The organism is Planobispora rosea (genome assembly GCF_014648175.1).
Classification (GTDB): Bacteria; Actinomycetota; Actinomycetes; order Streptosporangiales; family Streptosporangiaceae; genus Planobispora; species Planobispora rosea.
Genome location: NZ_BMQP01000002.1, coordinates 1 through 57,420, shown reverse-complemented (window position 1 = coordinate 57,420; position 57,420 = coordinate 1). Strand labels below are relative to the sequence as shown.

Here is a 57,420-nt window from a genome sequence, read left to right as displayed (position 1 = left end):
GAGGCGGAGGGCGGGCCGTACGCGATGTGGGGTGAGCCCGTCATCGTCCCCGGCTCGATGGGGGCGGCCAGCTACGTGATGCGCGGGCGGGGCAACCCGCGGACGCTGGCGAGCGCCTGCCACGGCGCCGGTCGCAGGGTGCGGCGGGGTGCGGCGGTCCGCGCGAGCGACGCGGCCCTGGACGCCTTCCTGCGGGAGTTCCGGGTGGTCACTCCGCTCGACCACCGCGACCCGGCCGTAGCCCGCCGTTCCGACGTGATGGCCGCCTGGCGCCGCGACCTCAAGCAGGAGGCGCCGTGGGTCTACAAGGACATCGGCCCGGTGGTCTCGAGCCTGAGCCGGGCCGGGGTCGCCGACCCCGTGGTCGAATTGCGTCCCCTGCTGACGGTCAAGGGCTGAGCCCCGGCCGCGGGACGGGAGCGGAACCGCCGGAGGCCCGTCGCCGGGCGGGCGACGGACCTCCGGCGGGACGGCCCGGCCGGGGCACCGCTGAACCGTCGGACCGGCGGGTCGTCAGACCGGTGGACGACCGGTGGACCGTCAGACCGTGACGCGGCGCAGGCGGGACTTGGGCGCCTCCTCGCCCGGGAAGACCCGCTTGACGCCGTCACCGAGGGCGGTCTCGATGATGCGGATGTCGCGGACCAGGTGCTCAAGGCCGGAGGGCTCCAGCGAGGCGGCGTGGTCGGAACCCCACATGGTGCGGTCCAGGGTGATGTGCCGCTCCACGGCCACCGCGCCGAGCGTGACGGCCGCCAGCGAGATCTGCAGGCCGCGCTCGTGGCCGGAGTAGCCGACCGGCACGCCGTACCGCTCCTGGAGGGTGGCGATCGTGCGGAGGTTGGCCTCCTCGGGAGGGAGCGGGTAGGTCGAGGTGGCGTGCATCAGCACCAGCTTGGAGGTGCCGAGGATCTCCACGGCCTGGTCGATCTCCTCCAGCGTGGACATGCCGGTGGACAGGATGATCGGCTTCCCGGTGGCGGCGAGGGCGCGCAGCAGCTCAAGGTCGGTCACGCTGGCCGAGGCGACCTTGTGCGTGACGACGTTCATCTCCTCCAGGAACTCCACCGACGGCACGTCCCACGGCGAGGCGAACCAGTGCAGGTCGCGCTCGGCGGCGTACTTGGCGATCTCGTTGTACTCGTCCGCGCCGAACTCGGTGCGGATCTTGTACTCCATGTAGGTCATCTCGCCCCACGGCGTCTGCCGGATCTGGTCGCGCTGCTCCAGCGGGACGCAGATCTCCGGCGTGCGCTTCTGGAACTTGACCGCCTGGCAGCCCGCGTCCGCCGCCACGTCGATCAGCCGGCGCGCGATGTCCAGGTCGCCGTTGTGGTTGATGCCGATCTCGGCGATCACGTAGACCGGCTGGTCCGAGCCGACCAGCGCGTCACCGATCTGCACCGGCCGGGCGACCGGGGACAGTCGGAGCTCGGTCCGGTGGGCCGGGGCCTCGGCGATCTCCGGGCGGGCCGCGAGGACCCGGTCGCACAGTTCCCGTACGGCGCCCGCCCCGCCCGGCCGGGTGAGCACCACCCGGGCCGCGGCGCGGACCCTGGGGTGGGCGTCGGGGACCGTGACCGGCCAGCCGACCTCGCTCATCGGGCCCAGGTCGTTGACGTCGTTGCCGACGTAGGCGACCCGCGCCGGGTCCAGGCCCTCGATGGCCAGCCAGTCGCGCAGCACGGTCCGCTTGTCGGTCAGGCCCTGCAGGACCGGGACGCCGAGCTTGCGGGCGCGGGCGGCGACCACCGGGTTGTGCTCGGTGGACATGATCATCAGCTTGACGCCGGAGCGGCGCAGCAGGGAGATGCCCATGCCGTCGGTACGGCTGACCGCGACCATCTCGCGGCCCTCGGAGTCGACGTAGGCGCGGTCGTCGGTGTGCACCCCGTCGAAGTCGGTGATCACCGCGTCCACGTCGATGGGCTCGGGCCGGTCCACGAACGGCGCCAGGGCCCGGACGACCTCCAGGTCCTCGGGGGTGTCCACCTCGACGGCGTGCTGCGAGGGCACCGGCTGCACGGCGATCGAGCCGAAGAAGCGGTGCCCGTGCTCACGCAGGCCCTCGGTGCGCATCACGTAGAACGCGCCGGTCTCGCGGTAGTGCGGCTCCCGGTCCTGGCGGCGCGGACGGAACGCCGGATCGTGGTTGACGCCCTTCATGGTCGCGTTCGCGGCGTCCCACAGGAACTCGTGCGTCTCCAGCCCCGAGAAGACGACGTCGGCCGTACCGTCGAGGACCCGCGCGATCGCGGCGTCCAGGTCGGACGGGTCGATGAAGGCGCTGGTGCACTGGACGAGCAGGACCACCTCGGGGGTGACGGAGAGCTGGTCGAGCGCGTGCAGCACCGCCGACTCGCTGGAGGCCGTCGCCCCGCTCAGCTCACCGGGCCGGTCGACGACGGTGGCGCCGGCGGTGCGGGCGGCTTCGGCGATCTCCGCGTGGTCGGTGCTGACCACGACCCCGTCGATCAGCTCGGCCTGGGTGCAGGCCTTCACCGCGCGGGCGACCAGGGGAGTTCCGCCTACGGCGGCCAGGTTCTTCAGCGGGACACCCGCCGAACCTCCACGGGCGGGGATGACGGCCAGGACTCGCAAAGTGACTCCTCTTACCTACGGCAGCGCCCCTGAGCTGGGGTGTTAAGAACGCTAGCCACGAGGGTGACCGGAAAGGGGTGTGCGAGCTGAACGTCCAGAGTCGCTCATCTGAACTTTCCGCGCGGGTGGAGCTCCCGCCGGACGGGGTTCCGGGATGAGAAAAGCGCCACGGGGGGCGTGAAGCCCGCCCGTGGCGCCGGGTGAATCGAGGTGATCCGTTACGGGGTGAAGGTGTCCCGCGGGGACTCGCCAGGCTGCTGCCTGCCGGCCTCCTTGCCCTTCTTCGCAGCCTGCTTGCCCTGGGTCCTGCCCTGGGTCCTGCCCTGGCTGCTCTGCCCCCGGTTGGCCATGTCCTCGTTCCCGGACTGCCTGCCGGTGAGGTCCTTGGCCCTGCCCCGACTCTGATCGGCGTTCGTCATGGTGCCTTCCCCGTTGGAATGACAGATTGTCGAGCGATGTCATAACCGGAAATTAGGGCGATAATCGCGATCTAAATATCTTTAAGGGACGCAACACCACTCTCTGGGGCCCGGTTGGAGCTTTCCAGAGAAAGCCGCGGCGCGTCGTCCCGATCCCCGGGCGTCCACCGGGCCAGGATCGAGCCGCGCACCACGAGCTCGGGGGCGAAGAGGTACTCGGCGGCCCTGCTGATGCGGCAGCGCTCCCTCGTCGGCTTCGCCGCCCCCTGGTTTCGTGCCCACCGCACGCCCGGATAGCACGGCAGCCGGAGATGCCGTTGATCATGACGGTGGGTAGTTGTCCGGTTAGAGAAGATTGGTGCCCGCGAAAGCGACGAGGAGCACCAGCAGGGCCTCCAGGCCGTAGACGATGTTCTGTCCCGTGGTGCCGAAGAGCACGAAGGCGATCGCGGCGACGACGCAGGCCACTGTGAGGACCAGATCGACCAGGCCGAGGATCAGGGCCACGACGAGCCGGATCAGGAACCAGAGGAATCCGAGCCCGAACCAGCTTGAGATGGTCGAATCATCGTAGGCCCACCGGGACAGCGCGAAAGGGGTGTAGAAGGAGGACTTCCAGTAGGCGTGCCACTTGTCCAGCGGCCCGGCGGTGCGCTCGCGAGTGGTGACCTGCGCCTCCTTGAACTCGACAGTCTGTACGTCTCCGGCGGTGACGTCGATCAGCACCTGTCCGTCGACCACCTGGATCGAGGAGGTGCCGTTCACCACGGCGGTGAGCTGACCGGACCCTCCCTTGAGCAGATAGATGTGATCGAAGCCGAGACTGTCCGGATTGTCGGGTGAGCCTTTCGCATCGCGGATGATGACATATACGGCGTTTTCGGCTTTTTCTGGGAGCGCATATTCCGCCCCGATCGAGAAGACCCCGATCGGGGTGACGATGGAGCTCTCGCCGGACACCTTGATCCCGGAGGGAGACCATTCGAACTTCACGGGGACGAACATCGGGTGGTACGTGGTCTTCACCTCTGTGCTCGAACAGCCGGTCGTCGCCAGAATCAGGATCGCGAGCAGGATCCTCATCGCCTTGCGGACGTCTGGGATCGGACTTTCCGCAGGCGGGTTCTGACCCGATCGCGCCGCCCGGACGGCGAGGACAACCGGCATGGGGCACTCCTTGGGACCCTCGGTGGTCGGTTGACGATGTCCCGGGATGTGAGACCTGGCTGCGGTGGAGCGGCGCGTGCGCGCCGAGAGGAAAGAGGTCCCGACGTTCCGGATATTCACCGTGCTCGTTGGTTGGAACGCCTTTGCGGAGGCGGAGGTTCCGTGCTTGTTCGGCTGGCGCTGACAGTTTATAGAAAGGATTTTGTGAAGTTCATACCGTACATGGTGGTAGTGAGATAGGAGAGGCTCGAGCGGCCTAATGATGGTTTTTGAGAAATGACGAACATTCTCTTCGTGGGCGCCGATCGCTTCCATGGGCAGGGGAGGGCGCGTTCCGAGGGGCGCCGCCGGTACGGCCCGCTCATTGCGGCTTCCGCCGCCTTCCGGCCCGGTGTCCACCGCTGACCGGTTTCCGGTATTGCCGGGACCGGGGGTGACAGGTTCAGGGGAAGGGGAGGAGGGGTGCGGCGGGTATCTTGATCTGGATGAGCAAGCCCCTCCTCGATCCGGAGCAGTGGTACGCCACGCTGCCCACGGCCTTCGTCTCCGCCTGTCTGCTGCTCACCGACGCCGACGACCGGGTGCTGGTGGTCAAGCCCAGCTACCGGCCGTACTGGATGATCCCCGGAGGCATCGTCGAGGCCGGGGAACTGCCCCAGGAGTGCGCGGCCCGGGAGATCGGCGAGGAGCTGAGCCTGGACGTGCGGGCCGGGGGACTGCTCGTCGTCCAGTGGTCCCCGCCAGTGGACGACCGGCCCCGGGCGATGGTCAACTTCCTGTTCGAGGGCGGTACGGTCGCCGACCCCGCCGGGATCCGGTTGCAGGAGGACGAGCTTGACGACGCCGCATTCCTGCCCTGGGACGAGGCGGCCGCCCGGCTCGCGTTCCACACCGTGCCCCGCCTCCTCGCCGCCCGCCGGGCCCGTGAGAGCGGACAGCCCGTCTACCTCTCGGACGTGTTCCCGGCGGCCGGCGGCTGAGGCCGTCCCCACGCGCCCGTCAGCCCTGCCCACCGTGAGGGTGCGATCGGACGAGGGGGCCCCGGCTCATGCCGTGTGGTCCCGGCCCTCCGGCCGGATCGTGGACAGCCAGGCCTCGATGGCGGTCCCCCACGAGGCGAGGAAGGCGGGGTAGCCCGCGGCGAACTCCTCCAGTTCCCGGGCGGCCGCGTCGGTGAGGGGCGTCAGATCGTAGGTGACGGTGACCTCGCTGTGCTTCCCGGCCTCGCTGTGCTTCCCGGCCGGCTCCAGTGCCACGGTGACGGTCCCGGCGCGGGAGCCGGGGGTGACGCGGGCGTAGGAGATGCTCCGGCCCGGCTCGCGGGCGAGCACCACCCAGACGGTCGCCTCCCCGTGGGCGCCGGTCTCGAAGACGGTGCCGGGCTCGGTGTCGTCCTCGGCGGGGACCGGGAAGCGGGGCCGCCAGCCGTCCACCCACTTCTCCTCGCCGCGGGCGGTGAACAGGTGGAACGCCTCGTCCGGCGGGAGCGGGACGGTGAGGGTGCCGGTGAGCTTCACGGTGTCTCCTTCAGCCGGTGCGCGTCGGCGGAGGTCAGTGTCAGGGAGTAGACCTCCTTGAGTTGTTCGATCTTGGCCATCGTCTCCGGGGAGAACGGGGGCCTGCCCTCGAAGGCGTGCAGGACGATGCCCTCCACGAGGTCTCCCAGGGGCATGTCGAGGTATTCGGCCAGGCCCTTGAGGACCTTGAGCATGCTCTTCTCGATCCGGAACCCCGTCTGCACCCGCTCGACTGTTACCATGATAACAAGTTACCATACTGCCGATATGGGGGAATGGTGAATCGGTTCCGCAGCGGCGGGGAGACGGGGGCGCCGGGGGCCGCCCCGTGACGCGGCTCCGGTGGCGGACGGGCGGGAGCCGTGCTCTGCCGCGCTCTACCTCGGCCGGTCAGATGAGCCGGAAGGTGCTGACGAAGGTGTCGAGGTGCGTGCCGGCCTCGGCCCACTCGCCCGCGGGGACGAAGAACCAGAACAGCCCGACGCCGCCGGAGTCGCGGACGAGACACCGGGCGTACAGGCGGAAGGAACGGCCCGCGGCGTCCGGATGGGAGAAGCGGAACTCCAGCTCGGCGGCGTGGCCGTCGGGGTAGGGGACCTCCTTGCGGCTGAGCTCCCGGTAGGAGGCGGGATCGATCAGCTTCTGGTCCTGCAGGCCGACGCGGAGCGCGTCGAGCAGGGCGGTCGGGCTCCTGGCCTCCTTCCTCTCCGGGTGGGCGAAGGCGCCCAGGTACCAGGAGGAGGAGAGGATCCAACCCCTGGGGCGTTCCCAGCTCACCTGGCTCCCGGACTCGTCCTTGGTCCAGTCGTCGGGCACCGCGATGGAGAATCCGCGCGAGTCCGTGTGGAGGGTGAAGCCGCGTGGCAGCGAGGCCGCGGCATCGGAGGGCGCCGCCGTGCCCTGGCCGGGTGACCGGACGGGCCCGCCCGCGGCGGTCTCCCGTACGGAGGAGCCCGCGGACGGGGTGACCCCGGGTCGGGCGTCCCCCCGCTGCACCCCCCAGACGATCACGGTGGTCACGGCGGCCGCGGCCAGCACCGATCCCGCCGCCACGGCCACCCGGCCGCGCACCGGTCCCGCCGCCACGGCCACCCGGCCGCGCGCCGGCTTCCCGGTGGACACCGGCGCGAGCAGCGTCAGCGCCTGCTGCGCGGTCAGCCGTCCGGCGGGGTCCTTGCGGAGCAGGCCGTCGATCACCGGGCGGAGCCGGTCCGCGTACCGGAACGGCGCGGGCGGCTGATTGACGATGGCCGCGATCGTGGCTACCACGCTCTCCCGCTCGAACGGCTTGCGGCCCTCCACCGCCTGGTAGAGCGTGACACCCACGGCCCACAGGTCGGAGGCCGCGGAGGCGGGTCTGCCGTCGATCTGCTCGGGGGCGAGGTAGGCGGGCGTGCCGGTGAGCGCACCGGTGGGCGGGCCGCTCCCCGTCGAGCCGGAGGCGTCGTGGGCCGCCGCCGCGATCCCGAAGTCGGTGAGCACGGCCCGGCCGTCCTTGAGCAGGATGTTGGCGGGTTTGACGTCCCGGTGCACGACCCCGGCCGCCTCGGCCGCGGCCAGCGCGGAGATCACCTGGTGACCGAGCTCGGCGACGCGGGCCTCGGGCAGCCGTCCCCCGGTCCTGATCACCTCGGCCAGGGACGGGCCGTCGACCAGTTCCATGACGATCCACGGCAGCCCGTCCTCCTCGACCACGTCGTAGACGGTGACGATGCCGGGATGGTCCCGCAGCCGGGCCGCCACGCGCGCCTCGCGGAGGGTCCGCCGTACCCGCCGCTCCCGTTCCGGGGCGGGCAGGGAGGCGGGCAGTGTGACCTCCTTGACGGCCACGGGCTGGTGGAGCAGCTCGTCCCAGGCCCGCCAGACGACGCCCATGCCGCCCTCTCCGAGGGGTGCCTGCAGCTGGTACCGCCGAGCCAGTGCACGTAACCGATCTTCCGGCATACAGGGCAACATAGTGGCTCCGCCCTATCCGGGTCACGGCCAGGCCGCCGGTTCAGCGGACGCCGATCGCCTCCAGCAGGCCGGGCAGGGCGCGCTCGAGGGCGCGCTCCCAGTACGGCCAGCTGTGCGTGCCGTCGCCGTAGAAGTCGGTCTCGACGGACAGACCGGCCTCGCGGACCCGCTTGACGAAGCTCCGCGCCTCGGCCAGCAGGAACTGCTCGCCGCCGTCCCCGGTCGCGCCGGGGCCGTCCAGCGGTCCCGGATCACCGTTTCCGCAGGAGACGTAGAGCCACACGCCCTTCAGCGCGGACGCCAGCCGGCGCGGATTGTGCGCGGCCCAGACGTCCTCGGCGCCGCCGGGGACGCCCCACAGGTCACCGGGGTCGAAGCCGTGACTCCGGACGATGCCCATCACCCCCTGGGGGCCGGCCTCGGGGTCGAGCACACCGGAGAAGGACGCCGCGGCCTGGAACGCGCCCGGGTGCCGGGCCGCGTACGACATCGCGCCGAAACCGCCCATGGACAGCCCGGCGATCGCCCGCCGGTCCCCGGCCCCGTACTCTTTCTCGACCACGCCCAGCAGCTCGGTCATGTGGAAGGTCTCCCACCTGGGCCCGCGCAGCCAGTCGGAGTAGAAGCCCGCCGGGCCGCCCTCCGGGATCACGACGATCACCGGCGCGCCGGCCGTCAGCCTCTCCGCGCCGCCGTACTCGACCCAGCCGAGATGGTCGGGACCGCAGCAGCCGTGCAGCAGGTAGAGCACCGGCCACGGCCCCGACCCCGGCTTCCAGCCGCGCGGCAGCAGGATGCGGGCCTTGGCGGTACGGCCCAGCGCGGGCGAGTGGAACGTCAGGTCCCGGGACCTTCCGCCGGCGTTCTCGCTCCGCACGTCCCGCACCGTGCCGGAAGGCGCCGGGGCGGGCGGGGACACGGCGGGCGGGGACACGGCGGGCGGGGACGCGGCGGGCGGGGACGCGGCGGGCGGGGACGGGGCGGGGGAGACCGCCGGAGCGGACGGGGACGCGGCCGGAGCGGAGGCCGCCGGCCCGGCGGGGTCCGGACGCAGGATCACGGTCGCGACCGCGGCCGCCACGACCACGGCGATTCCGGCCGCCACGGCCCACCACACTCGGACGGACTTCATCCCACTCCAGACCGCGTCAGGGGCGAGGGCGTCCGGGGACGCCCCGGGTCAGGTCTGACCAATCATGCCCTGCCGCACGGTTCAGCGGTACTGATCTTCCCGGGGCCGGATCGGCCTCAGGTCCGCACGTGCAGCCTGAAACCCGAGCGGCCTGCGGGCTCCAGCCCCTCCCTCAGGTGCAGCGAGGGGATCTCGTAGTCGCCGGAGTTCTGCCGCCGGAAGGCGATCGGCTCGGTCGACTCCAAGGTCAGCAGCCGCTGCTCCCACGCCTTGGCGATGTCCGGGAAGTCCTCACCGGTGGTCCGGTCCGCGCCGTACAGCACGAACGGCGGCAGCACCTCGATCCCCGGGTAGTAAAGGATCCCGTGGTGGATCGGGAACAGCAGGTCGTCGATCGGGCCGTTGATCCCGCGCTCGGCGTAGTGCGACTCCGGGCCGCCGACGGTCACCGACAGCAGCGCCCGCCTGCCCGCGAGGGTCCCCTCACCGAAACGCTCCCCGTACTTGACGTCGCTGTGCTCGCCGACGCCGTACGCGAAGTGGTAGGTGAAGACCCGGTCGACCCAGCCTTTGAGGATCGCCGGCATGGTGTACCACCACAACGGGAACTGGAAAATGATCATTTCCGCCCACAGCAGCTTCTCCTGCTCGGCGCGGACGTCCGGGGTGAGGGTCCCGGTGTCGAAGGCCCGTCCCGAGTCCGCGGCGACTCTCAGCGGGCTCGAAGCGGACGGGCCGAAGTCCCCGGCGTCCACGACCGCCTTCCAGCGCATTGCGTACAGGTCGCTGACCCGCACCTCGTGCCCCGCCTTCTCCAGTGTGGCCACCGCCAGGTCCTTCAGCGAGCCGTTGAGCGACCTCGGCTCCGGGTGTGCGTAGACGATCAGAGTCTTCACGTGAACTCCTTCGGGTCGGGTGCCTCCGATCCTCCGCACCCGGGCCGCCGCCGTTCAGGGGCGCCTCTTCCGCCGGACCCGGGTTCCTGGTAACGGCAGGGCCACCTTCACCGCCGGCGCCCACGGGATACTGGGCCCATGGACGATCTCGCGGGATTCCTGCGCACCCGCCGCTCCCGGGTCGACCCGGCAGGGGCGGGCATCCCGGCCGGCAGCCGCCGCCGGGTCCAGGGGCTGCGCCGTGAAGAGGTCGCGCACCTGTCCGGAGTGAGCGTCGACTACTACGTGCGCCTGGAGCAGGGCCGCGCCACGCAGCCCTCGGAGCAGGTACTCGACGCGCTCGCGCGGGTCCTCGGGCTCGACGACACCGAACGCGGGCACCTGTACCGGCTGGCCCTGCGGCGGCGCCGGAAGGCGAAGTCGCCCACCGGGCGATTGCGCCCCGAACTGCTGCGGGTCCTGGACCTGATCACCGACGCGCCCGCGCTCATCGTCGACCACCGCCTCGACGCCGCCGCCGGCAACCGCCTCGCCGAACTGCTGTACGGCCGCCCGGTGAAAGGTCTGAACACGGCCCGGCACATCTTCCTGGAGGAGGACGAGCGCGGCCTGTACGCCGACTGGGACCGGTGCACCCTCGACGTGGTCGGGCATCTGCGCCTGGCCGCCGGCAAGTACCCCGAGGATCCGCGCCTGGCCTCGCTGATAGGGGAGCTGGCGATGGGCAGCGAGCGCTTCCGGCGCCTGTGGGCCCGGGCGGACGTGCGCGCGCGGATGCACGGGCGCAAGGCGTACCGGCACCCCCTGGTCGGGGAACTGGAGCTGCATCAGGAGAACTTCGCGCCGCCGGATGAGTCAGGCATGGAGCTGCTGGTGCTCACGGCGGCCCCCGGCAGCCCCTCCGCGGACGCCCTGCGGCTCCTGGCCGGCCTGGGCGCCGGCGGGTGAGCGGCACGGGCACGGCCCGCGCCCGTGCCGCTCATCGCCGGTACGGGGTCAGCGCCAGGTATCGGTACGGGTCACCGTGCCGGACGCCGGGGTGGTGAAGGAGCGGTTGGGGTCGCTCTCCCAGGTCACCGAGCCGTCGGGGTTCTTCTTGATGTACTTGTAGGAGACCGTCCTTCCGGCGGGCAGGCTGACCGTGGCCTTCCAGACGGGGTAGTCGGCCGACGACAGCGCCACCGCGTTCTCCGGGTTCCAGGAGCCCAGCTCGGCCACGTCGCCGACGACGAAGACGTTCTGGCCCCAGTAGGTGGTCACGTTCGCGTCGAAGGAGGCGGCGATCTTTCCGGGGCTCACCGTCGGGGAGGGGGTGGCCGTCGGGGTCGGGGTGGGGCCGCCGCCGACGTGGACGGCGACCGCGCTCCTGGCGGGGACGGTGACGTTCGCGGTGCCGTCGGAGCCCACGGTCACCGAGCCGCTCCCGGCGACGTTGGCGTAGGTCCCGGCGGGCAGGCCGGTGGTGAAGGTGCGGGTGAGGGAGCCGCTCTGGTTGTTGATGGCGACCCAGCCCTTGTTCCCGCGGCTGAAGGCGATCAGGTTGTCGCCGTTGTCGTACCAGTTGGCCACGGCGGTGCCCGCCACGGCCTTGTGGAAGCCCACCATCCCGGTCATCTGGCGGTGGAAGCAGGTCCAGCGCCCGTTGCCGCAGTCGGTGTCGGTGACGAAGCCGCCGTTGGCCGAGGGCGGCCCGGCCTCCTTGTCGGTCCAGGTGAAGGAGGAGTAGACGCGCGGCGTGCCGTACGGCCAGGCCAGCATGAAGACGTTGGCCAGTTTGTAGGTGTCGCCGTACTTGTAGTTGAGCGTGGCGTCGTTCTTGGAGGCGTCCTTGCGCTCGGTGTCGTGGTTGTCGACGAACGTCACGGCCCTGTCGCCGGGCACCGACAGTCCCCAGCTCTCGCCGAACGTCCTCAGCCACTTGATCTGGCCGGTGAACTGCTCTTTCATTTTGCGGCCGAAGACGAACTCGTGCACGTCGCCGATGCCGGTGTACTGGCTCGGCTGGACCGCCTCACCCTCGCCGTAGATGACCTCCAGGTGCAGGTACGGCGAGCCGGTCAGCTTGGCCTTGATGGCGGCCAGGTCGTCGGGGTGGATGTGCTTGGCCGCGTCGATGCGGAAGCCGTCGACCCCCAGGGCAGTGAGCCTGTTGAGCCAGCCGGCGATCTGGTCGCGGACGTACCCGGATCCGGTGTCGAGGTCGGCCAGGCTGACCAGCTCGCAGTTCTGCACCCGCCAGCCGTTCTTCTTGTAGTCCTCGTCGTCGATGACGCAGGAGGGCGAGTTGCGGAAGTCCCAGGAGGAGTAGAGGCCGGGATAGTCGTACTTGCTGAAGGAGTAGCCGCCGTAGCTGGTGCTGCCCTGACCGGTCATGTGGTTGATGACCGCGTCGACGTGCACCTTGACGCCCGCGCCGTGGCAGGCGTCGATCATGTTCTTGAAGGCGTTCTCGTCGCCGAACTTGCTGGTGAGCGTGTAGCGGGCGGGCTGGTAGACGTCCCACCAGACCGAGCCGCCCTTGCTCATCGAGTCGTGCGGCGGGGAGACCTGGACGGCGCCGTACCCGGCCGGGCCGAGCACGTCGGTGCACTCGCGCGCGACTGAGTTCCAGTTCCAGCTCCAGAGCTTGACGATGGGACCGGTGCCGGCCGGGGGAGCGGCCTGGACGGCGGCGGCGGAGGAGGTGGCGCCGAGCGTGACGGGCACGAGCACGGCGGCGCCCGCCAGGACGCTCAGCGCCGCGGCGGCCAGGGCCGTACGGGTGCGCGTCCTGCGGGCGGAGGGCCGGAGGGCGGGTGATCGGGGGACGGAGGGCCGGAGGGCGGGTGATCGGGGGACGGAGGGCCGGGGGTCAGGGGATTTGTAGGATTCCACGGTGGGGCCTCCAGGAGTGATGGATGGGTTCCCGTGCCGGGCCGGGTGCTGCAACACCCGGCCCGGTGGCAGTCCCGGACCGGAGCGGTCCGGGCGTTCTCGGGGCCGTTCCCCGGACGGCCCGATCTCTTTCCGGGGCCGCCCGTTCAGACGGTCCCGGGGCCTGCTAGGACTGCACGAAGACGGCGACCGTGCGGGCCGGGACCGTCAGCGTGCCGGTGGCGGCGTCGAACGCCGACTGCTTCACGACGGGGTCGCCGCCCTCCGCCTGGACCGGGTGGAGGGCCACCTGGCCGCCCTTGAGCGCGGGCACGGCCTGCGCCTGCCGCTCGGGGGTCGCGTTGAAGACGACGGTGACCGACTTCCACTTCGGGTCGATCCCGGAGGCGTCCAGGTGCATGGTCACCACACCCGGGGTCTCCGCGCTCCCGGCACCCGGGAACGACAGCCGCTTCTGCACCTCGGCCAGGGAGCCCAGTGCGAAGGCGGGCGAGGAGGAGCGGATCTTCAGCAGCTCGCCGTACCCGCTCCGGGCCGAGCCGATCGCGGCGCAGTCCGGCTTGAGCGCGGGGTCGGCGAGCAGGGGCTTGGCGTAGGGCCACTTGTCCTCGTTGTCGGCCTTGGGCGGCAGGCCCGCGCCGAAGCCGTTGCCCTGGGCGCAGTCCCACAACAGCCGGTTGAACCAGTCGCCGGAGTCGTAGGAGTTGCGGTCCAGCGACTTGGAGCGCAGCCGCTCGCTGCCCGCGTGCACGAACGCGGTGCCCTGCGACAACACGGACGTGGCCAGCGAGAGCGTCTGCATGCGCACCCGGTCGGACATCGAGGTCGCCTGCGGCAGCTTGTAGGCCAGCGCGTCGAACAGCGTCTCGTTGTCGTGGGCGTCCACGTAGGTCACGGCCTCGCCCGGCGCCGCGGTGTATCCGGCCGGGGCGCCGTTGTAGTCGACCTCCGAGCCCTTGACCTGCCGGCCGGAGGAGGCGGTGAAGCGGTAGTCGCGCAGGTTGCCGGCGAGACCCACCTTGATCAGGTCGTGGTAGCGCAGCAGCCGGGCCCGCTGCTGCTCGGCGGTGCCGTTGGCCGGCGAGCCGTTCGGCGACCCGGCCAGGCCGGAGCCGAAGCCCTGCACCCGGGGGTCGGGGTCGAACGGGCCGCCGCCGCGCACCGCGTCGCGCAGCCGGTCGTTGAAGGTGCCGATGCCGGTCCCGGCCATGTTGAGCTGGGTCGCCTGCTCGAACCGGGCGTCGTCGGCGACCTCGCCGAAGTTCCAGCCCTCGCCGTACAGGATGATCGACTTGCCGTCCACGCCGTCCCTGGCGAGGGTCAGCTCGTCCAGGGCCTCGCGCACGGCGACCATGTTCGCCTTGGGGTGGTGGCCCATCAGGTCGAACCGGAAGCCGTCGATCTTGTACTGCTTCGCCCAGGTGACGACGGAGTCGACGACCAGCTTGCCCATCATGGCGTGCTCGGGCGCGGTGTTGGCGCAGCAGGTGGAGGTGGCCACCGCGCCGTCGTCCAGCAGCCGGTGGTAGTAGCCGGGCACGATCCGGTCGAGCACCGAGGTGGGGTCCTGCCCCGCGGCGTGGGTGTGGTTGTAGACCACGTCCATGACCACCCGCAGGCCCGCGCCGTTCAGGCCCGCGACCATCTGCCGGAACTCCCTGATCCGGGCGGCGCCGTCCGGGTCGGAGGCGTAGGAGCCCTCCGGCACGGTGTAGTGCCGCGGGTCGTAGCCCCAGTTGAAGCCGTCCTCGGCGGCCGTCTTCGCCACGCACTCCTGCTGCTCGGCCGAGTCGGCGGGCAGCGCGGCCAGGTCGCAGTCCGGCTCGGTACGGTCGGCCCTGCGCTCCGGGATGGTCGCGATGTCGAAGACGGGCAGCAGGTGCACGTGGGTCAGCCCGTCGGCGGCCAGCGCTCGCAGCTCCCTCATGCCCGCGGAGTCACCGGTGAAGGCCGCGTAGGTGCCGCGCCGCTCGGCCGGGACCGTCGCGTCGGAGGCGGAGAAGTCACGCACGTGCAACTCGTAGACCGACGCCTTCTCCTGCGGCACCGCCCCGGGCTTGGCCAGGGAGCCCCAGCCCTCGGGCCGCAGGGCCCGGTCGGACAGGTCCACCAGCTGGCTGCGGACCGAGTCGGCGGCCAGCGAGACGCTGTACGGATCGGTCACCTCGTTGGTGACGACCTTGCCCGCGGCGGGGGAGTAGACCGTGACCAGGAAGGTGTAGTAGCGCCCCTTCCAGGACGGAAGGCCCCGCACCGACCAGACGCCGGTGGCGTCGTCGCGGCGCATCGCGTGCACGCTGCGGCTCCCGCCCGAGGCGTCCCGGTAGAGCGCCAGCTCCACCGTGCGCGCGGTCGGCGCCCAGACGGACAGGCGGGGCAGCGCGCCGGAGGCGTCCGGGCCGAGCTCGGCGCCGGCCGCCCCGGCGTAGACGTCGTCGAGCACACCGGGGATCTGCACGCCGGTCGCGGTCAGCAGCACGCCCGAGGCGTCCCGCTCGACGGCCACCACCTGGCCGCGCAGCGCCTCCTGCACCAGGCCGGCGTCGCGCGGGTCCACCGTGAGCGCGGCGTGCCCGGCCAGGTGCGGCCACTTCGCCTTCTGCGCGTCGGTCAGCGCGCCCGGGGACAGCCGGATCAGCCGGTGGGCGCCGGTCAGGTCCCCCTTGGCGTAGGCGATGCCGCCCTTGGCGGAGAACGCCAGCGCGTAGGTCAGCGCGGCCGAGGGCCGCACCTTCCAGGCGACGGTGGTCCGGTCGATCCAGTGGGCGGAGGACTTCGACAGGTCGGCGTCGGCGCCGCGCACCGCCGCCTGCGGCAGCACGTGGCCCTCGGTGGCCGCGACCCGCCAGATCTCGTGCCCGTCGGACACGAGGTCGAGCGCCTGGTTGGCGGGGAGGTCCTTCTCGTCGCCCTTGTGGATGATGTAGCTCACGTTCTTCGCCCCCTCTTTCAGGGGGACGCGGAAGTGGACGCCGAAGCCGTCCGTTCCCGCGGGCTGGAGCGGGCTCGCCCACTCGGTGGGGTTGGCCACGTCGCCCCACAGGTGCAGACCCCAGCCGTCATAGTTCCCGTCGGGCCGGTGGTAATGCAGGATCGCGACGTTCTCGGCGGCGGCGCGGGTGGGGTGGACCGCCGTCGCGCCGGAGTTGACGTAGGCGTCCGGCTGGCGCGCCGGGGTGAACGCCTGGTCGGGTCCGGGGTCCTTGGTGTCGCCCTTGTGGATGATGTAGTTGACCGGGAGCGAGGGGTCCTTCAGCGGGATCTTCCAGAACGCGCCGTAGGAGTCGGTGCCGTCCGGCTGCCGCGGCGCGGACCACTCGGTGGGCACGCCGTCGGCCAGGCCGTCGCCCCACAGGTGCAGGCCCCAGCCGTCGTAGGCCTTGTCCGGCCGGTTGTAGTGGACGGTCGCGTACCCCTGGGCCGCGGCGCGGGAGGGGTGGGTGTCCGGCCTGCCCTCGGCCAGCCAGACCTCACCGGTCTTGGCCGGGTTGACGATCCGGTCGCCGCCGTCCTTCTCGTCGCCCCGGTGGGCGATGATCCCGACGTTCGTCGCGCCCGGCTTCAGCTTGATCCAGGCGAAGCGGCCGTAGGCGTCCTCGCCGGTCAGCGGGAGGGGCTTCGCCCAGTCGGTGGGGTTCTCGACGTCGCCCCAGACGTGCAGGCCCCAGCCGTCGTAGTCGGCCCGCTGGTAGTGCACGACGAGCCAGTCGCGCTTGACCGCGCCCGGCTCCTCGGGCTCCGGCTCGGGGGCCACGGTCGCCGAGGCGGTCGCCGAGGCGAACCGGCCCGCGGAGTCCTTCACCACGGCCTTGTAAGTGATCTTCGTGCCCGCCGCGAGGCCCCTCAGGTCGTGGAAGACCCGGAAGGTACGGCTCTCGCCCGCGGCGTTGGGCGCGTCGTCGGTGCCCAGCACCCTCCAGCCGCCGTCGCCGACCCTGGCGGCGAAGGTGACCTGGTCGAAGCCGGCGCCCGGCACGGTCGCGGTGACCGGGATCCGGCCGTCCTCGGCGGTGCCCCTGATCTCGGCCCCCGGGAGCGCGATCGAGACGGCCGGGGCCGCGGACGGGGCGGCGAGTTTCGCCGAGGCCCGGTAGACGACCGCCGACAGGGCCGGGACGGTCACTGCGAGCTTCGCGTCGGCGCCGGTGGTGACGGAGGCGGCGGCCTCGCCGTACACCTTGGTGAAGCCCAGGTTCGCGGAGAACGTCGGCACCTGTACGGTCGCCGCCTGCTCGGCGTTGTTGACCGCGACGACGTACTCGACCTGCTCCCTGGCGCCGATCCGGGAGAACGCGTAGACGCCGCCGGAGGCCAGCCGCTCGACCTGCGCGCCGTCGGCCAGGGCCGGGTGGGCGTCGCGGAGCTTCGCCAGCGCGGAGATGCCCCGGTAGAGCGGGTGCGCGGGGGTGTAGTTGTCCTGCGCGTGGGTGGCGTCGGTGCCGATCAGGTCGTCGGACAGGTAGCCGGCGGTCTTCGAGGCGAACATGGACTGGCGGGCGTCCTGGTCCCCGCCCTTTCCGGTGAAGCCCTGCTCGTCGCCGTAGTAGACGACCGGCTGTCCGCGCGTGAGGTACATCAGCTCGTGGGCCAGCAGGTCGCGCCGGAGCAGCTCGGCGTCGGGCGCGCCGGGGTTGTCCTGCGCCATGAACCGGCCGATGCGGCCCATGTCGTGGTTGCCGAGGAAGGTCGGCAACGAGGAGGCGTTGCCGTCGGCGTCGATGTGGTAGTCGTCCCCGGCGAACAGCCGGGCCAGCCGGGAGGCGGGTTCCTTGCCGCCGCTGAAAGACCTCGCGGCCTCCTGGAAGGGGAAGTCCAGGGTGGCGTCCATGGCGCCGCGGGTGGAGTAGCGGCTGGTGAAGGCCGGGTCGCCGGAGTAGACCTCGCCGAACATGAAGAAGCGCTTGTTGCCGCGCTGGGCCGCGTAGCCGCGCAGGGCCGGCGAGAAGCGCTCCCAGAACTCCATGTTGACGTGCTTGGCGGTGTCGATGCGGAAGCCGTCGATGCCGGTCTCGCGCACCCAGGTCTTGTAGATGTCGGTCATGCCCCTGACGACCTCGGGACGTTCGGTCCACAGGTCGTCGAGGCCGAAGAAGTCGCCGTACTCGGAGTTCTCCCCGCTGAAGGTGGAGTCGCCCCGGTTGTGGTACATCGTCGGGTCGTTCAGCCAGGACGGCGTCTTGGCGCCCTCCGGCGCGACCGGCGTGTAGGGGAAGGAGCGGGTCGTGACCTTCGGGAAGGTGTCCCCGGCGGCGTACTTCCGGTCGTCGAACGGCGTGCCGTCCGCGTCGAGGTAGGGATGGGCGGCCTTGGACCGGTAGGTGTAGGTCTTCTCCGCGTAGTCGATCACGTCGGCCGTGTGGTTGGTGATGATGTCGAAGAAGACCTTCATCCCGCGCTTGTGGGCCTCCTTGACCAGCTTCTTCATCTGGGCGTTGGTGCCCAGGTGCGGGTCGATGCGGGTGAAGTCGGTGATCCAGTAGCCGTGGTAGCCGGCCGAGACGTTGTCGCCGGTGCCCTGCACCGGCCGGTTCTCGAACGCCGGGGTGATCCAGAGCGCGGTGCTGCCGAGTCCCTGGATGTAGTCGAGCCGCTTCAGCAGGCCCTCCAGGTCACCGCCCTGGTAGAAGCCCTTGTGGGCGGGGTCGAAGCCGGTGGCGAGCCGGTCGCCGGACAGCCCGCCCCGATCGTTGCCGGGGTCGCCGTTGGCGAAGCGGTCGGTCATCGCGAAGTAGAAGCGCTCGCGGCTCAGGTCGGCGCGGAGCGCGTCGCGGGCGAGCTCCCGGTCGGAGGGCTCCGCGGTACGGCTCAGCGCCGAGACCAGCGGGGCCCGCGAGGCCTGCGCGGCACGGTCCGGCGTCGTCGGGGACGGCGTCGGGGATGGGGCCGCCGGGGACGGCGCGGAAACGGGCGGGACCGCCGCGGAGGCGGGCGTGGTCAAGAGGGACGCGGTGACCAGCACGGCCGTGAGCGCGCCCGCCGGAGCGGCCGTTCTCATGCGCCGTGGGGGGAGTGGCCAGAGCACGGGGCCTCCACGGTGTTTCGGGGGTGTTGCCCGGAAGTTACTCATCGGACATGATCTGTGCAATCCCTTGCGGCAACTTTCTGAATGGGGACCTTCTCCCGATGCTCAGGGGTCTCTCGTATCCACCGCGCAAGGGTGATCGAAGCCGGGGAAACCCCTGTGACGTGCGGGTAACCTCGATGGCGCATCCCTCGGAGCGGTTGGTCTGATTTGGGATGTTAGGCCGATATGTAACAAGTTTGCAGACTCTTGCAGCAAGTTCTTCCAAAGCGGTTCACGTCGGCGTAACGTCCGGCGTACTCCACCACCGGCCCGGCGGATCTTCCGTTCATGGCCGGTTCCCTGAGCTATGAGGAGAAAGACATGCGGCGAGCCTTCTCGGCCGTGACGATCGTCGCGGCCCTCGCCCTGGCGGTTTCCGCCTGCGGCGGCGGCGATGGCGGTGAGACGGCGGCCCCCACGTCCGCCCCGTCCGACCCGACCAAGATCAGCGGCGAGATCACCTGGTGGGACACCGTCCGGCCGGACAGCGAGGGTCCGACCTTCCAGGCGCTCATCAAGGACTTCCAGGCGAAGTACCCGAACATCAAGGTCAACTACGTCAACGTCCCCTCGGACCAGGCGCAGAACAAGTTCCAGACCGCGGCCCAGTCCGGCAGCGGAGCGCCCGATGTGATCCGTTCCGAGGTCGCCTGGACCTCCCAGTTCGCCTCCCTGGGCTACCTGCAGCCGCTGGACGGCACCCGCGCGGTCGAGAACGAGTCCGACTTCCTGGCCGGGCCGCTGAGCAGCACCAAGTACAACGGCAAGACCTACGCCGTGCCGCAGGTCACCGACACCCTGGCGCTGATCTACAACAAGAAGCTGCTCAAGAAGGCCGGCTGGGACAAGGCTCCCGCCACGGTCGCCGAGCTCAAGCAGGCCGCGCTGGACGTCAAGGAGAAGACCGGCGTCAACGGCCTCGCGCTCAACGTCGACGCCTACTTCCTGCTGCCGTTCATGTACGGCGAGGGCGGCGACATGCTCGACGTGCAGGGCAAGAAGATCACCGTCAACTCCCCCGAGAACGTCAAGGCGATGGAGACCGTCGCCGACCTGATCAGCTCGGGTGCCGCGCCCAAGCCGGCCATCCAGGACAGCTACGCCAACGCGATGACCGCCCTCAAGGACGGCAAGGCCGCGATGATCTACAACGGCCCGTGGGCGCTGTCGGAGATCTACCAGGGCAAGGAGTTCAAGGACAAGGAGAACCTGGGCATCGCCCCGGTTCCCGCGGGCTCGGCCAAGGCAGGTGCTCCCACCGGTGGCTGGAACTACGCCATCTACGCCGGTTCCAAGAACATCGACGCCTCCTACGAGTTCGTCCGCTTCATGAGCACCCCGGAGAACCAGGCCCGGATCGCCAAGGAGATCAGCCTCCTGCCGACCCGTACCTCCGCCTACGACAACCCCGACGTCCAGGGTAACGCCGACGTCGCCGTCTTCAAGCCGATCATGGACACCGCGGTCGCCCGTCCGTGGATCCCCGAGGGCGGCCAGCTCTTCCAGCCGCTGCTGGAGGGCTACCAGGCCCTGGTCGGCGGTAAGACGACCCCGGCGGACATGCTCAAGACCGTCGACGAGAAGTACCGCGGCATCTTCAAGGACTGGAGCTGATCCGTGGCGACCTCCACTGGACGTGCGACCGGCACGACCAGGGACCGGGCCGCGGGCGCCGTTGACGGCGCCCGCGGCCCGGGCCGCGGCGGCCGGCCCGGGCCCCTCCGCCGCTCACTGAGCCAGTACTGGTACGCCTGGGCCATGGTCGCCCCGGTCATCGTGGTCACCGCCGCGCTGATCGGCTGGCCGCTGGTGCGCGGCGTCTACCTCTCCCTGACCGACGCCACCGAGGCCAACATGGGCCGCACGATCGGCGTCAACGTCATCCCCTCGACCTACGAGTTCACCGGGCTGGACAACTACGTCTCCATCCTCGGCAGCGGCCTGTTCTGGGAGAAGCTCACCTGGACGGTCCTGTGGACCGTGGCCTGCGTCGCGCTCCACTACGGCATCGGGCTCGGCCTGGCCCTGATGCTCAACCGGAGGATGCGCTTCCGCTCGGCCTACCGGGTGCTGCTGATCCTGCCGTGGGCGATCCCCCCGTTCGTCGCCGCGTTCATCTGGCGCTACCTCTACAACAGCGACTACGGCGTCATCAACGCCATGCTGCGGGGCGTCGGCCTGGGCGGCGTCGGCTGGCTCGACGACCCGACCACAGCGAAGATCGCGGTCATCGCGGTCAACGTCTGGATCGGCATCCCCTTCATGATGCTGGCCCTGCTGGGCGGGCTCCAGTCGATCCCGCGCGAGCTCTACGAGGCGGCCGAGGTGGACGGCGCCACCCCGTGGCAGCGCTTCCGCTTCGTCACGATCCCCGGCCTGCGCACGGTCTCCAGCACCGTGATCCTGCTGGGCACGATCTGGACGTTCAACATGTTCCCGCTGATCTTCCTGATCACCGGCGGAGGCCCGGGCAGCTCCACGGAGATCCTGGTCACCTACGCCTACCGCGAGGCCTTCACCGGCATCCGCAACTACTCCGGCTCGGCGGCCTGGGGCGTGCTCATCCTGCTGCTCCTGGTCGTGATGGCCGTCGTCTACCGCCGCGCGCTGCGCAAGCAAGGGGAGGTCTGGTGATGAGCACCGCGACCGTGAACACCGGGACCTCCGGGAGGGCCACGGGGCGCCGCCGCGTCCGCAGCCGTGACGAGCGCAGCCTCGGCAGCTCGATCCTGCTGCACGGCACGCTCATCCTCGCGTCCCTCATCTCGATCTTCCCCGTCGTCTGGCTGATCCTGACCTCGCTCAAGCCGCGCGACGGCTGGCTGTCCACCGAGCTGAAGCTCTTCGACGACTCCTCACTGGAGAACTACACCCGGGTGCTGACCGAGACGCAGTTCCCGTCCTGGCTGCTCAACTCGGTGATCATCGCGGGTCTGACCACGATCATCGGGGTGTTCCTGGCCTCGACGACCGGGTACGCGATCAGCCGCTTCCGCTTCCCGGGCTACCGCGGCGTCATGTGGATGCTGCTGATCACCCAGATGTTCCCGGTGGCGATCCTGATCGTGCCGCTGTACAACCTGATGGCCGGTCTCGGCCTGCTCAACCAGATCCCGGGATTGGTCATCGCCTACATGACGGTGGCGGTGCCGTTCTGCGCGTGGATGATGAAGGGCTACTTCGACTCCATCCCGCGTGAGATCGACCAGGCCGGCATGATCGACGGGCTGAGCCCGTTCGGCACCTTCTGGCGGGTCATCCTGCCGCTGGCCCGGCCCAGCCTCGCGGTCACCGCGTTCTACTCCTTCATGACCGCCTGGGGCGAGGTCGCCTACGCCACGGTGTTCATGACGGGGGACGACACGCGAACCCTCGCGGCCGGCCTGCAGCAGTTCGTCGGCCAGCACTGGTCCGACTGGGGCCTGATGACCGCGGCCGCGGTGCTGATCGCGGTGCCGGCGGCGGTCGTCTTCCTGCTCGTCCAGCGCAACCTGGTGGCCGGTCTCACCGCCGGCGCCACGAAGCTGTGACACCCTGCGCCACCACGTAACACTACGTAAACCCATGCAACACCACTGTGCTAACACGTCCTGATATGTCGTTATTTGATCGGGGGACAACATGACCGAGCTCGTCCACGTGGACCCTGCCGCGGAGGCCGCCACCCGATGGTGGCGGGACGCGGTGATCTACCAGGTCTACGTGCGCAGCTTCGCCGACGGCAACGGTGACGGCATCGGCGACCTCCTGGGAGTGCGGTCCCGCCTGCGGTACCTCGCCGACCTGGGAGTGGACGCGATCTGGCTGAACCCCTTCTACACCTCTCCGATGGCCGACTTCGGCTACGACGTGGCGGACTACCGGGACGTGGACCCGATCTTCGGCTCGCTCGCCGACGCCAAGGCGCTGATCGACGACGCCCACGCGCACGACCTGCGCGTGATCGTCGACGTGGTCCCCAACCACACCTCCGACCAGCACGTCTGGTTCCAGCAGGCCCTGGCCGCCCGGCCGGGCAGCCCCGAGCGTGAGCGCTACATCTTCCGCGAGGGCAAGGGGGCGCACGGCGAACTGCCGCCGAACGACTGGGAGTCGGTCTTCGGCGGCCCGGCCTGGACGCGGCTGGCCGACGGGCAGTGGTACCTGCACCTGTTCGCCCCCGAGCAGCCCGACCTGAACTGGGAGAACCCCGAGGTCCACGCCGAGTTCGAGTCGATCCTGCGGTTCTGGCTCGACCTGGGGGTCGACGGTTTCCGCATCGACGTCTCCCACGGCATGGTCAAGGCCGAGGGCCTGCCCGACGTCGGCCACCCCGACCAGGTCAAGATGATCGGTACCGAGGTGGTCCCGTTCTTCGACCAGGACGGCGTGCACGAGATCCACCGTGCCTGGCGCCGGCTGCTCGACTCCTACCCGGGGGAGCGGATCGGCGTCGCCGAGGCCTGGGTGCCGACCCTGGACCGGCTGGCCAACTACGTCCGCCCGGACGAGCTGCACCAGGCGTTCAACTTCCATTTCCTGACCACCCCGTGGGACGCCGAGGCCTTCCGCCTGGTGATCGACGAGTCGCTGCGGTCCGCCGGCTCGGTCGGCGCGCCCGCCACCTGGGTGCTCTCCAACCACGACGTCAAGCGGCACGTCACCCGCTACGGCCACGGCGAGCTCGGGCTCCGCCGGGCCCGCGCGGCGGCCCTGCTGACCCTGGCCCTGCCCGGCTCCACGTACATCTACCAGGGCGAGGAGCTCGGTCTCCCCGAGGTGCTCGACCTGCCCGAGGAGTTCCTGCGCGACCCCCAGCGGCTGCGCAACCCCGAGGACGGGCGCGACGGCTGCCGGGTGCCGATCCCGTGGGCCGATGTGGAGCCGCACTTCGGCTTCACCATGCCCGGCATCGAGGCGACGTGGCTGCCCATGCCGGACTCCTGGGGCCCGCTCAGCGTCCAGTCGCAGCTGCGCGACCCCGCCTCCACGCTGAGCCTCTACCGCACGGCTCTGCGGATCCGGCGGGACCTGGACGCCTCCGGCGACGCCCCGCTGACCTGGCTGGACTCCCCGCAGGGCACGCTGGCCTTCCGCCGGGGCGACGGGCTCGCCGTCACGATCAACCTGACCGGGGAGCCGGTCGAGCTGCCCGCACCCGGTAGGCTCCTGCTGGCCAGTGCCACTCCTGTGGTGGAGGACGGCACCGTACGGCTCGCGCCGGACTCCGCCGCCTGGTGGGGGCGTGATGACACGTAACGACACGGGCCACGGGGGATGAGGCCGTGAGAGCGCGTGACGGCGGTTCACGGGGGACGGGGACGCGATGACGTACAACGGCGGCCCGCTCGGGAGCGGTCAGGCCCGCCTGGCCGACATCGCCGCGCACGCCGGGGTCAGCGAGGCCACGGTGAGCCGGGTGCTCAACGGCAAGCCGGGGGTCTCGGCGGGCACCCGGCAGGCGGTGCTGACGGCGCTGGACCTGATGGGCTACGAGCGTCCGCAGCGGTTGCGCCAGCGCAGCAACGGGCTGGTGGGGCTGGTCACGCCGGAGCTGGACAACCCGATCTTCCCGGCCTTCGCCCAGGCGATCGAGAAGGCGCTGACCCAGCACGGCTACACGCCGCTGCTGTGCACCCGGCTGCCCGGCGGCGCCGCCGAGGACGAGTTCACCGAGATGCTCGTCGAGCGCGGGGTCAGCGGGATCATCTTCGTCTCCGGCCTGCACGCCGACGTCACCGCCAACCAGGACCGCTACACCCGGCTGCTCGGGCAGGGCGTGCCGATCGTCCTGCTCAACGGGCACTCGGGCGATGTGCAGGCCCCGTTCATCTCACCGGACGACTGGGCCGCCGCGCGGCTGGCCGTACAGCACCTGGTGGACCTCGGCCACGAGCGCATCGGCCTGGCGGTGGGGCCGAGCAGGTTCGTGCCGGTGATCCGCAAGATCGAGGGCTACCGGCGTGCGATGGCGCAGCTGCTCGGCGCGACCGAGGTGGACGAGCTGATCTCGCACTCGCTGTTCTCGGTCGAGGGCGGCCAGGCCGCCGCCTCGGTGCTGCTGGAGCGGGGGTGCACCGGCATCGTGTGCGCCTCCGACCTGATGGCGCTGGGGGCGATCCGGGCCTGCCGGGACCGGGGGCTGACGGTGCCGGGGGACGTCTCGATCGTCGGATACGACGACTCGCCGCTGATCGCCTTCACCGACCCGCCGCTGACCACCGTGCGCCAGCCCGTGCAGTCGATGGTCGCCGCCGCGGTGCACACCCTCCTGGAGGCCATCGCGGGGACTCCGGGGCAGCACTCCGAGCTCATCTTCCAGCCGGAGTTCATCGTGCGCGGATCGACGGGCTCGGGGCCGAAGATCATACGCTGAGCGATCGTCCGGGAAAGGTCATGGGAGCCAGAAATGGCCTCTGGCGTGCGGTAACGGTTCGCTGTGGATCCCGGGTGCGAAATGACGACACCGGTGACGGTATGGAAGTATTCACCCCTGACCATGCCAGCTATGACGTTGATGGAGCGTGCCCGGATGGACCGGACCGGACAGCGGTGGATCGCCCTCGGAGTGGGGGTCGTGGCGGTGGGAGGGCTACTGGCCCCCGCACCGGCCGGCGCCCTCGCCTCCTCCGGGAGCCCCACACCGGTCGGGGTCGCCGCGGCGCCCGGAGCCGCCGCCGCGGCCGGCGCCCTCGCCTCCTCCGGGGCCCTCGCTCCGGCCGGCAACCCCGTACCGGCCGCCGGAGCCGTGACCGCCGGGACGACCTACTACGTCGACTCCCGGGCGGGCGACGACTCCGCGGCGGGCACCTCGGTCACCACCGCCTGGAAGTCCCTGGACCCCGTCAACGCCGCCGACCTGAAGCCCGGCGACGCCGTCCGCCTCAAGCGCGGCGGGAGCTGGACCGGAACGCTCACGCTGAGCGGCAGGGGCACCGCCGCCGCCCCCATCACCGTCGGGACGTACGGCGAGGGCGTGTCCCCGAAGATCAGCGGCAGGGACGGCAACTGCGTGGTGATCACCGGCTCCTACGTGCGGGTGATCGGGATCAGGGCCAGCAGGTGCATGTGGTCCGGCTTCGAGGTGAGCGGCGACCGCAACGTGCTCGACGCCGTGCAGGCCGACGGCAACATCAGCGGCGTGCACATCATGGGCGCCCACAACACGGTCAAGGACAGCGTCCTGACCGGCAACGACCGGATGAGCGTCAACACCAGGGGCGGCGACGACGACTCCGGCGCCTTCGGCGTGCTGCTCAACGGCGACGACAACCTCATCACCGGCAACCTCATCACCGGCAGCTACGCGGCCAGCCACGACTACCGCGCCGACGGAGCCGCCGTCGAGGTCTACAACGGCGACCGCAACCGCGTCACCCACAACATCGCGCGCAACAACGAGACCTTCGTGGAACTCGGCGCCCAGAAGGGCAAGACCGCCACCGGCAACGTGTTCGCGCACAACCTGGTCACCTCCTCCCGCAGGCGCGCGGCCTTCCTGGTCACCCGGGGCGCCAGGCACAGCGTCGGCCCGGTGAAGGGCACCGTCGCCGTGCACAACACGGTCCGCCTGCCCGGACGCGACACCATCGGCTGGTCCTGCCACCACGGCTGCTCGCCCGCCATCCTGAAGCTCCGCAACAACGTCATCGTGGTCGGCGGGACGGCCGGCTTCGAGGACGGCAAGGGCGCCGACGAGGCGGGGAGCGTCTACCAGGGCCGCAGGAAGTTCAAGCTCGGCCCCAAGTCCGTGATGGCCGATCCCCGCTTCCGCAGCGCCGGGAACATGCGCCCCGGTCCCGGTTCCCCGGTGTTCGGGCGCGGCGTCAAGCTCGGCCCGTCCTGGTACGGCGGAGCCGCTCTGGCCCGCGACCTGTCCGGCCGTCCCCTGCCCGCGAACCCGGCCGCCGGCGCCTACCAGCAGTAGCCGTCCCGTCACCGGCGGCCCTCCCGCAGGTCGCCGCGGAGCGGGGACATATTCTGGACACCATCCCAGAACATTGGTGAAACCTGTCCAGGGCACCCTGATGTCCGAAGAGAGGTGGACGGTGATGATACTGCGGCTCAGGGTTTCCTTTCCCGACCGGCCGGGCGCCCTGGGACAGGTGGCCCGGGTGCTCGGCACGCTCGGTGCGGACATCCTCCAGGTGACGGTGCTGGAACGGGAGACCGGCCGTGCGGTGGACGACTTCATCGTCTCCTGTCCCGGGGCTCCGGACGCCGAGGCGGTCCGGGACCGCCTGCCGGTGGTCCCCGGGCTGCGCGTCGAGGGTGTCTGGCCCACCCGGGAGACCCCCGGCGCCGCCCCCGACTACGACCTGCTCCGCCACGTCGCCGCCGATCCCTCGCGGGCCTATCCCACGCTGGTGGACGCGGTCCCCGGTCTCGTGGGCGCGGAGTGGGCGGTCGCCGTCTCCGCCGGGGGAGAGCTCGTCCACCGCAGCTGGCAGGCTCCGGACACGCTCGACGAGACCGGCAGCCTGGTCGGCGTCAAGATCGGGGATCTCGCGTCCCTGCGCCCCTCGGTGCTGACCTCGGGACCCTACCGGCTGATGAGCCTCCCGGTTCCCGGGGCGGCCCTCCACGTGGTCCTGGCCCGCACGGAGGGCCCGCCCTTCCATCGCGCGGAGGTGGACCGTGCCAACCGGGTCCTGGAGATCGTCTCCATCATGGCCGCCTCCGCCTGACGCCCCGCCCGGCGGAGCGGGCCGGTGAACACAGCCCGGCGGAGCGGGCCGGTGAACACAGCCCGGCGGGGCGGGTCAGCGGTGCGGCGGGTCGATGCGGGAGCCGTCGGCGGTGAACAGCAGCAGACGCGTGGCGTCGACGCCGACCCGGGCCGGCTCGCCCGCGCGCCAGACGGGCCGGGAGCCGACGCGGACGATGAGGTCGGCCCTGCGGTGGGTGCCGCCGCCCGCCTGCTCCTGGCTCTGGTACTGGGGCTCGGGGTCGACGTCCGCGCTGGGCAGGAGCCGGCGCATCATCGAGCGGATCCTGCTGCCCTGGGAGGTCTCGCCCGTGCGGGCGTTCAGCCGGGGGTCCGGGGGCTCGGGGACGGGCATCGAGGTGATGCCGGACTCGACGTAGGCGAGCCACTCGTGGCCGTGGTACTCCAGGGCGCGCACCCGCCCGAGGAAGACGGGCCCCTCGAAGGTCTCCGGGACCGGGGCCAGGCAGTCGGGCCGCAGGCCGACGAGGATCTGGCTGCCCACGTGCTGGGAGATCGCGTAGGCGCGCGGATCGGTCCACGGGATGGTGATCTGGTGCGGGCCGAAGTCCAGCAGGATGAACTGGTTCTGCGGCGTGCGGACGGTCGCCGCGAGCAGGTTGAGCTGCTGGGAGTTGAGGAAGGCCGCGGTGAAGGCGGTGGCCGGGTCGTTGTAGACCTGCCCGGGGGTGCCCACGTCCTGGAGCACGCCGCGGTTCATGATGGCGATCCGGTCGGCGAGCGTGAGCGCCTCGACCTGGTCGTGCGTCACGTAGATGGTGGTCACCCCGAGGGAGCGGACCAGCGCGGAGATCTCCATCCGCAGCTCGGTGCGCATGCCGGCGTCCAGGTTGGACAGCGGCTCGTCCATCAGGAACAGCGAGGGCTGGCGCACGATCGCGCGGCCCATCGCGACCCGCTGCCGCTGGCCGCCTGAGAGCGTTCCAGGACGGCGGTTGAGGGTCTCGTCGATGTGCAGCGCCTTGGACAGCTCGGTGACGCGCTCCTGGACCAGCGCCGGATCGGCCTTGGCGATCTCCAGGGGGAAGGAGAGGTTGCCCCGTACGGTGCGGTGCGGGTAGAGCGCGCCGTTCTGGAAGACCATCGCGACGTCGCGGTCGCGTGGCGCGAGGTCGTTGGCCAGCTCGCCGCCGAGCCACAGGTCGCCCGAGGTCACCTCCTCCAGCCCCGCGATCATCCGGAGCAGGGTGGACTTCCCGCAGCCCGAGGGTCCGAGGAGGACCAGGAACTCTCCGTCACCGGCACGCAGGTTCATCCGGTCGACCGCCAGGTATCCCCCGGGGTACACCTTGGTGACGTTGTCCAGGACGACGGTACTCATGCGCGCTCGTTCCTCCCGGACGTGGATGTCCGGATCCAACCCTGTGATTGATGAGGTAGTACATCGCGACACGTACCCGTGTGTCCATAGATGTCGTTAGAAATCGCACACCTCCTGGTCACATCTCTGTCTCTCGTGAGTAGCTGGCTGTTCTTATCGCCAGATTTTGGTACTTCGTTACCCGGGCGAGCCAGAGATGTTAAAGTTTGCGGAAAGTTTCGGAAAAGAGTTCCATGGGTGGGGGTGGAGCGCCCGTGCGGAGCCCGCCCGGCTTGCGCGCCATCCGCCCCCATGGTGAGGTACTGCGATGGACGGTGAAGTAACGCGGATGCCCCGGCCTCGTCCCGACGGAGCCGGCACCCGGCTGGCCGACATCGCCGTCCAGGCAAAAGTGAGCGAGGCCACGGTGAGCCGGGTGCTCAACGGCAAGCCGGGGGTCTCGGCGGCCACCCGGCAGGCGGTGCTGACGGCGCTGGACCTGATGGGCTACGAGCGTCCGCAGCGGTTGCGCCAGCGCAGCAACGGGCTGGTGGGGCTGGTCACGCCGGAGCTGGACAACCCGATCTTCCCGGCCTTCGCCCAGGCGATCGAGAAGGCGCTGACCCAGCACGGCTACACGCCCGTGCTCTGCACCCAGCTGCCCGGCGGCGCGCCCGAGGACGAGTTCACCGAGCTGCTGATCGACCGCGGGGTCAGCGGCATCGTCTTCGTCTCCGGCCTGCACGCCGACGTCACCGCCCGGATGGACCGCTACACCCGGCTCACCGACCGCGGGCTGCCGATCGTCCTGCTGGACGGCTACAGCGACCAGATCGACGCCCCCTTCATCTCGCCGGACGACCGGCTCGCCGCGCGGCTGGCCGTACAGCACCTGGTGGACCTCGGCCACGAGCGCATCGGCATGGCCGTCGGGCCCCGCCGGTTCGTGCCGGTGATCCGCAAGATCGAGGGCTACCGGCAGTCGATGGCGCAGCTGCTCGGGACGGCCGAGGTGGACGAGCTGATCTCGCACTCGCTGTTCTCGGTCGAGGGCGGCCAGGCCGCCGCGGTGAAGCTGCTGGAGCGGGGGTGCACCGGCATCGTGTGCGCCTCCGACCTGATGGCGCTGGGAGTCATCCGGGCCTGCCGGGACCGTGGGCTGCAGGTGCCGGACGACGTGTCGGTGGTGGGGTTCGACGACTCACCGCTGATCGCCTTCACCGACCCGCCGCTGACCACCGTGCGCAAGCCGATCGGCGCGATGGCCTCGGCCGCCGTGGAGACCCTCGTGGAGGAGATCAACGGGGCGCCCGCCAAGCACGTCGAACTCGTCTTCCAGCCCGAGCTGGTGGTGCGCGGCTCCACCGGTTCCGGCCCCCTGGTCAACCGCTGACGACGGCCGCCTCCCGGCCGCCGTCCCGTCCGGGGAGCACTCCCGAGTGAGGACTCCCGGACCGTTCACCCGTGGCCGCCGGTCGCCGGCGACCGCGCCTTCCCGGAGAGGATCCTCGACAACAGTGACCCACGATGTGGTCGTGATCGGCGGAACCGGCGTCGACACCACCGTCTACGTGCCCGTGCTGCCCCTGCCGTACGCCGACACCTACGCCGTGCCCCCGGTGATCGACCGGATCGGCAACACCGGCAGCGGCGTCGCGCTCGGCTGCCACGCCCTGGGCCTGCGGGTGAAGCTCGTCGACCTGGTCGGCGACGATCCCCAGGGCCGGTTCATCCGGGGGTACTTCGCCGAGCGGGGCATCGAGGCGGGCTGGGCCCCCGCCCCCCAGGGCACCCGGCGCAGCGTGCTGCTCGTCGGCCCCGACGGGCGCCGCACCTCCCTGTTCGACCCGCGCGCCGAGCCGGGGGAGCGGCTCCCGCGCGAGCTGTACCTCGACGCCGTCCGCCACGCCCGGCACGTCCACGTGTCGATCACCGACTTCTCCCGGCACGTCTACCCCGATCTGGAGGGGCGGCCCGCCGCCACCGTCTCCACCGACCTGCACGACTGGGACGGCGAGAACGACCACCACCGCGACTTCGCCCACTCCTCGGGCCTGGTCTTCCTCTCGGAGACCGCCCTCGGCGCGCGCCGGGAGAAGGTCATGCGCGACATCCGCGACCGGGGCCGCGCGGAGACCGTCGTCTGCACGGCGGGCGCCGACGGCTGCCACGTCCTGGACGCCGGCGGCCTGCGGCACTTCCCCGCCACCCCGCTGCCCGGCCCGGTGGCCGACAGCAACGGCGCGGGGGACGCCTTCGTCAGCGGCTTCCTGTACGGCAGGCTGCGGGACCGCCCGGTCGAGGAGTGCGTGCGTCTCGGCGCGCTCGCCGGCGCCCACGCCTGCACGGTCCCGGGCACCCACGAGGACCCCATCACCGAGCAGGCCCTCCTCGACCGGTTCCCGGCGGGTTGAACTGCACGGGGCGGAGCGGCGTATCTCGTGATGTGACGCTACATCCGCGATATCTGGGCACCCTGGTGCTCGCCGTCGTGCTCTCCACGGCCTGCTCGGTCTCCGGCGGCCCGGCCGGTGACGGGTACGGCGAGGCGGCACCGCAGGACGGACCACCCGCCGCGACGCCGGAGGACGCGCCGCTCACCGTCGAGCAGCTGGCGGCCAGGCTCGGCTGCCGGCCGGAGATCCAGATCGAGGCGGCCGAGCTGCGGCAGGGACACTGCGCGACGCCGATGGGCGAGTTCTTCCTCACCACCTTCGCCACCCAGCGGGGCAAGGACGAGTGGATGGACGCCGCCCCCGAGTACAGCCCGCACCTGGTCGGGCACCTGTGGACCGCGCTGTCCAGCCGTGCCGTGCTGGAGCGCGTCCAGCGGAAGCTCGGTGGAGACCTGCACCTGAAGGACCACCGGACCAAGACGCCCGCACCGGGCTGACCGGGGAGTCCGCGAAGCCCCCTCGCGGACTCCCCGGGCCACCGGGACCAGCGGGGTCAGCGGCCGGAGCCCAGCCGCTCCAGCAGGGCGGCGGCCCGCTCCCGGTAGGCGGCCACGTTGCCCAGCTTCACGTGCTCGTAGCCGCGGACCAGATCGGGCAGCTCGGCCAGCTCGCGGACCAGCCCCTCGGTCTCCGGGGAGAGCAGGTCGAGGGCGCGGTGCACGTCACGGGTGTACTCGGCGACCAGTTCGCGTTCGACCCTGCGCACCCCGGCCAGGCCGAACGGGTCCAGCCGGGTCCCGCGCACCCGGCGCATGCCGTACAGCAGGCGGAAGGCCGGATCGAACCAGGTGCCCAGGCGGATCTTGCGCTTCATCCCCAGCGCCCGCAGGAGCGGCGGGTGCAGGTTGTAGGAGATCTTCGCGCCGGGACCGAACTCGGCGGCGATCCTGGCGCGCTCGGCCGGGTCCAGGTGGAGGCGCGCGACCTCGTACTCGTCCTTGTAGGTCATCAGCCGGTGCAGCTGCCGGGCGTAGGCCTCGGTGATCGGGACTCCGGCGGCGGGACGGCCGTCCGGCAGCTCCCGGGCGAGCACCGCGCGGACCGCGTCGGCGTACCGGGCGGCGTAGCGCAGGTCCTGGTAGGCGGCCAGATCCGGGATCCGGATCTCGAGCAGGCGGCGCAGCTCGCCGCCCTCGGCCGCGCCCACCGACTCGATCAGCCGCAGGATCTCGCCCTCCGGGCGCGGGGCCGGGGCCTCGGGCGAGCCGGTCGCCGCCGCCACGGCCTCGGGGGCGGCCACGACCGCGCGGCCCCAGTGGAAGGCGGCCACGGTCTTCTCGGCGGACTTCCCGCCGCCCGCCCGGATGGCCTGCTCGATCGCCTGGAGGCTGAGCGGGATGAGCCCGCGCTGCCAGGCCGCGCCGACCACGATCGTGTTGGCCGGCATGTGGTCGCCGAACAGCGCCTGGGACAGCCCCTCGGCGTCGAGGTAGACGTTCAGCTCGCGGCGGGTCCGCGCCTCCAGCGCGCCGATCGGCGAGCTCGGCTCGGTCAGGTGCGTGGCCGGGTCGAGCACCATGGAACCGGTCGGGACCAGGCTCGTGGAGACCACGGCGACGGTCCGGTCGCGGTCGGCGGTGCGCAGGTGCTTGGGATCGGTGGCGCCGATCAGGTCCAGCGCCAGGTAGGCGTCGACGCTGGCGGCGCTGGCCTGCCCGGTCCGGTCGTCGTCCCCCTCGAAGATCAGGATGTCGGAGACGACCGTGCCGCCCTTCTGCGCCAGGCCCGTCTGGTCGAGCCCGCGGGACTGCTTGCCGTCGATCAGCGCGGCGGTGCCCAGGATCTGCGCGACCGACACCACGCCGGTCCCGCCGATGCCGACCAGCCGGATCGTCGAGCCGTCCGTCCCCGGCCGCAGGAGCTCCGGCGAGGACATCTGCGGGGGAGCCGGTACGGCGCGCCCGGCCGCCTTCCCGGTCTTCCCGGTCTTCCCGGTCTTCTTCGCCTTGCCCGGGACCACGGTGACGAAGGACGGGCAGTCGCCCTCCACGCAGGAGTAGTCCTTGTTGCAGGACGACTGGTGGATCTCGGTCTTGCGGCCGAACTCGGTCTCCACCGGCAGCACCGACAGGCACTCGGACTTCTTCGCGCAGTCGCCGCAGCCCTCGCAGACCCGCTGGTTGATCGCCACCCGCCTGACCGGGTCGGGCAGCGCGCCCTTCTTGCGCAGCCGCCGCTTCTCGGCCGCGCACTGCTGGTCGTGGACCAGCACGGTCACGCCGGGGATCGCGGCCAGCTCGCGCTGGGCGTCCTCCAGCGCGCTCCGGTCGCGCACCTCGGCGATCGCGGCGAGCTTGACGCCCCGGTACCGCTGGGGCTCGTCGGTGGTGACGATCACCCGGCGCACGCCCTCGACCTCCAGCCAGCGGGTCAGGTCGGCCACCGCCAGGGACGGCTGGATCGTCTGCCCGCCGGTCATGGCGACCGCGCTGTTGTAGAGGAGCTTGTAGGTGATGTTGACGCCCGCGCCGACCGCGGCCCGGATCGCGAGCGAGCCGGAGTGGTGGAAGGTGCCGTCGCCGAGGTTCTGGAAGATGTGCGGGGTGTCGGTGAACGGCGCCTGGCCGATCCACTGGGTGCCCTCGCCGCCCATCTGGGTCAGGCCGGTGAGCGTGCCCTTGCCCTCGGTGTTGATCACCACCATGGTGTGGCAGCCGATCCCGGCGCCGACCGGCGCGCCGTCCGGGACGGCGGTGGAGCGGTTGTGCGGGCATCCGGAGCAGAAGAACGGGGTGCGCTGGGCGGTGAGCAGCTTCAGCGGTTCCGGGCGGGAGATGACGGCCAGGTTCCTGGTGACCCGGTCACCGAGGTCGGAGGAGCCCCGGTCGGCCGCGATGCCCTTGCGGCGCAGCCGGAAGGCGACGGCCTTGGCCGCCAGGTCGGCGTCCACGCCCCCGGCCTGCGGGATCAGCCGGGCGCCGTTCTCGTCGAGCTTGCCCAGCACGCGCGGGGCGTCGGCGGTGCCGTACAGGACGTCCTTGACCAGGGTCTCCAGCAGCGGCGCCTTCTCCTCCACGACCAGGATCTCCTCCAGGCCGCGGGCGAAGGTCCGGACGATCTCCGGCTCCAGCGGCCAGAGCATGCCGATCTTCAGCAGGCGGACGCCGGCCTCCTCCGGCGTGATGCCGAGCTTGCGGAAGCCCTCGCGCACGTCGTGGTAGACGGTGCCGGAGGCGACGATGCCGAGCCAGGCGCCCGGCGGGTCGGCGGTGATCCGGTTGAGGCCGTTCTCGCGGGCGTAGGCGCGGGCCAGCTCGGTGCGCGGGCCCACGAGGGTCCGCTCCATCTCCAGCGACCACGGGGTGAGCAGGGTGGCGTTGGGCATGTGCCGGTACGGCCGGCCTTCGTACTCGACGGTGTAGCCGGCGCCGGGCATGACCGGGACGACCCGGTCATGCCCGACGCTCACGGTGCCGGTGCCGTCCACGACGTTGGAGACGGCCTTCACCGCGACCCACAGACCGCTCGCCCGGGACGCCGCGATCGCATGGCGGCCCAGGTCGAGCAGTTCCTGGACGCTGCCAGGGTGGACGATCGGCATGCCGAGCGCGGCGAGTGCGCTCTCGGTGGCGGAGGGGAGCGTGGAGGACTTGCACGTCGGGTCGTCGCCGCAGAAGGCGACCAGGCCGCCCAGGGGGTGGGCGCCGGCGAAGTTGCCGTGCCGGAAGGCGTCGGCCGCGCGGTCCACGCCGGGGGCCTTGCCGTACCAGACGCCCAGCACGCCGGCCTTGCGCGGCCGGGGGAGCGTGGGAACGAGCTGGCTGCCCCAGACGGCGGTGGCGCCCAGCTCCTCGTTCTGGCCGGGGCGGTGCACGACGTCGAGCGGCTCGGTGTGCGCGCGGGCGCGGGCCAGTTCCAGGTCGAAACCGCCCAGCGGCGAACCGGGGTAGCCGGACACCATCGTGCCGGTGTCGAGCCCGGCGCGGCGGTCGGCGCGCATCTGGTCGAGGATCACCCGGACCAGGGCCTGCGTGCCGTTCATGAAGACCTGGCCTCCGTCGAGGAGATACCGGTCGTCGGGAGAGATCTCGCGGGCGTCGGCGAAGATCGTCATACTCGTGGTCCCGTCTGTCGGTCCCGCTTGGATTGCCGCAAGGTTATGTCAGAGTGACTGGTATCCGATGTCAATGTTTATGGCGTCTGACCAGTGGGTTAGCATTCGCTGCCATGGATGCCACGGATCGCGCAATTCTCGGTCTCCTCCAGGCGGAGGGGCGGCTGAGCAACCAGGAACTGGCCGAGCGGGTACGGCTCACGCCCTCCCCGTGCCTGCGCCGGGTCCGCAACCTGGAGGAGACGGGGGTGATCCGCGGCTACCGGGCCGTGGTCGACCCGGCCGCGGTCGGCCGCGGATTCCAGGTCCTGGCCTACGTCGAGCTGGAGGGCCAGGACGCGGAGACCGTCACCGCCTTCGAGGAGGCCGTGATGGGGATCGACGACGTCGTCGAGTGCCTGCGCATGTTCGGCCGCCCCGACTACGTGCTGCGGGTCGCGGTGCCCGACATGGAGGCCTACAGCCAGCTCTGCCTGGAGAAGCTCGGCCGCCTGCCCGGCCTGGACAAGCTCACCTCCCAGATCGCCATGAAGGCCATCAAGCCCGGCGGCGTACTGCCGCTGTGAGCCCGTCCCCGTCCTGGCATTCAGGACTCCTCGCCGTCCGCCGACGGGCGGACCTTCAGGAGATCGACGATCCACACGGTCCCGGCGGAAGCCAGCAGCAGGGCGAAAGGCCAGTTCAGACCGCCCAGAGCGGCACCGGCCACGGCGCCGGCCGCGAGAAGCCCGACGGCGGCGGTGATGATGACCCGAGAAGTGCGTCCCATGTCCCTCGCCCTTGATGTCGCTCGATGCCGGATGCCCGGAGCCCGGCGGGTCCCGGTCGTCCAGGGATATCCGCAGCCGGTTGCGCGCTCCTTACCCGCTGCTTGACCGGGTGGTGGCGGGCGCCTTGAGCGAGCTGCAGCCGTCGAAGGAGACGATGCGGTAGGCCCCGGGGCGCACTCCGGGCGTCACGACCGGCAGAGCGGTCAGCGAGGCCGTCAACGGAGATCCGGTTCTCCGGCGGCGGTTGTGGAGGATCACCGTTCTACTGGATCTCCGTCCTCACGTCCTGAGAACTACGGCTCGCCGGCACCACGAGAGCCTCAACTCCCTGGCCTTGGATGAAGCCCCGATCCCGTGTACCTACGGACTGCGGAACGCGGGCGATGCGCCCGGCCCCGATGAGGAGGCCGGGCGCTTCCTGCACCTGACCTCAGTCCAGAGGGATCGCATCCAGGACGCGGACGGGAATCACCTGCGCCCCGGCGGACTGGCTCGTCGGCGTTCTACGCCCGCCGTTGACCAGCCACACCTCGGCCGAGTCGGGAGACTTGACGTAGGTGCCGTCGGCGATCTGGGTGGTCAGGTCGTCCCAGACGCGGGCCGGGATGACCTGGCGGAGCTTGCCGCCGTAACCGGCCGCCCGCAGCTCGTCCATGGTGTGGAAGTCGATCCGGGCCCTGCCCACGATCGCCGCCTCGGATGTGGCGCCGGCTTTGGCGATGCGGGTGCCGTCGGTGATCTGTTTGGTCAGGGCGTCCCAGACACGGGCCGGGATGACCTGGCGTGGCTCGTCTTTGTAGCCGGAGGCGATGAGTTCGTCCATGGTGTGGAACTCGACCTTGGCTCCGCCGACGATGGCGGCTTCGGATGTGGCGCCGGCTTTGGCGATGCGGGTGCCGTCGGCGATCTGGGTGGGCAGGGCGTCCCAGACGCGGACCGGGATGACCTGCGTCGGTCTGGGGCCGTATCCGGCGGCTTCCAGCTCGGCCATGCTGTGGAACGGGACCTTCGCGCCGCCGATGATTCCGCCCTGACTGGACGAGCCCGCCTTTCCGAGCCGCGTCCCGTCGACGATCTTCGTCGGCAGCGCTTTGAACGCGCGCGCCGGAATGGCACGGACGAGGCGGCCCCAGTCGTGGCCGTGGCCGGAGTCGATGACCTCCTGCGGGTTGGCGAATTCCACCCGCGCGCCGCCGACGATGCGCGCCACCGCGGTTCCCGGTCCCTGCACCAGGGTGCCGTCGTCGGGGATGTCGGCACGCATCTCGTTGAACGCCCTGATGGGGATGGCCCTGACCTTGGAACCCCAGTCGTTGCCATAGCCGGCGTCGATGACCTCCTGCGGGTTGGCGAAATTGATCCGGGCGCCGCCGACGACCTGGGCGACGGGAGTGGAGGCCCCGCCTCCGGTGCCCTGGACCAGGGTCATGTCAGCCGGGATGCGTGAGCGGGCGTTGAACACCCGGGCCGGGACGCCGCGGACCAGGCTCCGCCAGTTCGCGCCGTAGCCGACGTCGATCACTTCCTGCTCGCTGGCGAACGGGATGATCGCGCCGCCCACGACCATCGCCACCGGGGTGGACACCCCTCCGGACGAGCCCTGGATCAAGGTGTTGTTAGCGGGGTCGAAGCCCAGCAACTGGTAGCTGTGGGCGCTGATCGCGACCACCCGGGAGGCCCAGTCACCGCCGTAACCGGAGTCGACGACCTCCTGCGGATTGGCGAACGGGATGAGCGCGCCGCCCACCGTCACCGCTACGGGAAGATCGATACTCCCGGCCTTGGCCTGGACGAGATGGCCGTCGGCGGGACGCTGGTTCATGTGCTCACGGGCGTCGATCGACCAGTCCGACACCTTCACCGGGTTGCCGCAGTTCACGGGTGCGGCGCAGGCGTCCTGCCACAGAGGCGCGCCGCCGACGAACAGGTAGATCCGGCCCCGCTGGTCCACGGCTGTGGAACCGTTGCGCGGCGTGGCGGGTCCGGCGTTGATCACCGCTTGGGTGGTGGGCCGCGACTGCGGCTGGCAGATGTTGTCCGCGCAGGTCGCCTGCCAGACGGGCGCTCCGCCGACCATCTTGTAGATGCGCTTGGTGTCGGTGGTGGCCAGCACCGTGCCGTCGGCCAGGCCGTGGACGGAGGTCACGGGCTGGGGAGCCGGGGGCTGGGGAGGCGTGGTCCCGCCGGGCGCCGGTCCGCCGCCACCGCCGTAGGTGAACTGCCAGTGCCTGCACACGCTATGCGGGTCCTTGCCCTCTTCCCACACGCAGACACCGGCGCTGTCCGGGAACGCGGCCGTTGCTATCAGGGTGTTCCCGCACAGGTATCCCGATGGCGTGACCCACTGGCGATAGACGTTCCTCACCTGCATCAGCGCATACTGCTGAGCGATCTTGAACTGTCCCTTCGCGGTCTTGACCGGGACAGTGCGGGTGAAGGTGTCGTTCAGGGTCTCGATGTCCTGGTAGCCGGCCTCGCCGCCGAGTTCGAGGACTTTCCCGAAGGAGAGCTCCGCCGAACCCTTGTAGTGCCATCCCGCCGTTGCCTGGACTCCTTTCGTGAAGGTCAGCGTCTCGGTCACTTCCTCATCGTTGTTGCCCACCCGGTACCTCTCCTCCCCGGTGAGCTTGATGTAAGGACTGTCGCCGATCACCTTCTCCCGCATAGTGATATAGGAGCACTTGTCGTGAGCCCAGTCGGCGCTGGCCGCTGTGGGATTGATCAGCCAGATGGGTCCGGCGACCAAGAGGATCGTAAGGACGGATAAAAGGCTTCTGAGCTTTAACATCTGCTTCCTGAGTCTCAAGGACCGACTGGTTCCGGGAAACATGTCGAATTCCGACGCCAGCGGCCGTCTATGGCGTATCCGACTAACTTGAGAGGGCTACCGGCCACCGCGCGGGCACGGCAACGCACCATTCGTGCCCAGCAGTAGCAGGCCGGCGTCATCGCCGACGGGAGACGACATCGTGCGGGCCGCCTCAACACGATCCCCTTTCCCGCAAGAATGCACGAAGCCGGACGTCGGGCCAGCTGAGGCGTGCGTTCGATCCGACCGACGCGCCGCCACGGCGAAAGCCGACCTGCGGCATGAGGTCGAGCCGTCCTTTCTCCATCGGAAAGCCGCCCCGCTCACTGTCGCAGGAAGAAATCACGCTCCGCGAGACTTGTAAGTCCTGGCTTAACCGTGCCGCTCAGCGCCTCGTGTGACGGCGCGGCGACATATTGTGACGGCGATATCGACGCTTAAACGGGGAGCGGATGCACCGGATTCATTTCACCGCCGACGACGTGGCGCGGGTGCGGCTGGCGCCGACGCTGGGCCCCATGGCCGAGACTCTGTTCAGCCTCGGCACGCTGCGCGGGCGCACGGGGGAGACGGTGTTCGGCGGGTGGCGGCGCCGGGTGCGCAGCGGCCTCGACGCGCGGTCCGCGGTCCTGGCCGCCATCACGCCCGCGCGAAAACCATGGTTCGATATGGCCATCCTCGCGGGCACCGGCCTCGACCTGGCCGAAAGCGCCGAGACCTTTCTGGCCAGCCCGCGCCGGGCCGTACGGGCGGAGCTGGACTTCTACGCGAGCCACCATGGCCGGGTGCCGACCACGCTGACCGCGCTCGTCGACACCCCCGCCGCCCGGCGGGAGGTGCTGTCCACGATGGAGGCCTACCACCACTCCGCCGTCGCACCGCATTGGACGGCCATCCGCGCGCACCTGGACGCCGAGCGCGCCCGGCGCGGCACGATCCTGCTCGGCCGGGGTGTCGACGGTCTGCTGTCCGGCCTGCACCCGAAGATCCAGTGGAGGCCGCCGACCCTCCACGTCGACTGCGGCGACCAGTTCGACGCCGACCTCCCCCTCGACGGGCGGGGGCTGCTGCTGGTGCCGTCGTTCTTCCTGCGGAACCCATCGGTGATGTACGACCCGGGCGATCCCGCCGACTGCATCCTCATCTACCCTGCCGTACTCGACGTCGACCACGCTGTGGGCGTCTGGACGGCCGGCACGGCAACGCGGGCTCTGGCCAACCTCCTGGGCCGCACCCGCGCGTCGGTGCTCACCGCCATCGCCGACGGGGTGGCCACCACCGGCGCCCTGGCCCGTCGCCTGGACATCTCATCGGCGGCGATCAGCCAGCACACCGCCGTGCTGCGCGAGGCAGGCCTGATCACCACACACCGGCATCACAACAACGTCCTGCACCACCCCACCCAGACGGGCCTGGCCCTCCTCGACCGCAACCACACACCCGCGGTCCGGGTCAGCAGGTAGTTCGTTCATGGACAGTGACGGCGCCGGACGCGTCTCCGGTTGTTTGGCGGGCGGTGTGCGGGGGAGTCGGCGGGCATGGGAGACGTCGAGCCGACCGGGAGTGGCTTCATGATCCGTGATCTCGTGCGAGGGGGCGTGGCCGGGCTGCTCGCCACGGCCGCCATGAGCGTGGTGATGGTCGCCGGGGACCGGGCCGGGCTGATGCGCGACCAGCCGCCCAAGCGCATCACCCGCGCGTTCCTGCCGGGGAACCGGCACCGGCCCAAGCCGGGTGAGGGGGTGCTCGGCGCCCTCGCGCACGCCGGCTTCGGCGCCGCGGGGGGTGCGTTGTTCGGTCTCCTCACGCGGGGACGCCGTCCTCCGGCTCCGGCCGGCATCGGGTACGGCCTGGCGATCTGGCTGGTCAGCTACCAGGGATGGGTTCCCGGGCTCGGCATCCTGCCACCGATCTCCCGTGACCGGCCGGGCCGCGTCGCGGTGATGGCGGCCGGTCACGTGGTGTACGGCGCCGCGCTCGCCGCCGCGATGCGAAGCCTGAACCGCGATCTCCCGGACCGCGACGCGGACCGGAGCGGATCATCGACCCGCGAGTCCCCGGCCCTGGAGCTCGTGGTGGGAGGGACGGACCGGGGGCTTCCGGGGCACGAGGCCCGGTGAGCGGGCCGGACCGGGGATTTCCTGGACGCGAGACGCGCTGAGCCGGGTTCAGCGTTTGTCGAAGGTGATGGCCCGCAGCAGGTCGGCGGCGGGCCGGTCGAGGACCGTGACGCTCGCGGCGGGAGGGAGCGCACCGGTCCGGGCCCGGGTGACCAGCCGCCGCCAGCGGCGGCAGTGCCGGGCGAAGAGGACGGGGGCCACGACCCGGCCGCGGGAGAGCTGCCCCTCGCGGGCCGTCCGGGGATCGACGTCGAGCATGATGAGGTGCATCCCGGCGCCGGACAGGCGGGCGATCCAGGCCAGGCCGTACACGATGTGCGGCCAGGTGCCCCGGCTGTGCGCGACGACCGTGCGGCCGTGGAGCAGCGCGCGGACGATGCGCGCCATGTGGGTGGCGTGCACGATCGGGGTGCGCAGGCGCGGCGGGAGCGGGGCGAGGCGGGGAGCCCACCACGCGCGGGCCTGCCGTGAGTCGATCACCACGGCGCCGTCGGCCGTCACCGGCCCGGTCTCGTCGCCGCGCAGGCCGTACAGCCGATCCAGCAGGGTGCTCTTGCCCGCGCCGGGGAGGCCGGTGATCAGCACCAGGGATCCTGCCGGATAGGTCAGGTCCTCGACGGACGGCGGGCAGACCGGTGGAGCGGCCACGTGCACCTCACATGGGGGTCGGGGAGACGTCCTCCAATAATGGGTGCCGCCGGGACCTCTTCGGCACACGGGAGGCACGGGGCTCCGGTATGGGGAAGTCACCGGGCGTCCGGGAAGCGTCCGCGGACGCGCTCGCCCGCGGCCCGGAGCCGTGTCCGCCGGCGGGGAAGGGGAACCCGCCCGGCGGCGGAGTGCCCTTTCCCGGACGGTGGGCTATGGTCCAAGTGATGAGGGAACCGCGGTGGGGCACACGCAGGCCCACTGCCGTAACGGCCGTGGTGGGCCTGGTTCTGGCGGTCCTGCTGTCGGCCGCCGCCCCCTCTGCCTGGTCCGGCGGGTGGCGTTCCGCCGACGCCGCAACCGGCACCGCCCTCTGGGTCCTCCAGGGCACCGACACACACCCGTCGACCGCGCCGAGGGTCCTGTCCGGCGGGGCCGAGCACCTTCCGGTGCCCGGGCAGCCGCGCTCCCTGACGTTCGCGGGGACATCGGCGGAGGACCCCGTCCTCGTACGGCTCGCCCGGTACGACGTCCGTCCGGCGGGTGACCCCAGGCGGGTGACGCAGCGGGCCGTCACTCCGCGCAGCCCTCCGGCTCTCTGAGCGGTCGTCCTCCTCTCCCGGTCTCCGCCGGACCTTCTCCGGCCTCCACCGGTCTTTCCCCGGTCTCCACCGGGCGTTTCCCGGCCTGTGCCGAGCAGCGGGCTCGGCGCAGGCCCCCGCGCCATGCCCGAGTACGGCGGCGCGTCACTTCGCGGGCGCCGCGCGGACCCGGCCGCCGTTCTCCGGCCCGGTCCCGGCGGCCCGGTCCCGGCGGCCCGCGGCATGTCCTGCATCCCGCTTCCCGAAAGGATCCGATCATCATGACCGCAGACGTCCGTCTCAGTGACGTCCAGCTGACTTCCATCCGCGAGGAGCTGCGGGAGCAGCTGTTCCGCTGGACCAAGCGACTGGCCGAGCTGGAGGCCGCGGTGAACGACGACGCGGTGGAGGTCTCCGCCAAGCCGGATGTCCTCGCCGACATCGTCTCCGTCGAGCGCAACATCGCCGTCGTGCGCGCCGCCCTGCGGAACATCGCGGAGCTGGTCTACGGCCGCTGCGAGGACTGCGGCTCGGACATCCCGTTCGAGCGCCTCAAGGCGCGTCCGCTGGCGGCCTTCTGCGTGGGGTGCCAGCGCCGCCGTGAGATCCGCTGAGATCGGCAGGCGGCTGAGGCCGGCAAGGAGGCTGAGACCGGCTGAGGCGCCCTGAGACGCCCTGAGGCGCCCTGCTCCGGGACGGCCCGTCCCCGCCCGCGGGCTCTCGGGCCCGCTCGGGGCGGGACGGGCCGGTCAGTAGGGGGACACCGGCGCCGAGGTCGTCGCGGACGGGGAGGGCGCCGGTGGGGCGGAGGGCGGCGCCGAGGTTCCCCGCTCCGCTCCGGCCGGTCGGATCAGGCCGAGGAGGCCGTGCGTGCCGCCGTCGCTGCCCGCGCTGAACCACAGGGCGTTCTCGCCGCCGACCGTCGCGGTGCCGGGCTCCAGGTCCCACAGGCCGCCCAGCGTGATCGGCCTGCCGCCGGAGGTGCGCAGCGGCCCGAGCGGGCGGCCGGTGCGCGGATCGTAGGCGTTGATCCGCCCGTCGCCGAAGTTGCCCACCAGCAGCGTCCCGGAGCGGGCGCCGAAGTCACGCGGGGCGAGCGTCATCGCCCAGGGGGCGTTCAGCGCACCGCGGGCGGCGAAGCGGCCGAGGAAGCGGCCGTCGCCGTCGAACCGGCTGACGAACCCCCTGCCCGGCCCGGCCACGGCCTTGCCGGTCTCCGGGTCGCGCTCGGCGTACGCCACCAGGACGGAGCGGCCCACGACCTCGACGTTGAACGCCGAGTAGCCGCGGGGCAGGGCGGGGTCGCGGAAGGCGCGGCGGTGCGTGCGCAGGCGGTCGAAGTCGCCGTCGAAGACGTGGACGCGGTTGTGCGCGAAGTCGGCGGCCAGCAGCCGCGGTCCCCGGTTGGTCCGGGCCAGGGCGAGGCCCTTGAAGTCGGCGCCGCGCACGAACGCGCCGATGATCGCGTCGTCGGCGTCGGCCCGGGCGTTCCAGCCGGTGATCGCCCCGCTGGGGCCGGCGAAGATGAAGGTCGCGGGGCCCGATCCGCCCGGGCCCTTCACCGTGAACTCCCGGCCCGGGTTGACCACCTGCCCGGTGGGCCGGCCGCCGGGGACGCGGACCCGGGTCTTCTCCTGTTTCACGCCTCCCTGGCCGCCGGAGTAGACGGTGGCCAGGTCGCTGCCGGTGGCCGACACCCACAACGTCCTGCCCATGGCCATGCCCCACGGGTTGACCAGAGCGGGATCGGTCACCGCGGCCCGGCCCCTGACGTCCGAGACCAGGTTGGTGACGGTGAAACGGCTGCGCGTCTGGGATCGGTCCTCGCGGCCGGTCGCGGCGTGTGCCGTACCGGCCGCGAGAGCCAGCAGAGCGGTACAGGCCGTGACGGTGCGTGCTCGCATTGATGCCTCCTCTGTCCGGGAGTGCTGTCGCCGCGAGATACGCGTGGGGCGGGCGCCCGGTTCAGCCGGCGGGGCGCAGCGCCGCCGCCTCGGCGGCCAGCTTCTCGATCCGGTCGTAGTCGCCCGTGGCCAGGGCGTCGGCCGGGGTGAGCCAGGTCCCGCCCACGCAGCCGACGTTCGGCAGCGCGAGGTAGTCGGGGGCCGTCGCGAGCTTGATCCCGCCCGTCGGGCAGAACCGCACGCCGGGCAGGGGACCGCCCAGCGACTTCAGGTACGGCAGCCCGCCCGCGGCCTCGGCCGGGAAGAACTTCATCTCGGTCAGCCCGCGCTCGGCCAGCGCCATGACCTCCGACGCGGTCGCCACCCCGGCCAGGAACGGCAGGCCGCTGCCCTCCATGGCGTCCACCAGGGCGTCCGTGCTGCCCGGGCTGACCAGGAACTTCGCTCCCGCCTCCGCGGAGGCGCGCACGTCGCCGGCGGTCCGGACGGTCCCGGTGCCGATCACCGCCTCGGGGACCTCGGCGGCGATCCGCCGGACCGCCTCCAGCGCCGGGGCGGTGCGCAGGGTGACCTCGATGACCGGCAGGCCGCCCGCCACCAGGGCGCGCGCCAGGGGCACCGCGGTCTCCAGGTCGTCGATGACGACGACCGGGATCACCGGGGCGATGTCGAGAAGGCTCATGCGTACTCCATCGGAGAGGTGGTCAGGCGCTGGCGCAGCCAGGCCGCCGCGCCGGTGAGCGCGGGCTGCGGCGCCACGATCAGCGTCGTGGCGATGGCGGACAGGTAGTCGCCGAGCGCCGGGCTGGCCTCGAAGCGGCGTCGGAAGTCGCTGGCGCGCACCCGGTCCACGATACGGGGCAGCACGCCGCCGCCCAGATAGACGCCGCCGCGGGCGCCCAGGGTCAGCGCGACGTTCCCGGCGAAGGAGCCGAGCATGCCGCAGAAGACCTCGACGGTCTCGGCGCACAGGGAGTCGTCCAGCCGCGCCACGATGTCGGCGGGGGTGAGAGGCGGCGCGTCCACGCCGTTGACCAGGGCCAGACCGCGGTGGATCCGGGCCAGTCCCGGCCCCGACAGCAGGTGTTCGGCCACCACGTGCCGCAGACCGTCCGCGTGCAGCGCCCGGACGATCTCGTGGTCCCGCTCGTCCAGGACCGGCACGGTGACGTGCCCGCCCTCACCGGGGACCGGCACCCAGCCCTCCGCCGCGGGCACCAGGCCGGCGACGCCCATCCCCGTCCCGGGGCCGAGCACCGCCTTGACCCCGTGCGAGGGTTCGGGGCCGCCGAGGGAGACCAGGTCGCCGCCGGTCAGGTGGGGCAGGGAGGCGGCGAGCGCCTCGAAGTCGTTGAGCAGCTCGACGTGGGGGATCCCCAGATCGCGGACCGAACCCGACCATCCGGCGTTGGTCAGCCGGTAGCGGTCGCCGTCGATCGGGCCTGCGATCGCGATGCAGGCCGCTCCCGGCCGAACTCCGCCCGCGTGCTCCGCGAGATAGGCGGCTACTGCTTCGGGAAGGCCCGCATGGTCTTTCCCGGTCAGTACGGCCACCGCCTCGGGCTGCCCGCCCGCCTCGGTGATCAGGCCGAAGCGGGCGTTGGTGCCGCCGACGTCGGCGACGAGCCAGGGTGTCGTCACGCCGCGCCGTCCTCGTCCGCGGGGCTCCCGTTCGCCAGGCTCTCGGCGCGGCCGTTGAGGGCGAAGATCCCGGCGCCGCGCTCGGCGGGCCCGGCCGTACGGCGGAACGCCTCGAACAGCTCGCGGCCGGTGCCCACCCACTGGGCGTCGGTGAGCGGCGCCCCCTGCGGGGTGCGGGCGGCCAGCTCCTCGGCCGGGACCAGCAGCTCCAGGGTGCCCGCCACGGAGTCGAGGCGGATCGGGTCGCCGTCCCGGACCAGTGCGATCGGGCCGCCGTGGGCGGCCTCGGGCGACAGGTGGATGGCCGCCGGGACCTTGCCCGAGGCGCCCGACATGCGGCCGTCGGTGACGATCGCCACCCGCTGGCCGCGGTCCAGCAGCACCGCCAGCGGCGGGGTGAGCTTGTGCAGCTCGGGCATGCCGTTGGCGCTGGGGCCCTGGTAGCGGATGACCGCCACGAAGTCCTGCCCGTCCAGCTCGCCCGCCTCGAAGGCGCGCAGCAGCTCCAGCTGGTCGTCGAAGACCTTGGCCGGGGCCTCGGTCACCAGGTGCTCCTTCTTGACGGCGGAGACCTTGATGACCGCTCGGCCCAGGTTGCCGTCGAGCATCTGGGTGCCGCCGTCGGCGGAGAACGGGTCGCTCACCGGCCGGAGCACGTCGAGGTCGGTGCTGCCCCCGGTCCGCTCGGCCCAGACCAGTTCGCCGTCCTTCAACTCGGCGGCCGACCGGTAGTGGTCAAGCCCCCGACCGGCGATGGTGAGCACGTCGTTGTGGAGCAGCCCGGCGTCGAGCAGGTCGCCGATGAGCACCTGCATGCCGCCCGCGGCCTGGAAGTGGTTCACGTCGGCCTGGCCGTTGGGGTACATCCGGGTCAGCAGCGGCACGGCCTTCGACAGGTCGGCCAGGTCGTCCCAGAGCAGCTCGATGCCGGCCGCCGCGGCGATGGCGACGAGGTGCATGGTGTGGTTGGTCGAGCCGCCGGTGGCCAGCAGCGCCACGCAGGCGTTGACGATCGCCTTCTCGTCGACCACCCGGCCGACGGGGGCGTACTCGTCGCCGTGGGCGGTGATCTCCACGGCCCGCCGGCCGGCGGCCCTGGTCAGGGCCTCGCGCAGCTCGGTGCGCGGGTTGACGAAGGTCGCGCCCGGCAGGTGCAGGCCCATGACCTCGATCATGACCTGGTTGGAGTTGGCGGTGCCGTAGAAGGTGCAGGTGCCGGGGGAGTGGTAGGACTGCATCTCGGAGTCCAGCAGCTCGGCCTTGCCGACCTTGCCCTCGGCGAACAGCTGCCGGGTGCGGGCCTTGGCCTTGTTGGGCAGGCCGGAGGTCATCGGCCCGGCGGGCACGAACACCGCGGGCAGGTGGCCGAAGTGCAGCGCGCCGATCAGCAGGCCCGGCACGATCTTGTCGCAGACGCCCAGCATGAGCGAGGAGTCGAACATGTCGTGGGAGAGCGCGATCGCGGTGGCCATCGCGATGACCTCGCGGCTGTAGAGCGAGAGCTCCATGCCCGCGCGGCCCTGCGTGATGCCGTCGCACATCGCGGGCACGCCGCCGGCGAACTGGGCGATGCCGCCCGCGGCGCGGACCGCCGCCTTCAGGATCGGCGGGTAGGTCTCGTACGGCTGGTGCGCCGAGAGCATGTCGTTGTAGCTGGAGACGATCGCCACGCCCGGCCTGACGAAGGCGCGCAGGTCGGGCTTGTCGGCCTCCGGGGCGCCGGCGAAGCCGTGCGCCAGGTTGGCGCAGCCGAGGGTGGAGCGCGCGGGGCCGCGCTCGCGGGCCGCCTCGGCCTCGGCGTCGAGCCGGGCCAGGTAGGCGGTGCGGCTGGCGCGGCTGCGCTCGATCAGGCGGTCGGTGACCTCTCGGACGACGGGGTGCATCCGGCCTCCTCCATTGGGTTCGATCCGGTCGGAACGGTCGGTGGTCATGCGCGCTCCTCCGCCGGTCGCGTGACCGGGGTGCTGCGCCTGCTGACGGCCTCGGTGAGATCGGTCACCGGCTCTCCTCCTCGTGCCAGGCGCGGCCGCTGCGGGCGAGGAGCTCGTGCGCGCCGGCGGGGCCCGCGGTGCCCGCGGGGTAGGGCTCGGGCAGCAGGCTCTGCGACTCCCACTCGGAGAGGATGGGGTCGATCCACCGCCAGGCGGCCTCCACCTCGTCGCGCCGCATGAACAGCGTCGGGTTCCCGGCCAGGACGTCCATGAGCAGCCGCTCGTAGGCGTCGGGCACGCGGGCGGTGAAGGTCTCGGCGAAGCTCAGGCTCAGCGGGACCGGCTTGAGCGCCACCTCGCCCGCGCCCGGCTCCTTGGCCATCAGGTGCAGCCGGATGCCCTCGCTCGGCTGCAGCCGCAGCACCAGCCGGTTGGGCGCGCTGCCCGGGAAGATCGAGTGGGGCACGTCCTTGAACTGCACCACGATCTCGGAGGAGCGGTACGGCATGCGCTTGCCGGTGCGCAGGTAGAACGGCACGCCGGCCCAGCGCCAGTTCTTCACCTCGGCGCGGATGGCGGCGAAGGTCTCCACCCGCTGCGAGGCCTCGGTGGGCGGGGTGCTGTCGGGCTCGTCGAGGTAGCCGGGGACCTGCACGCCGCCGGAGACTCCCGCGGTGTACTGCCCGCGGACGGTGAAGCGGTCCACCTCGCCGCCGGTGATCGGCCGCAGCGACTCCAGCACCTTGACCTTCTCGTCACGGACGGACTCGCGGTCGTTGCGGGACGGGGGCTCCATGGCGACCAGGCAGAGAAGCTGGAGCAGGTGGTTCTGCACCATGTCGCGCAGCGCGCCGGCGTGGTCGTAGTAGCCGCGGCGGCCGGGCGTGCCGACGGTCTCGGCGGCGGTGATCTGGACGTGGTCGATCCACAGGGAGTTCCAGATCGGCTCCAGGAACGCGTTGGCGAAGCGGAGCACCAGCAGGTTCTGGACCGTCTCCTTGCCCAGGTAGTGGTCGATGCGGAAGATCTGCCGCTCGTGGAAGATCGCCCCGACCTCGTCGTTGATGTGCTGGGCGCTGGCCAGGTCGCGGCCGAGCGGCTTCTCCAGCACGACGCGGGAGGCGGGGGTGACCAGCCCGGCGCGGTGCACCTGGCGGCAGAACGGGCCGAAGGTCATGGGCGGGCTGGCCAGGTAGAACACACGGTCGCGCTGCTCGTGCCCGGCGAGCAGGGCGGTGATCCTCGCCCAGCCGGTGTGGTCCTCGCCGGAGATGTCGATGGTGACGTGGTGCAGGCGGGCGAGGAAGCGCTGCCAGATGGCGAGGTCGTCCACCGGCACCGAGCCCCGTACCTCGGCGTCCACCTTGCCGCGGAAGTCGTCGTCGTCGAGCCCGCCGCGGGACATCGCGATGATCCGGGTCTCCGCGGCGAGCAGGCCGTCGCGGTCGGCGTGGTAGAGCGCGGGCAGGAGTTTCCGCATGGAGAGGTCGCCTGTGCCACCGAAGACGATCAGGTCGGCGGGCTGAGGGGTCTCGGACATGGGGGAGCTCCGTACTTGATCTTCCGGTTCAGGGATAGATCGGACACTAGCCATGTCTTGCGCTTCACACAAGCGGAGTTTTGTAATTTGAGATGAGAAAGTTTGAACTTTTCATTTCCTAACTGCGTGTGGTTCACTGGGCCGATGCCTCGTCGTCCCGCCACCGCGCTCGCCACGAGCGGTGAGGTGCTCCGCCTCATCCGCACGGGTGAGGCCGTCACGCGCGCGGACATCGGACGGGTCACCGGACTGTCCCGGCCCGCCGTCTCCCTGCGCGTCACCGAACTGCTGGACCGCGGCCTGGTGGTGGAGGACACCGAGGGACCGTCCACCGGAGGCCGCCCGCCGACCCGGCTGGCCTTCAACGCCTCCGGCGGGGTCGTCCTGGTGGGCGCGCTGGGCGCGAGCCGCACGCAGATCGCCGTCTGCGATCTCGCCGGGACCGTGCTGGACCGCGCCGACCTCGGCATCGACGTCGAGGACGGTCCCGACGTCGTGCTGCCCCTGGTCATGCAGACCTGGAACGACCTCCTCGGCGACCGCTCCGTCTCACAGGTCCGCGGCGTCGGCCTCGGCGTGCCCGCGACCGTGGAGTTCGCGGCCCGCCGTACCGAGAGCGCCCGCATCATGGCCAGCTGGACCGGCGTGGCCATCCCGCCGATCATCGAGGAGCGCTTCCCGGGCCCGGTCTTCCTCGACAACGACGTGAACGTGATCGCCATCGGCGAGCACCGCGCGATCTACGCCGGAGAGGCCGACGACCTGCTGTTCGTCAAGGTCTCCACCCGGATCGGCGCGGGTGTCATCGCGGGCGGCGAGATCCTGCGCGGCGCGCTGGGCGCCGCCGGGGAGATCGGCCACATCCCGGTCCGGCACGGCGGGGGAGTGCTCTGCCGCTGCGGCAACACCGACTGCCTCGACTCGGTCGCCAGCGCCACCTCGATCCTGCGGACCCTGCGGGAGCGCGGCCGCGACGTCAAGACCCTGGCCGACGTGGTCGCGCTGGTCCGCGCGGGCGACGCCGGGACGATGACGGTGATCCGCGACGCCGCCCGGATGCTGGGCGAGGTCGTCGCCACCGCGGTCAACATCCTCAACCCGGCCGTGGTCGTCCTCGGCGGCGACGTCGCCGAGGCGTTCCAGCCGCTGGTCTCCGGCGTCCGCGAGGTCGTCTACCGGCGCTCCACCGCCCTGTCCACCCGCAACCTCCGCATCGAGCGCAGCCGCCTCGGTCCCGGGGCGGGCATCACCGGCTGCGCCCACATGGTCCTCGACCACATCCTCGCCCCCGAGGCCGTGGACGCCCTCGCCTGACCGGCCCGGCGGCGATCGGGGACCGGGAGAGCGGCGGGACCGTCACACGGATGCCGGGGTCGCCCGGGAGGCGGCGGGCCTCGCAGACGATTCCCGGTCCGGTGTCGCTCAGCCCGCCTCGGTCATACCGCCGCGTGTCCGGCGGTTCTGGTTCTGGCGGCGGATCGCCATCGCCATGTCGACGGCCGCCACCAGCGCGAGCACCACCATCACGACGGACAGCCAGACGATGCCCCCGGCGAAGGCGAGGGCGCCGATGGCCAGAGCCGCGATCAGGGCGAAAGAGCCAATACGGATATGGACCACGTCACGGGGCGTCGCCGGGACCATCGGCTTACCGGTCCTCGAGGTCTGCTCCGGCTGTTGCGGTTCGTATGTCATGGTTCCCTCCTCAGCATCAGGCCCCCCGTACCCGTCCGCGCCCCTCCCATGCACGCCGCATGATCCGGCGGCGGCGGGGCAGGAGGCCCGGACGGACGAGCACCCTGGCGAACGAGGAAAGGTGAGTTTCGAGATGCCGGCACGTGAAGAGCTGCCGTCGACCCTGCGCCGATCCCCCAAGAAGGCGCAGGAGACCTGGATCAAGGCGCACGACTCCGCCGTGGAGACCTACGGGGAGGGCGAGCGGGCGCACCGTACGGCCTTCGCCGCGCTGAAGCACTCCTTCGAGAAGGTGGGCGACCACTGGGAGGCCAAGAAGGGCGGTAAGGGCCCCTCGGACGCCCAGGCGGAGAAGAGCACGCCGAAGACGGGCAGGACCGCCGAGGGCGTGGACGCGAACGCCTCCAAGGAGCACCTGTACGACCTGGCCCGCCGCCTGGACATCCCCGGACGCTCCACCATGACCAAGCGGCAGCTCGTCGAGGCCATCCAGAAGGCCAACCGGAAGGCCACGGCCAAGGCCCGCTGACCGGGGCGGCGTCCGTTTTGACGAAAATTCTTGCTCCGTGAGCTATAAGCGGGGGCCCATCGGAAAGAAGGCCGGAAGCTAAGCGCACGGAGGGGAGACGTCTTCATGACGGACGTGTCGAGCATGGGACCGGGTCCGGGCGACGAGCGCCCGGTGCTGACCAACCGGCAGGGCCACCCGGTCTACGACAACCAGAACCAGCGGACGGTGGGCCCCCGCGGGCCCGCCACGCTGGAGAACTACCAGTTCCTGGAGAAGATCAGCCACTTCGACCGCGAGCGCATCCCCGAACGGGTGGTGCACGCCCGGGGTGCGACCGCCTACGGCTACTTCGAGGCCACCGGCTACCTGGGTGACGAGCCGATCAGCCGCTACACCCGGGCGAAGCTGTTCCAGGAGGCGGGCAAGCGCACCGACCTGGCCATCCGGTTCTCCACCGTCATCGGCGGCCGGGACTCCTCGGAGGCGGCGCGCGACCCTCGCGGGTTCGCCGTGAAGTTCTACACCGAGGACGGCAACTGGGACCTCGTCGGCAACAACCTGGCCGTCTTCTTCATCAGGGACGCCATCAAGTTCCCCGACGTCATCCACGCGCTCAAGCCCGACCCGGTGACGTTCCGCCAGGAGCCCAACCGCATCTTCGACTTCATGTCGCAGACGCCCGAGGCCATGCACATGCTGGTCAACCTGTTCAGCCCGCGCGGCATCCCGGCGGACTACCGGCACCAGCAGGGCTTCGGCGTCAACACCTACAAGTGGGTCAACGACCGGGGTGAGACCCACCTGGTCAAGTACCACTGGATGCCCAAGCAGGGCGTGCGGAGCATGACCGCCGCCGACGCGGCGGCCGTACAGGCCAACGACCTGGGGCACGCCACCAAGGACCTGCGCGACGCCATCGACCGGGGCGACTACCCCGAGTGGGACCTGCTGGTCCAGATCATGACCGACGAGGAGCACCCCGAGCTGGACTTCGATCCGCTGGACGACACCAAGGTCTGGCCCGAGAACGAGTTCCCCGCCCGGAAGGTCGGGACGATGGTGCTCAACCGCAACGTCCAGAACAACTTCGCGGAGAACGAGCAGATCTCCTTCGGCACCGGCGTCCTGGTCGACGGGCTCGACTTCTCCGACGACAAGATGCTGGTCGGCCGGACCTTCTCCTACAGCGACACCCAGCGCTACCGGGTCGGTCCCAACTACCTCCAGCTCCCGGTCAACCAGGCCAAGAACGCCAACGTGCGCACCAACCAGCGCGACGGCCAGATGACCTACTTCGTGGACGGCGCGGGGGAGAACCCGCACGTCAACTACGAGCCGTCGATCACAGGCGGCCTGCGCGAGGCGCAGTACCCCTCGCACGACGATCAGGGACCGACGATCACCGGGCGGCTCACCCGCAAGCGCATCCCCCGCACCAACGACTACAAGCAGGCCGGGCAGCGGTTCCGGCTGATGGAGCAGTGGGAGCGCGACGACCTCGTGCTCAACTTCGTCACGATGCTGTCGCAGTGCGAGCGGCCCATCCAGGAGCGCATGGTCTGGCACTTCCTGCTCGTGGAGGACGAGCTCGGGCTGCGTGTCGGCGAGGGCCTCGGCATCGCCCCCGAGGACGTCGCCCACCTGGAGCCGCTGGCCAGCCAGGACCTCACCGACGAGGACCGCGACCGCCTGTCCCGGCTGGGCAAGAACGGGCCGCGCGACGTCACCGGCCTGGAGATGACCCACTGCGTGCCCAACGAGCGCGCCGTGATGGTCCCGGCCACGCCGTGACGGCGTAGCGGGCCGGGTACGGCGCCCGGAGGATCGCCCCTGGTTGACGGCAGGAATGACTGGCCTTGACGAGAAGCGGTTCTCCGGAAAACGTTGATTCAACCGTGCCTCGCCGGGCAGTCGGTCCTCCCAGCACGACTGCCCGGCCGGGGAACGGCTGCTCGGCGAGCGCGCCCTCCCCGCGACGGGCCCTGCGCCGAGACCGGGCTCCCGCCGGGCTGGGACGGATGACTCGCGAGGAGGCCCCCATGCTCCACAGTCCGGTGAATCCGGGTCGCGCCGCGGCGGCGACCCTGGCCACCGCCCTGGTCACCACCCTGGCCGCGTGCGGCGGGGTCGGGTCCGGCGGCGATCGAGGCGGTGAGACGGCCGGCGGCGGGGCATCGTTGACCACGATGGGCTTCGGGCTCCCCGACGAGATCGCCAAGACCCGCGTCGACGCCTTCAAGAAGGCCAACCCCGGCGTCGCCCTCCAGATCAACGAGGGCCAGTTCGACGAGCAGGCGTTCCTGTCGGCGGTGGCCGCCGGCAACCCGCCGGACGTGGTCTACCTCGGCCGCGACCGCATCGGCAGCTACGCGGCGCGCGGCGCGATCCAGCCGCTGGACGGCTGCGTCAGCGAGCAGAACATCCCGACCGGGGACTTCTACCCGGCCGCCCAGCAGCAGGTGAAGTACGACGGCAAGTGGTACGGCATCCCGGAGTTCTACAACTCGGTCGTCCTGGTGGTCAACGACAAGGCCGCCAGGGACGCCGGGGTCGATCCGGCGGACATCGACACCTCCGACTGGGACCGGCTGGCGGAGCTGGCCGGGAAGATGACGCGGACCGAGGGCGGGAAGATCGAGCGGTTCGGCTTCTACCCGAAGCTCCCGGAGTTCCTCCCGCTCTGGGCCAAGGCCAACGGCGCCGACATCCTCAGCGCCGACGGCCGGACCTCGCGCCTGAACGACCCGAAGGTCGCCGAGGCGCTGGACTACGCGAACGGGCTCGTCGAGTCCCAGGGAGGCTGGAAGAAGCTCAAGGCGTTCACCGACACCTTCGACTACTTCGGTGAGGGCAACCCGTTCGTCAAGGACCAGATCGGCGCGATGCTGACCGAGCAGTTCGTGGTCACCGCGATGGCCGGGACCACGCCGGACGCCGCCATCACCGTGCTGCCGTTCAAGGACCGCCGGGGCAACCCGGTCAACAACGTGGGCGGCAACGCCTGGGTGGTCCCCAAGGGGGCCAGGAACCCCGACGCCGCGTGCACGTGGATCAAGACCATGACCGCGGCCGAGACCTGGATCGCGGCGGCTCGGGCCCGCGCCGCCAAGCGCGCCCAGGAGGGCAAGGCCTACACCGGCACCTACACCGGCAACGCCAAGGCCGACGAGGTGATCTTCTCCGAGATCGTGAAGCCGAGCGGGAAGAAGCCGTTCGACGACGCGGTCAAGGTGATCCGCTCGGTTCAGGAGGCCGGGTTCGTGGTGCCGCAGTCGGCGGCGGCGGCCGAGTTCAAGAAGGCCTGGGAGGACGCGGCGATCCGGGTGCTGCAGGGCGACCAGAAGGCCGCCGACTCCCTGGGGCGGGCACAGGCCGAGGCGCAGAAGGCCATCGACGAGGCGACCTCGTGAGGCGTCTGACGCCGGAGACCCGCTGGGCGTACACCTTCCTGCTGCCGTGGCTGATCGGCCTGGTGGTCTTCCAGGTGGGGCCGATGATCGCCAGCCTGGTGCTGTCGTTCACCGACTACGACCTGATCGGCCCGCCGGAGTTCGCCGGGACGGCCAACTACGCGCGGATGACGGAGGACCCCAAGGTCGCCCGGGCGATCGGCAACACCGTCGTCTACACGCTCCTGCACGTGCCGCTGGCCATCGCCCTGGCGCTCGCCCTGGCCCTGGTGCTGAACCGGATCACCGGCCGCGCCGCCGGGGTGTTCCGGACGATCTTCTACCTGCCGTCCATGACCCCGTACGTCGCCGTCGGTGTGCTCTTCCTCTTCCTGCTCAACGGGCAGGCGGGGATGATCAACCAGTTCCTCGGCCTGTTCGGGATCGAGGGACCGCAGTGGACCACCGACCCCGACTGGGTGCTGCCCGGCATCGTGCTGATGTCGCTGTGGAACCTGGGCTCCACCACGATCATCCTGTTCGCGGCCCTGCGGAACGTCCCCCGGGAGCTGAGTGAGGCCGCGATGATCGACGGGGCCGGCACCTGGCAGCGCTTCCGCGCGGTGACCCTGCCGATGATCAGCTCGGCGCTCTTCTTCGTGGTGATCATCAACACGATCACCTCGCTGCAGATGTTCGACCAGGTCTACACGATGTTCTTCGGCAACCAGACGGCCCAGCAGTCGTACGGCGACGCCGCGCTCTTCTACGTCGTGTACCTCTTCCAGCAGGGCTTCCAGTTCCTGCACATGGGGTACGCCTCGGCGCTGGCGTGGGTGCTGTTCCTGGTGATCGCGGCCATCACGCTGGTCCAGGTGAAGGTGGGCAACCGGTTGGTCTACTACGAGGCCGAGGAGCGTGCCGGATGACGGCGGCGGAACCGATCCAGGCTGCGGTCCAGGCCGCGCCCGCCCGGACCGAGGCGGCCCCGCCCGCCGATCCGGCGGGCCGGGGGACCGGGAAGGTCTTCTTCCTCACCGTTCTGGCCGCCGCGTCGGTGATCTTCCTGTACCCGTTCGTCTGGCTCGTCGTCGCCTCGCTCAAGCCCCGCGACCGGACGTTCACCGACCCGTTCCTCCCCTGGCCGGTCCCGTTCCGGCCGGAGAACTACGCGGCGGTCTGGGACGCCGCGCCCATGCTGGCCTGGCTGGTCAACACGGTGGTCGTCGGCGTCGCGGCGGCGCTGACGGTCACCCTGTCCAGCGCCTTCGTGGCCTTCGGCTTCGCCTACTTCCGCTTCCCCGGCCGGAACCTGCTCTTCGGCAGCGTGCTGGCCACGATGATGCTGCCCGCCGCGGTCACCCTGGTGCCGACCTTCCTGATCTGGAACGCGGCGGGGCTGACCGGCACCCAGGTGCCGCTGTGGGCGGGCAACCTGTTCGGCTCGGCGTTCTACATCTTCCTGCTCCGGCAGTTCCTGCTCGGGGTGCCGCGCTACGTCTTCGAGGCCGCCCGCGTCGACGGCGCGTCGTACTTCGACCTGTTCTGGCGGATCGCGCTCCCGCTCTCCCGGCCCGCCCTGATCATCGCCTTCATCTTCGAGCTCAAGGCCAGCTGGTTCGACCTGATGAAGCCGCTGATCTATCTGCAGGACCCGGCGCTCTACACGCTGCCCCGGGGGCTGAAGGCGGTGGTCGACCAGTTCTACCAGGGCGGCGACCCCAAGTGGGAGATCGTCCTGGCGGCCGGCGTCATCACCACCCTCCCGCTGATCGTCATCTTCTTCCTCGGTCAGCGCTACTTCGTCCAGGGCATCGCCACCACCGGCCGCCGCGGATGAGCACCGCTGAGCGCCGCTGAGCGCGGCCGGGAAAACCGTGAGGGCCGCCCTTCCCGGGAAGGGCGGCCCTCACATCGACGGTCCGGACGGCCCGGTCTCGGGGCGGGCCGTCCGGCGGCCGTCAGTCCGTGCTGAGCGCGTCGAGCAGGTCCCCGACGGGCCGGTCCGGCAGGGCCCGGGCCACGTCGGCCAGGGCCACGATCCCGACCAGCTTGTGACCGTCGATCACCGGAAGCCTGCGCACCTTGTGCGAGGCCATGGTCCGGAGGATCTCCGCGGCGTCGTCGTCGGCGCCGATGGTCACGGCCTCACCCTGGGCCAGCTCGCCGGCCAGGCAGCTGCCGGGGTCCTTGCCCTCGGCGAGGACCTTCACCACGATGTCGCGGTCGGTCAGCACGCCCTTCAGCCGGTCATCCGTGCCACAGATGGGCAGGGAGCCCACCCCCAGGCGCGCCATCTTCCTGGCGGCGTCGAGAACCGTCTCGTCGGCGTTCACGCACTCCGCGTTCGGCGTCATGATGTCCCGTGCGGTCGGCATTCTCGCTCCTTTCGGTGGGTTGCGGTCCTGTGCGGCTGCCCGCCGGGAACCGGATGAAACCAGTTCTCGAACGCGACCCGCCCGGACGACACCGAACGTTTGCGGATCATCAATCCCCGATCATCCGGACGGACTTTGACGATCTTTACGTTTGCGGCGTTTGTGCACTGCCCCCCACCGCACGCGGAAGGACACTCATGCGCATTCCCGCTCGGGCACTCGTCGTCGCGTTGGCGACCGCCCTGGCGCTCAGCAGCGCGAACGTGACCGGCACCCCCGCCTTCGCGCAGGACGACGACCCCACGCTCGCCGCTCTCACGCAGGTCGTCCCCGAGATCGTCGAAGAGGCCAGGGCCGTCC

The 57,420-nt window shown here is 71.2% G+C and carries 47 protein-coding genes (1 of these 47 only partly in view); 24 read left to right on the top strand and 23 right to left on the bottom strand.

What is annotated here, in order from left to right; all coding sequences use genetic code 11:
* Positions 1-399 carry the end of an RtcB family protein gene (locus tag IEZ08_RS02120; protein WP_084779994.1) on the top strand. It extends 1,155 nt beyond the left edge of the window, so the window shows 399 of its 1,554 coding nt (coding positions 1,156-1,554); the start codon falls outside the window, past its left edge; the stop codon is at positions 397-399.
* Between the two features lie 141 nt (positions 400-540).
* Here IEZ08_RS02120 and IEZ08_RS02115 read toward each other — a convergent pair whose 3' ends face one another.
* The 3 genes from IEZ08_RS02115 to IEZ08_RS02105 form a co-directional block, all read right to left on the bottom strand.
* Positions 541-2,601 carry an N-acetylneuraminate synthase family protein gene (locus IEZ08_RS02115; protein WP_189241545.1) on the bottom strand — a complete coding sequence of 687 codons (2,061 nt, stop codon included), beginning with the start codon at positions 2,599-2,601 and terminating at the stop codon, positions 541-543.
* 218 nt (positions 2,602-2,819) lie between these two features.
* Positions 2,820-3,020: a hypothetical protein gene (locus tag IEZ08_RS02110; protein WP_068922987.1), complete on the bottom strand. Its 201-nt coding sequence runs from the start codon at positions 3,018-3,020 to the stop codon at positions 2,820-2,822.
* Between the two features lie 345 nt (positions 3,021-3,365).
* Positions 3,366-4,502 carry a hypothetical protein gene (locus tag IEZ08_RS02105; protein WP_189241544.1) on the bottom strand — a complete coding sequence of 379 codons (1,137 nt, stop codon included), beginning with the start codon at positions 4,500-4,502 and terminating at the stop codon, positions 3,366-3,368.
* 170 nt (positions 4,503-4,672) lie between these two features.
* Between IEZ08_RS02105 and IEZ08_RS02100 the strand changes: the two genes are divergently transcribed.
* Positions 4,673-5,167, top strand: coding sequence for an NUDIX domain-containing protein (locus tag IEZ08_RS02100; protein WP_068922989.1), 495 nt, complete (start codon positions 4,673-4,675; stop codon positions 5,165-5,167).
* A 66-nt stretch (positions 5,168-5,233) separates the two neighbouring features.
* Here the strand turns inward: IEZ08_RS02100 and IEZ08_RS02095 are convergent, their stop codons facing one another.
* From IEZ08_RS02095 to IEZ08_RS02075, 5 genes are all read right to left on the bottom strand, one after another.
* The gene (locus tag IEZ08_RS02095; protein WP_068922990.1) at positions 5,234-5,704 is read right to left on the bottom strand and encodes an SRPBCC family protein; all 471 of its coding nucleotides are present in this window, start codon (positions 5,702-5,704) and stop codon (positions 5,234-5,236) included.
* On the bottom strand, positions 5,701-5,946 hold the full coding sequence (locus IEZ08_RS02090; protein WP_068922991.1) for a hypothetical protein: 246 nt from the start codon (positions 5,944-5,946) through the stop codon (positions 5,701-5,703). Before IEZ08_RS02090 ends, IEZ08_RS02095 begins: the two co-directional genes overlap by 4 nt.
* Before the next feature lie 148 nt (positions 5,947-6,094).
* The gene (locus tag IEZ08_RS02085) at positions 6,095-7,648 is read right to left on the bottom strand and encodes a serine/threonine-protein kinase (RefSeq protein ID WP_268249307.1); all 1,554 of its coding nucleotides are present in this window, start codon (positions 7,646-7,648) and stop codon (positions 6,095-6,097) included.
* Positions 7,649-7,700: 52 nt separating this feature from the next.
* A complete protein-coding gene (locus IEZ08_RS02080) occupies positions 7,701-8,792 on the bottom strand; it encodes an alpha/beta hydrolase (protein WP_189241543.1) in 1,092 nt (363 codons plus the stop codon).
* Positions 8,793-8,908: 116 nt separating this feature from the next.
* The gene (locus IEZ08_RS02075; protein ID WP_068922993.1) at positions 8,909-9,688 is read right to left on the bottom strand and encodes an NAD(P)H-dependent oxidoreductase; all 780 of its coding nucleotides are present in this window, start codon (positions 9,686-9,688) and stop codon (positions 8,909-8,911) included.
* Between the two features lie 138 nt (positions 9,689-9,826).
* Between IEZ08_RS02075 and IEZ08_RS02070 the strand changes: the two genes are divergently transcribed.
* Positions 9,827-10,636: a helix-turn-helix transcriptional regulator gene (locus IEZ08_RS02070; RefSeq protein ID WP_068922994.1), complete on the top strand. Its 810-nt coding sequence runs from the start codon at positions 9,827-9,829 to the stop codon at positions 10,634-10,636.
* 48 nt (positions 10,637-10,684) lie between these two features.
* Here IEZ08_RS02070 and IEZ08_RS02065 read toward each other — a convergent pair whose 3' ends face one another.
* Both IEZ08_RS02065 and pulA read right to left on the bottom strand, forming a co-directional pair.
* Entirely contained in the window at positions 10,685-12,562 is a 1,878-nt protein-coding gene (locus IEZ08_RS02065; RefSeq protein WP_229802862.1) for a carbohydrate-binding module family 20 domain-containing protein, read from the bottom strand.
* Positions 12,563-12,728: 166 nt separating this feature from the next.
* The gene (pulA, locus tag IEZ08_RS02060) at positions 12,729-18,557 is read right to left on the bottom strand and encodes a pullulanase-type alpha-1,6-glucosidase (protein ID WP_229802861.1); all 5,829 of its coding nucleotides are present in this window, start codon (positions 18,555-18,557) and stop codon (positions 12,729-12,731) included.
* Positions 18,558-18,947: 390 nt separating this feature from the next.
* On the opposite strand from pulA, the gene IEZ08_RS02055 reads away from it, so the two are divergent.
* From IEZ08_RS02055 to IEZ08_RS02025, 7 genes are all read left to right on the top strand, one after another.
* Entirely contained in the window at positions 18,948-20,240 is a 1,293-nt protein-coding gene (locus IEZ08_RS02055; RefSeq protein ID WP_189241541.1) for an extracellular solute-binding protein, read from the top strand.
* 3 nt (positions 20,241-20,243) lie between these two features.
* Positions 20,244-21,260 carry a carbohydrate ABC transporter permease gene (locus IEZ08_RS02050; RefSeq protein ID WP_068922998.1) on the top strand — a complete coding sequence of 339 codons (1,017 nt, stop codon included), beginning with the start codon at positions 20,244-20,246 and terminating at the stop codon, positions 21,258-21,260.
* Entirely contained in the window at positions 21,260-22,156 is an 897-nt protein-coding gene (locus IEZ08_RS02045) for a sugar ABC transporter permease (RefSeq protein ID WP_068922999.1), read from the top strand. The genes IEZ08_RS02050 and IEZ08_RS02045 overlap by 1 nt, the downstream gene beginning before the upstream one ends.
* Before the next feature lie 91 nt (positions 22,157-22,247).
* Positions 22,248-23,864 (top strand): glycoside hydrolase family 13 protein, encoded by a 1,617-nt coding sequence (locus IEZ08_RS02040; RefSeq protein ID WP_068923000.1) that lies wholly within the window; start codon positions 22,248-22,250, stop codon positions 23,862-23,864.
* A 67-nt stretch (positions 23,865-23,931) separates the two neighbouring features.
* Positions 23,932-24,981, top strand: a complete 1,050-nt coding sequence (locus IEZ08_RS02035) for a LacI family DNA-binding transcriptional regulator (protein WP_068923001.1) — start codon at positions 23,932-23,934, stop codon at positions 24,979-24,981.
* 132 nt (positions 24,982-25,113) lie between these two features.
* Complete coding sequence (locus IEZ08_RS02030) at positions 25,114-26,532, top strand: NosD domain-containing protein (RefSeq protein WP_229802860.1); 1,419 nt, start codon at positions 25,114-25,116, stop codon at positions 26,530-26,532.
* Between the two features lie 124 nt (positions 26,533-26,656).
* Positions 26,657-27,292 (top strand): ACT domain-containing protein, encoded by a 636-nt coding sequence (locus IEZ08_RS02025; protein WP_068928696.1) that lies wholly within the window; start codon positions 26,657-26,659, stop codon positions 27,290-27,292.
* Positions 27,293-27,367: 75 nt separating this feature from the next.
* On the opposite strand, the gene IEZ08_RS02020 is transcribed toward IEZ08_RS02025, so the two are convergent.
* Positions 27,368-28,654 (bottom strand): ABC transporter ATP-binding protein, encoded by a 1,287-nt coding sequence (locus IEZ08_RS02020; RefSeq protein WP_068923002.1) that lies wholly within the window; start codon positions 28,652-28,654, stop codon positions 27,368-27,370.
* Positions 28,655-28,982: 328 nt separating this feature from the next.
* Here IEZ08_RS02020 and IEZ08_RS02015 point away from each other — a divergent pair, with 328 nt between their 5' ends.
* The 3 genes from IEZ08_RS02015 to IEZ08_RS02005 all read left to right on the top strand — a co-directional run bounded on the left by IEZ08_RS02015 (position 28,983) and on the right by IEZ08_RS02005 (position 31,526).
* Positions 28,983-30,026, top strand: coding sequence for a LacI family DNA-binding transcriptional regulator (locus IEZ08_RS02015; protein ID WP_229802859.1), 1,044 nt, complete (start codon positions 28,983-28,985; stop codon positions 30,024-30,026).
* Positions 30,027-30,150: 124 nt separating this feature from the next.
* Positions 30,151-31,047, top strand: a complete 897-nt coding sequence (locus tag IEZ08_RS02010) for a carbohydrate kinase family protein (protein WP_068923004.1) — start codon at positions 30,151-30,153, stop codon at positions 31,045-31,047.
* Between the two features lie 32 nt (positions 31,048-31,079).
* Positions 31,080-31,526, top strand: coding sequence for a hypothetical protein (locus IEZ08_RS02005; protein ID WP_084779999.1), 447 nt, complete (start codon positions 31,080-31,082; stop codon positions 31,524-31,526).
* 56 nt (positions 31,527-31,582) lie between these two features.
* Here the strand turns inward: IEZ08_RS02005 and IEZ08_RS02000 are convergent, their stop codons facing one another.
* A complete protein-coding gene (locus IEZ08_RS02000) occupies positions 31,583-35,143 on the bottom strand; it encodes an indolepyruvate ferredoxin oxidoreductase family protein (protein ID WP_189241539.1) in 3,561 nt (1,186 codons plus the stop codon).
* Positions 35,144-35,256: 113 nt separating this feature from the next.
* Here IEZ08_RS02000 and IEZ08_RS01995 point away from each other — a divergent pair, with 113 nt between their 5' ends.
* Positions 35,257-35,709, top strand: a complete 453-nt coding sequence (locus tag IEZ08_RS01995) for an Lrp/AsnC family transcriptional regulator (protein WP_068923007.1) — start codon at positions 35,257-35,259, stop codon at positions 35,707-35,709.
* Positions 35,710-35,729: 20 nt separating this feature from the next.
* Here IEZ08_RS01995 and IEZ08_RS01990 read toward each other — a convergent pair whose 3' ends face one another.
* The 3 genes from IEZ08_RS01990 to IEZ08_RS01985 form a co-directional block, all read right to left on the bottom strand.
* A complete protein-coding gene (locus IEZ08_RS01990) occupies positions 35,730-35,912 on the bottom strand; it encodes a hypothetical protein (RefSeq protein ID WP_189241538.1) in 183 nt (60 codons plus the stop codon).
* A gap of 91 nt (positions 35,913-36,003) precedes the next feature.
* Positions 36,004-36,132: a hypothetical protein gene (locus IEZ08_RS40155; protein WP_268249306.1), complete on the bottom strand. Its 129-nt coding sequence runs from the start codon at positions 36,130-36,132 to the stop codon at positions 36,004-36,006.
* Positions 36,133-36,343: 211 nt separating this feature from the next.
* Positions 36,344-38,578 (bottom strand): hypothetical protein, encoded by a 2,235-nt coding sequence (locus IEZ08_RS01985; protein ID WP_189241537.1) that lies wholly within the window; start codon positions 38,576-38,578, stop codon positions 36,344-36,346.
* A 596-nt stretch (positions 38,579-39,174) separates the two neighbouring features.
* Between IEZ08_RS01985 and IEZ08_RS01980 the strand changes: the two genes are divergently transcribed.
* Together IEZ08_RS01980 and IEZ08_RS01975 are read left to right on the top strand one after the other, a co-directional pair.
* Complete coding sequence (locus tag IEZ08_RS01980) at positions 39,175-40,185, top strand: ArsR/SmtB family transcription factor (protein WP_189241536.1); 1,011 nt, start codon at positions 39,175-39,177, stop codon at positions 40,183-40,185.
* A gap of 108 nt (positions 40,186-40,293) precedes the next feature.
* A complete protein-coding gene (locus IEZ08_RS01975; RefSeq protein WP_229802858.1) occupies positions 40,294-40,842 on the top strand; it encodes a DUF6789 family protein in 549 nt (182 codons plus the stop codon).
* Positions 40,843-40,890: 48 nt separating this feature from the next.
* Here the strand turns inward: IEZ08_RS01975 and IEZ08_RS01970 are convergent, their stop codons facing one another.
* Positions 40,891-41,490 (bottom strand): AAA family ATPase, encoded by a 600-nt coding sequence (locus IEZ08_RS01970; protein WP_068928697.1) that lies wholly within the window; start codon positions 41,488-41,490, stop codon positions 40,891-40,893.
* 275 nt (positions 41,491-41,765) lie between these two features.
* Between IEZ08_RS01970 and IEZ08_RS01965 the strand changes: the two genes are divergently transcribed.
* Entirely contained in the window at positions 41,766-42,092 is a 327-nt protein-coding gene (locus tag IEZ08_RS01965) for a hypothetical protein (protein ID WP_068923011.1), read from the top strand.
* Positions 42,093-42,352: 260 nt separating this feature from the next.
* On the top strand, positions 42,353-42,685 hold the full coding sequence (locus tag IEZ08_RS01960) for a TraR/DksA family transcriptional regulator (protein ID WP_068923012.1): 333 nt from the start codon (positions 42,353-42,355) through the stop codon (positions 42,683-42,685).
* A gap of 135 nt (positions 42,686-42,820) precedes the next feature.
* Here the strand turns inward: IEZ08_RS01960 and IEZ08_RS01955 are convergent, their stop codons facing one another.
* The 5 genes from IEZ08_RS01955 to zwf form a co-directional block, all read right to left on the bottom strand.
* Positions 42,821-43,975: a TIGR03118 family protein gene (locus tag IEZ08_RS01955; protein WP_189241535.1), complete on the bottom strand. Its 1,155-nt coding sequence runs from the start codon at positions 43,973-43,975 to the stop codon at positions 42,821-42,823.
* A 61-nt stretch (positions 43,976-44,036) separates the two neighbouring features.
* Positions 44,037-44,657 carry a bifunctional 4-hydroxy-2-oxoglutarate aldolase/2-dehydro-3-deoxy-phosphogluconate aldolase gene (eda, locus tag IEZ08_RS01950; protein ID WP_189241534.1) on the bottom strand — a complete coding sequence of 207 codons (621 nt, stop codon included), beginning with the start codon at positions 44,655-44,657 and terminating at the stop codon, positions 44,037-44,039.
* Positions 44,654-45,616, bottom strand: a complete 963-nt coding sequence (gene glk / locus IEZ08_RS01945) for a glucokinase (protein WP_068923015.1) — start codon at positions 45,614-45,616, stop codon at positions 44,654-44,656. The genes eda and glk overlap by 4 nt, the downstream gene beginning before the upstream one ends.
* A complete protein-coding gene (edd, locus tag IEZ08_RS01940) occupies positions 45,613-47,547 on the bottom strand; it encodes a phosphogluconate dehydratase (RefSeq protein WP_229802857.1) in 1,935 nt (644 codons plus the stop codon). The genes glk and edd overlap by 4 nt, the downstream gene beginning before the upstream one ends.
* Before the next feature lie 64 nt (positions 47,548-47,611).
* On the bottom strand, positions 47,612-49,087 hold the full coding sequence (gene zwf, locus IEZ08_RS01935; RefSeq protein WP_189241533.1) for a glucose-6-phosphate dehydrogenase: 1,476 nt from the start codon (positions 49,085-49,087) through the stop codon (positions 47,612-47,614).
* A 144-nt stretch (positions 49,088-49,231) separates the two neighbouring features.
* Between zwf and IEZ08_RS01930 the strand changes: the two genes are divergently transcribed.
* On the top strand, positions 49,232-50,401 hold the full coding sequence (locus IEZ08_RS01930; protein ID WP_068923017.1) for an ROK family transcriptional regulator: 1,170 nt from the start codon (positions 49,232-49,234) through the stop codon (positions 50,399-50,401).
* A 108-nt stretch (positions 50,402-50,509) separates the two neighbouring features.
* Here IEZ08_RS01930 and IEZ08_RS01925 read toward each other — a convergent pair whose 3' ends face one another.
* The gene (locus tag IEZ08_RS01925) at positions 50,510-50,782 is read right to left on the bottom strand and encodes a hypothetical protein (RefSeq protein ID WP_068923018.1); all 273 of its coding nucleotides are present in this window, start codon (positions 50,780-50,782) and stop codon (positions 50,510-50,512) included.
* 133 nt (positions 50,783-50,915) lie between these two features.
* On the opposite strand from IEZ08_RS01925, the gene IEZ08_RS01920 reads away from it, so the two are divergent.
* From IEZ08_RS01920 to IEZ08_RS01900, 5 genes are all read left to right on the top strand, one after another.
* The gene (locus IEZ08_RS01920) at positions 50,916-51,311 is read left to right on the top strand and encodes a ChaB family protein (RefSeq protein WP_068923019.1); all 396 of its coding nucleotides are present in this window, start codon (positions 50,916-50,918) and stop codon (positions 51,309-51,311) included.
* Between the two features lie 105 nt (positions 51,312-51,416).
* Entirely contained in the window at positions 51,417-53,084 is a 1,668-nt protein-coding gene (locus IEZ08_RS01915; protein WP_068923020.1) for a catalase, read from the top strand.
* Between the two features lie 248 nt (positions 53,085-53,332).
* The gene (locus tag IEZ08_RS01910; protein WP_068923021.1) at positions 53,333-54,703 is read left to right on the top strand and encodes an extracellular solute-binding protein; all 1,371 of its coding nucleotides are present in this window, start codon (positions 53,333-53,335) and stop codon (positions 54,701-54,703) included.
* Positions 54,700-55,611: a carbohydrate ABC transporter permease gene (locus IEZ08_RS01905; RefSeq protein WP_068923022.1), complete on the top strand. Its 912-nt coding sequence runs from the start codon at positions 54,700-54,702 to the stop codon at positions 55,609-55,611. The genes IEZ08_RS01910 and IEZ08_RS01905 overlap by 4 nt, the downstream gene beginning before the upstream one ends.
* On the top strand, positions 55,608-56,522 hold the full coding sequence (locus tag IEZ08_RS01900) for a carbohydrate ABC transporter permease (RefSeq protein WP_084780001.1): 915 nt from the start codon (positions 55,608-55,610) through the stop codon (positions 56,520-56,522). The genes IEZ08_RS01905 and IEZ08_RS01900 overlap by 4 nt, the downstream gene beginning before the upstream one ends.
* A gap of 121 nt (positions 56,523-56,643) precedes the next feature.
* Here IEZ08_RS01900 and IEZ08_RS01895 read toward each other — a convergent pair whose 3' ends face one another.
* Positions 56,644-57,060, bottom strand: a complete 417-nt coding sequence (locus IEZ08_RS01895) for a CBS domain-containing protein (protein ID WP_068923023.1) — start codon at positions 57,058-57,060, stop codon at positions 56,644-56,646.
* Positions 57,061-57,420 lie beyond the last annotated feature (360 nt).

Bases quoted from the DNA above. Each gene is read 5' to 3' on its own strand.
- IEZ08_RS02035 (WP_068923001.1), top strand. From the start codon at position 23,932: ATGACGTACAACGGCGGCCCGCTCGGGAGCGGTCAGGCCCGCCTGGCC.
- IEZ08_RS02110 (WP_068922987.1), bottom strand. From the start codon at position 3,020: ATGACGAACGCCGATCAGAGTCGGGGCAGGGCCAAGGACCTCACCGGC.
- IEZ08_RS01980 (WP_189241536.1), top strand. From the start codon at position 39,175: ATGCACCGGATTCATTTCACCGCCGACGACGTGGCGCGGGTGCGGCTG.
- IEZ08_RS02020 (WP_068923002.1), bottom strand. From the start codon at position 28,654: ATGAGTACCGTCGTCCTGGACAACGTCACCAAGGTGTACCCCGGGGGA.
- IEZ08_RS01900 (WP_084780001.1), top strand. From the start codon at position 55,608: ATGACGGCGGCGGAACCGATCCAGGCTGCGGTCCAGGCCGCGCCCGCC.
- IEZ08_RS01955 (WP_189241535.1), bottom strand. From the start codon at position 43,975: ATGCGAGCACGCACCGTCACGGCCTGTACCGCTCTGCTGGCTCTCGCG.
- zwf (WP_189241533.1), bottom strand. From the start codon at position 49,087: ATGTCCGAGACCCCTCAGCCCGCCGACCTGATCGTCTTCGGTGGCACA.
- IEZ08_RS02080 (WP_189241543.1), bottom strand. From the start codon at position 8,792: ATGAAGTCCGTCCGAGTGTGGTGGGCCGTGGCGGCCGGAATCGCCGTG.
- IEZ08_RS02030 (WP_229802860.1), top strand. From the start codon at position 25,114: ATGACGTTGATGGAGCGTGCCCGGATGGACCGGACCGGACAGCGGTGG.
- IEZ08_RS01910 (WP_068923021.1), top strand. From the start codon at position 53,333: ATGCTCCACAGTCCGGTGAATCCGGGTCGCGCCGCGGCGGCGACCCTG.
- IEZ08_RS01990 (WP_189241538.1), bottom strand. From the start codon at position 35,912: ATGGGACGCACTTCTCGGGTCATCATCACCGCCGCCGTCGGGCTTCTC.
- IEZ08_RS02055 (WP_189241541.1), top strand. From the start codon at position 18,948: ATGCGGCGAGCCTTCTCGGCCGTGACGATCGTCGCGGCCCTCGCCCTG.
- edd (WP_229802857.1), bottom strand. From the start codon at position 47,547: ATGACCACCGACCGTTCCGACCGGATCGAACCCAATGGAGGAGGCCGG.
- IEZ08_RS01895 (WP_068923023.1), bottom strand. From the start codon at position 57,060: ATGCCGACCGCACGGGACATCATGACGCCGAACGCGGAGTGCGTGAAC.
- IEZ08_RS02000 (WP_189241539.1), bottom strand. From the start codon at position 35,143: ATGACGATCTTCGCCGACGCCCGCGAGATCTCTCCCGACGACCGGTAT.
- IEZ08_RS02105 (WP_189241544.1), bottom strand. From the start codon at position 4,502: ATGGAAGCGATCGGCGCCCACGAAGAGAATGTTCGTCATTTCTCAAAA.
- IEZ08_RS02085 (WP_268249307.1), bottom strand. From the start codon at position 7,648: ATGCCGGAAGATCGGTTACGTGCACTGGCTCGGCGGTACCAGCTGCAG.
- IEZ08_RS02025 (WP_068928696.1), top strand. From the start codon at position 26,657: ATGATACTGCGGCTCAGGGTTTCCTTTCCCGACCGGCCGGGCGCCCTG.
- IEZ08_RS01915 (WP_068923020.1), top strand. From the start codon at position 51,417: ATGACGGACGTGTCGAGCATGGGACCGGGTCCGGGCGACGAGCGCCCG.
- IEZ08_RS02090 (WP_068922991.1), bottom strand. From the start codon at position 5,946: ATGGTAACAGTCGAGCGGGTGCAGACGGGGTTCCGGATCGAGAAGAGC.
- IEZ08_RS01920 (WP_068923019.1), top strand. From the start codon at position 50,916: ATGCCGGCACGTGAAGAGCTGCCGTCGACCCTGCGCCGATCCCCCAAG.
- pulA (WP_229802861.1), bottom strand. From the start codon at position 18,557: ATGAGAACGGCCGCTCCGGCGGGCGCGCTCACGGCCGTGCTGGTCACC.
- IEZ08_RS01925 (WP_068923018.1), bottom strand. From the start codon at position 50,782: ATGACATACGAACCGCAACAGCCGGAGCAGACCTCGAGGACCGGTAAG.
- IEZ08_RS01975 (WP_229802858.1), top strand. From the start codon at position 40,294: ATGATCCGTGATCTCGTGCGAGGGGGCGTGGCCGGGCTGCTCGCCACG.
- IEZ08_RS02045 (WP_068922999.1), top strand. From the start codon at position 21,260: ATGAGCACCGCGACCGTGAACACCGGGACCTCCGGGAGGGCCACGGGG.
- IEZ08_RS02070 (WP_068922994.1), top strand. From the start codon at position 9,827: ATGGACGATCTCGCGGGATTCCTGCGCACCCGCCGCTCCCGGGTCGAC.
- IEZ08_RS02040 (WP_068923000.1), top strand. From the start codon at position 22,248: ATGACCGAGCTCGTCCACGTGGACCCTGCCGCGGAGGCCGCCACCCGA.
- IEZ08_RS01930 (WP_068923017.1), top strand. From the start codon at position 49,232: ATGCCTCGTCGTCCCGCCACCGCGCTCGCCACGAGCGGTGAGGTGCTC.
- IEZ08_RS01985 (WP_189241537.1), bottom strand. From the start codon at position 38,578: ATGCGGGAGAAGGTGATCGGCGACAGTCCTTACATCAAGCTCACCGGG.
- eda (WP_189241534.1), bottom strand. From the start codon at position 44,657: ATGAGCCTTCTCGACATCGCCCCGGTGATCCCGGTCGTCGTCATCGAC.
- IEZ08_RS02100 (WP_068922989.1), top strand. From the start codon at position 4,673: ATGAGCAAGCCCCTCCTCGATCCGGAGCAGTGGTACGCCACGCTGCCC.
- IEZ08_RS02015 (WP_229802859.1), top strand. From the start codon at position 28,983: ATGCCCCGGCCTCGTCCCGACGGAGCCGGCACCCGGCTGGCCGACATC.
- IEZ08_RS01995 (WP_068923007.1), top strand. From the start codon at position 35,257: ATGGATGCCACGGATCGCGCAATTCTCGGTCTCCTCCAGGCGGAGGGG.
- IEZ08_RS01960 (WP_068923012.1), top strand. From the start codon at position 42,353: ATGACCGCAGACGTCCGTCTCAGTGACGTCCAGCTGACTTCCATCCGC.